The sequence below is a fragment of the Brachybacterium subflavum genome, assembly GCF_009299795.1.
GTDB lineage: Bacteria > Actinomycetota > Actinomycetes > Actinomycetales > Dermabacteraceae > Brachybacterium > Brachybacterium subflavum.
Genome location: NZ_VIGP01000001.1, coordinates 682,769 through 740,439 on the forward strand (window position 1 = coordinate 682,769; position 57,671 = coordinate 740,439).

The window sequence follows — 57,671 nt, forward strand, 5'->3', positions numbered from 1 at the left end:
CGAGACGAAGCACACGGGGAACAGCCACAGCAGGCCCACGCTCTGGGCGACCTCCACCGAGCGCGCCGTCAGGGCGATCAGCGCACCCACCCAGGAGACCGCGAAGGCGAACAGCATCAGCAGGGCGCAGGTGAGCAGGATCGAGCCGATCCCACTGGTGGGTCGCCAGCCGATGGCGAGCCCGCAGACGAGGATGACGAGGACCGAGATGGCGCTCGTGGCGAGGTCCGAGACGGTCCTGCCCAGGATGACCCCGACGCGCGACATGGGAAGGGCGCGGAATCGGTCGATCAGGCCGGACTGCAGATCCTTCGCGAGGTACACCGCGGTGAACGACGAGTTGAAGGTGAGGGTCTGCGCGAGGATCCCGCCGATCAGGAACTCGCGGTACTGGTCGCCGCCGAGCGCGCCACCGAACACGAAGGCGAGGATGAGCACAAAGAGGATCGGTTGCGCGATCCCGGTGACGAGGGCGCCCGGCGTGCGCCGCAGACCGATGAGGTTGCGCCGGGCGATGACGCCGCCATCGCCGAAGGCCCTCAGGGCCCTCATCGTGCCGGCTCCGATTCCGGCGACCGCCGGGAGCCGCTCGGGCGGCCGCCCGACTCCTGATCCCCGGTCAGGGCGAGGAAGACCTCGTCGAGCGTGGGCTGTCGCAGGGACGCCTCCTCGACGTCGATGCCTGCTTCCTCGAGAGCGCGGAGCACGCGGCCGAGGCCGCCGACGCCCTCCTCCGTGCTCAGGGTGAGCCGATGCCCGCGGTCGTCCGCGTCGGCCTCGAGACCGTGCCGGGCGAGAGCCGCGCGGGCGGTGCGCACCTGGTCGGCCCTCGTGCACGAGACGTCGATGCGCGAGCCCCCGGCGCGGGACTTGAGCTCCCTGGCCGACCCCTCCGCGACGATGCGGCCCCGGTCGATCACCGAGATCGAGTCGGCGAGCCGGTCCGCCTCCTCCAGGTACTGGGTGGTCAGCAGGACCGTCACCCCGTCCGCCGTGAGGGAGTCCACCGCATCCCACGTGTCGCGCCGCCCTCGCGGGTCCAGGCCCGTCGTGGGCTCGTCGAGGATGACCACCGGCGGGCGCGCGATCACCGCACCGGCGAGGTCGAGGCGTCGGCGCATGCCACCGGAGTACTGGCCGGCCAGCAGAGTGTCGGCGACGTCCTCGAGGCGGAAGTCGGCCAGTAGTCCCCGGGCCCGCTCGACGGCCGTGCGCCGGGGCATGCCGTAGAGCCGTGCCACCATCCGCAGGTTCTCGAAGCCGGTCAGGCGCTCGTCGACCGCGGCGTACTGGCCGGAGACGCCGAGACTGCGCCGCACGTCGTCGGGATGCGAACGCACGGAGCGGCCGGCGACGAGGGCGTCGCCGGCGTCCGGGGAGAGGAGCGTCGTCAGGACCCGCACGATCGTGGTCTTGCCCGCGCCGTTGGGCCCCAGCAGGCCGTGCACCGTGCCGGCGGGGACCTCGAGGTCGACGCCGTCCAGTGCCGTCCGCCCGCCGAACCGCTTGACGAGGCCGTGCAGGGCGATCACGAGGCCTCTCGCGCTCCGTCCTCGGACCGGGCGGGAGTGATGTCGGACCAGGAGGCCGAGACGTGGCCGAGGCAGTCGGCGCGCGAGCCGGGCCCGAAGACCGCGACCCAACCGCGGGGGAGGTCCGCGGACTCCGGCCACAGCGAGTGCTGGCCGCGCTCGTTCACGAGAACTCGGAAGGTGCCGTCGGGATCGTCGAAGGGGTTGGTCATCGTGCGCTTCCTCTGCCGTCGTCAGGTCGGGTTCGAGAGTGGTTCGGAGCGCTCGGCGATCCGGTTCGGTGCGATTCCGCGCCGGGGAGGATCGAGTCGAGCCACGCCGCGACCTCGCGCGCCGCTGGATCGGACAGGAGATCGGAATGCCGTGAGGCGACCTGCTCGACGGTCACGGCGCCACGCACGTACTGAGCCCACGCCTCCGGTGCGGGTCGGCCCTGCGGCACCTGGGCGGTGGCCTCGATCAGCTCCAGGTCGCCGTCGACGACCGGCAGCGCGGCGTCGTCCAGGAGCGCCGCCACCTGCGGGAAGCGGGCCGCCATGCGCCGGGCCGCCGCGGCGGGGACGTTCCCCAGGGTGTTGCCGGCCGCCCTGAGGGTCGCGAGGACGGTGGAGACGTCCAATCGGCCCTCCGGTATCGGCGTCCCCTGGGCGTCGAGGAAGGCGCGCCAGCGCTCCTGCTCGTCGCGGACGCCGTGCAGCGCGTCCTGACCCGGGTAGGCGTCGAGGACCGCGAGGAGTGCGACCTCCTCGCCGGCGCTCTGCAGGCGGGCGGCGATCCGATGGGCGATGCGCCCTCCGAGCGAATACCCCAGCAGGTGGTACGGGCCGTGACTCTGGACGGATCGGATGGCGCGCACATAGTGGTCCACCAGGTCGTCGATGGTCTCGTCGGCATCCGCCGCGTCGTCCTCGTCGGCCGACGGGGCGAGGCCCGGGAGCTGCAGCCCGATCACCGGCCGGGTCGTGCTCAGATGGGGCAGGAGACCGGAGAAGGCCCACGCGAGACCGCTGGCCGGATGGACGGCGAACAGCGGATCGCCCCGGCCGTCGGGCCGCAGCGGCAGCACGACGCCGAGCGCGTCGTCCTCGGCCGCGGGCCCTGTGGCGGGCTCGGCGGCGTCGAGCGCCGCGGCGAGTCCCGCCACGGTCGGGGTGCGCAGGAGGGCGTGGATCGGGACCTCGCGCCCCAGCGCCCTGCCGATCGCCGCCGTCGCGGGACGGGCGACGAAGGAGTGCCCTCCCAGTGCGAAGAACGAGTCGTCAGCGCGGACGTCCTCGACCTCCAGCACGTCGGCGAAGGCCTCGGCGATCACGGTCTCGGTGCCCGGCCGCGGGGCGCGCCCCGCACCGCCGGAGAATGTCGGGTCGGGAAGGGCGCGCGCGTCCACCTTGCCGTTCGACGTCAGCGGGATGTCCTGGATCGGGGTGATCGCCGAAGGGAGCATGTACTCGGGAAGCCGCGCGGCGAGCGCCTGCTCGAGCCGATCCCGCAGGCCCTCGGCCTTCACGCCGGGCGCCGGCACCACCCACGCGGCGAGTACGGTGCCGCGGGCGCCGTCGACCGTGCGCACGACCGCCTGCGCGACGGTGTCCTGCGCCGTGATGACGGCGGCGATCTCGCCGGGCTCGATCCGATGTCCACGGATCTTCACCTGGTCGTCGATGCGCCCGAGGGCGATGACGGGCGCTCTGTGCCCCGGTTCCGCGTCCCGCACGGAGACGAGATCACCAGTGCGGTACATGCGGCTGCCGTCCCCCGCGAACGGGTCGGCGACGAAGCGCCCGGCGGTCGCGGCCGGATCGCCGAGGTATCCGTCGGCGAGCTGAGGGCCGCTGAGCCAGAGCTCGCCGATGCTGCCGACGGGCACCGGACGCAGACCCGCGTCCAGGACCCGGGCGACGGTTCCGCAGGTGGGTGCTCCGAGGACGGGCCGCATGCTGTCGGCGAGGGGAGCGACCAGGGTGTCGACCCCTGCCTCGGTGGGTCCGTAGAGGTTCCACCCCTGGACCGCGTGGCGCTCGCGCACCCAGTCCCACAGACCGGGGTCGACGGGCTCCCCGCCCAGCAGCAGGAGGAAAGGATCCTCCGGGTCCCGGCCATCGAGCAGGTCCGTGAGCCCGGTCTGCCCGCGCAGGGCGTCGACATGGCCCGGAGTGGCCTCCCAGGCGTCGATCCGCTCCCGCGCGAACAGGGAGACAAGGGCCTCGGGGTCCCTGCGCACGAGGTCGTCGACCACGTGGACCTCGTGCCCCGCGACGCACCACAGGACGGGATCGAGCGAGGCGTCGAAGCCGACTCCCGTGGTGTGGGCGAGCCGTGCTCGGCGGCGTGCGGGATCGGGGAGAAGAGTCGAGCGGTGGCTGGTCAGGAGTCGCGTGAGGGCACGGTGGGGAACCCGGACGCCCTTCGGCGTCCCGGTGGTGCCCGAGGTGAAGATGATGTAGGCGCCGTCCTCGGGTCCCGGCAGGTGCTGCGGAGGCTCCCCGGCGGGGAGGGCGTCGATCGGCAGGATGCGGTCGGCGTCGAGCCCCGACGCACGCGCGCTCGCCGCGGCGTCCTGCTCGTCTGCATGCCCGGCGTGCAGCAGAAGGCGTGGCGCCGATGCCCTCATCATGGCCATGACCCGCTCGGCGGGCAGGCCGATGTCGAGCGGGACCGCGACCCCGCCCGCCCTCCAGATGCCGAGCATCCCGGCCACGGAGTCGCTGCCGCGACGCACGGCCAGAGCGACGCGGTCCCCGGTCCCGACGCCGGCGGCGCGGAGGCCTCCGGCGATCCCGTCGACGCGAGCGGCGAGCTCGGCGGTCGTCAGGGCTCGATCCGGGCCGACGAGCGCCGACGCGTCCGGGCGCGAGGCGGCGGAGTCCGCGAGAGCCGCGAGCACGCTCTGCGCGGGTGCCGTCGCGGGCCAGGGGGTCAGAGGCGTCGACGGCGGCCCCGCGGGGATCCTGTCGACGCGCGACCCGGGGTCCCCGGCGATGCCGCCGAGGAAGGTGAGCCAGCGGTCGATGAGACCGCGAGCGGCCAGGTCGCTGAACAGCTCGGCGTCGTACTCGAGGATCCCTTCCATGCCGCCCTCGGCGTCCGGTCGGAGCGTGAACGAGAGGTCGACCTTGGCCGCGCCCGTCGTCTCGGGGTCACCGCGGGTGACGGCGACGCCCGGCAGGTCCAGGACGGCCCCGTCCGTCTCCTCGAGGGAGAGCATGGTCTGGAACAGCGGATGACGTCCGAACCGGCGTGCAGGGGCCACGGCCTCGACGATGCGCTCGAAGGGGATGCCGTCGTCCTCCATCGCGGCCAGAGCGGCCTCGCGGGCGCGCCCCACCACGTCGCCGAACGTCATGGCCCCGTCGACCTGCATCCGGAGCGGAAGAGTGGTGACGAAGAACCCGACGAGGTCGGCGAGGTCGGGGTCGTCCCGCCCGGCGGAGGGCGCCCCGATCACGATGTCGTCGCCAGCCCCGATGCGCTGCAGATAGGAGACGAGAGCGGCGAGCCAGGTGTGGAACCCGGTGCCGCCGGCGGCGCGTCCCTGATGCAGGAGAGGCGCGGCGACCTCGGCGGGGATCGTGAAGACCAGGGAGTGCGCGGGACGGGTGCCGGCCTCTCCCCGCTGGCCGTCCGCAGGCAGGTCCAGCTCCTCGGGTGCACCCTCGAGCCGATCCGCCCAGGCGGCGGGACGAGGGTCCTGCGCCGGGTCCTCGGCGTGGCGCATGCGCTGGTGACGGGCGTGATCGGCGAACTGCACGGCGAGGGGGCGGATCGCCGAGCGCATGCCGCCGGAGCGGGCGCTGTAGGCCGTGGACAGGTCGCGCGTGAGCGGTCTCAGCGAGGCACCGTCGGTCGCGATGTGGTGGATGGCGAGGGTCAGGTGCCAGCGTTCGGCGCCCGTCCGTTCCAGCCCGGCGCGCAGGGGGATCCGCGCGGCGAGGTCGAATCCCGCGGTGACGTCGATCGGGCCGTCCTGGAGGATGCCGACGGGCGGGTCGAGGACGCGCTGGACTCCTCGGCCCTCCACCTCGGGGAAGACGGTGCGCAGGATCTCGTGGCGGGCCACGAGATCGTCGATCGCGCCGCCGAGCGCCTCGACGTCGAGGTCCCCCTCGAGGTCGCACTCGAGCAGCACCGTGTACTCGGCCGACGAGGGGTCGAGGCGGTGCAGGAACCACAGGCGCTCCTGGTCGGGAGAGAGCGGGAGCTCCTCGTCGCGAGGGCGCGGATGGTCCCGCACCCACTCCCGCAGCCGCCCCGACACGGCGGTGCCCTCACCCGAGGACTGGGCATCGGACGAGTTCTGGTGCCGCGGGGCCACGCCCTCGGTCCCGGCCCCCTGCGCCCTCACGTCGGCCAGCAGCTGTGCCGCGGTGGGGTGATCGAAGACTGCACGCACGGGGAGCGCCGCGCCGAACTCCTCCCGGATCCTGCCGACGAGGCGGACGGCGAGGAGCGAGTGGCCCCCCAGCTCGAAGAAGTCCTCGTCCGGGCCGGGCTCCGTCACGGCGAGCACCTCTGCCAGCACGTGGCACATCCGCTGCTCGGCCTCGTCGCGAGGACCGCGATGCGGGTCTGCGGAACGCTGGGGATCCGGGAGCGCCGGGACGTCGACCTTGCCGTTCGCGTTCAGCGGCAGCTCCGGGAGGACGAGCACGCTCGTCGGGACCATGTAGGCGGGCAGCTCGTCCCGGGCGCTCCGGCGCACCTCCTCCGGGTCGGCCTCACCGCTGACCCAGGCGGCGATCCGCTCCGTGCCCTCCCCGCCGGGCGCCACCACCCGGACGACGGCGGCGCGCACGCCGGCAGAGCGCTCCAGGGCGCTCTCGACGTCCCCGGTCTCGATGCGGTAGCCCCGCAGTTTGACCTGGCCGTCCGTGCGGCGCACGAAGCGCAGCGAGCCGTCGGCGCCACGGCGGACCACGTCGCCCGTGCGGTACATCCGCTCGCCGTCGCCGGTGGGGTCGGCGATGAAGCGGGAGGCGGTCTCCGCGGAGCGGCCGCGGTAGCCGTCGGCGAGGGTCGCGCCCGAGAGGTAGAGCTCCCCCTCGACACCGGCGGGGACGGGACGCAGCAGATCGTCGAGCACGCGGATCGCGACCCCGTCGACGGGGCGCCCGAGGACCACGTCCCCGGAGCGGATCGGCGCGACCAGGGCGTCGACGGTGGCCTCGCTCGGGCCGTACAGGTTCCGCCCCTCGAGGACCTCGCTGCGGGCGATCAGGTCCCAGAGGGACGGAGGGACGGCCTCGCCGCCGAGCGCCAGCAGCAGGGAGCCGGACCCGCTGAGCACGGCGTCCTCGAGGCCGGCCTCGACGAGCCGCGTCGCGTACGAGGGGGTCGTCTCGAGCACGTCGATGCGCTCGCGGGCGATCGCGTCGAGGACCGCCTCGGCGTCGGCCTGGACGTCCCCGTCCGCCATGATCAGCGTGCTGCCGGCGACCAGCCAGAGGACCGGGTCCCAGGCGGCGTCGAAGGCGAGGCCCGAGACGTGCAGCATCCGGGGTGCTCGGCCCAGACGGCCCCGCAGGGGGCCGATGAGCGTCCTCTCGTGGTGACGCAGAAGGATGCCGAGCGCGGCGTGCGAGACCTGCACGCCCTTGGGATCACCGGTCGTCCCGGAGGTGTGGACCAGGTAGGCCGTGTCCTCGATGCCCGGCTGCGCGGGAGCCGATCCGTCCGACGGCAGATCACCCGGCGCGAGGACGATCATCGTCGCGCCGGGGTCGGTCTGACCGGCCGACCCGGCCGACCCGTCGACTCCCTCGGAGCCGTCGGCCGGGCGAGACACCTCCTGACGGAGAGCGCGGAACCGCGGGACATCGCTGACGAGCAGGACCCGCGGGTCCGCTGAGGTCAGCACGCGTGCGAGGCGCGCATCGGGGTGGGAGGCGTCCAGCGGGACGGCGACGGCGCCGGCCCGGAGCACGCCGAGCAGGACGACGATGGCGTCCCTGTCGCGCGGGAGGGCGAGAGCGACCCGGTCGCCCCGCGCGATCCCGATCCCGGCCAGTCCCACTGCGACCTCCTCGACGCGCGCGAGCAGCTCCGCCGCCGTGAGCGCACCATGGGCGTCGACCAGCGCGGGTTCCTGGGGGCCCTGCGGCCGGGTCCATGCGGCGGCGGCGAGACGCTCCAGGATCGTGAGGGGCGCGCTGAGCTCCGGGCCGCGGTCGCGTGCCGTCAGGGCGCGCAGCTCGGCGGGCGAGGCGGTGGGGAGATCGCTCAGGCGGGTCGACGGGTCCGTCACGAGCTGTGCGAGCACGCGCTCCAGCGAGTCGCGCATCCTCTCGACGGTGGGGGCGTCGAACAGTGCCCGGTCGAAGCCGAGCGCCACGGTGAGCGGGCCGTCCTCGCCCTCCGGGGCGGTGACGTCGATCAGGAGATCGGCCTTGACCCCTGAGCTCGTGGAGGGGGCGGGGACGTCGACGTCGACGCCCGGCAGGTCGAGCCGGGCCGCCGGTGCGTTCTGGAGCGTCAGCAGCACCTGCACGAGAGGAGGGCGGTCGGGGCTCCGCGGAGGGCGGACGGCGTCGACGACGGCGTCGAAGGGGAGGTCCTGGTGCGCGTACGCGTCGGTGTTCGCGGCGCGGACGCGCTCGAGGAGCTCGTCGAGGCGCGGGTCGCCGTGCAGCGAGGTGCGCAGCGCGACGGTGTTCACGAAGAATCCGACGAGGTCCTCCAGCCGGGCGTCGCCGCGCCCGGCGACAGGGGTCCCGAGCACCACGTCATCGCCGGTCCCGTGCTGATGCAGCGCCGCGGCCAGGGCCGTGTGCAGCACGATGAACAGGCTGGTGCGGTGCGCGGCGGCGAGCTCGCGCACGGCGGCGTGGCGCCGTGGGGACAGGTCGAGGCGGATCTCGCCGAGGCCCTGCTGGGCCGTGTCCCCCGGGTTCGCGGCCCCGCGGGGGCGATCGCGAGGCAGGGAGATCTCCGGGGGCGCGCCCGCGAGGGTCCGCTCCCAGAACGCCGTGAGGGTCGCGCGCTGGCTGTGGGGGTCCTCGGTGTCGCCGAGCCGGTCCTGATGCCAGACGGCAGCATCCGCGAAGTCCACGGGGAGCGGCGGCAGATGGGGGGCCCGTCCCTCGTGCCGCGCCGCGTACGCGTCGCCGAGGTCACGGGCGAACGGGGCCAGGGACCAGCCGTCGGTCGCGATGTGATGCATCGTGATCACGAGGGTCGCGCGGTCCGCGGCGGAGCGCAGCAGCACGGCGCGCAGCGGGATCTCCCGGGTGAGATCGAAGGGACGCCGGGTCTCCGTCGCGATGACGGCGTCCACCCGGGCCGGCGGCACCTCGACGCAGAGGAGGGGCGAGGGCACCTGATCGGCGGGGAGGATCCGCTGGACGGGTTCGCCGTGCTCCGCGGGCAGGAGGGTGCGCAGGGGCTCGTGGCGGGAGATCACGTCGTCGAGGGCCGCCCTCAGAGCGCCGACGTCGAGGGCTCCTTCGAGGTGCAGCACGATCGGGACCGCGTAGGCGGCCGAGTCCGGCTCCAGCTGGTGGAGGAACCACAGGCGGCGCTGGTTGGGGGAGGCCGGGACCGGATCGGGGCGCGCGCCGCGCTCGGGGCGCGGGGGGACGGCCGCGCCGGGGGAGTCCTGCAGGGCGCGGGCGAGGGCGGCGACCGTCGGGTGCTCGAAGACGTCCCGCACGGTGACGGCTCGATCGAGGTCGGCGCTGAGCCGGGAGGCGAGCCTCGTGGCCAGCAGGGAGTGGCCGCCGGCGGCGAAGAAGTCCTCGTCGACGCCGATGTCGGTGCGCTCCAGGACGGCGCCGAAGCCGGCGGCCACGGCGCGCTCGGCGGCGGACCGGGGAGGGCGGGAGGCGCCGCCGCCGGTGACCGTGGCGGGATCGGGCAGGCCGGAGCGGTCGATCTTCCCGTTGGCCGTGGCCGGGAGCCGGGGCAGCGCCAGAACCACCGCGGGCACCATGTAGTCGGGAAGGTGCTCGCGCAGAGCGCCGCGGATCGACTCCGCTGCCTCGGCTCCCTCACCGGCGCCGGGGCCGGCCGAGGATCCGGTCCCGCCGGTCGACACGTAGCCGATGAGCCGCGCGGACGGCCCGTCCCCGCGGACGATCGCCGCGGCGGCCACGACGCCCTCCTGCCGGCGCAGAGCGGCCTCGACCTCGTCCAGCTCGACCCTGTAGCCGCGGATCTTCACCTGGTCGTCGGTGCGTCCGAGGAACCTCAGCGTGCCGTCATGGCGGCGCCTGACCCGGTCGCCCGTGCGGTACATCCGGGAGCCGTCGGCGGCGAAGGGGTCGGCGACGAAGCGCTGGGCGTCCAGGTCCGGTCGGCCGATGTATCCCCGTGCGACCCCGTGCCCCGCCAGATACAGCTCGCCCACCCCACGGTCGGGGACCGGGGACAGCGCGGCGTCGAGGACGTAGTGGCGGCTGCCGCCCACGGAAGCGCCGAGATGCGGGCGGCGGCCGGTCGCGATGGGGGCGACCATGCTGTCCACCGTCGACTCGGTGGGCCCGTAGAGGTTCACGGCATGCACGTCGTCACGGGCCGCGAGAGCGGCCCAGAGCTCCTCGCCCACGGCCTCGCCGCCCAGGGCGATCTCGCTCGGCCGGTGCTCGCGGTCCAGCATCCCGGCGTCGATCAGCGCCTCGGCGAAGGAGGGGGTGGTCTCGAGAGCATCGATCCGCTCCCGGTCCAGGAGGGCGGCGAGGCGCTCGGGGTCCCGGCGGGTCTCGTCGTCGACGATGTGGAGCTCATGGCCGGAGATCAGCCACAGCAGCGGGTCCCAGGAGGCGTCGAAGGAGAGCCCGGCGGTGTGGGCGGCGCGCACGGGCCGCCCGAGCCGCTGGGAGGCCGGGTCGTGCCACGTGCGTCGATGGTGCTCGTGCAGGGCATGCAGGGACATGTGCTCGACGGCGACCCCTTTCGGGCGCCCGGTGCTGCCCGACGTGAAGATGACGTAGGCGAGGTCGTCCGGGCCGACCGCGGGAAGGGGCGTCGAATCCTCCGCCCGGCGGCACCAGGTCGCGGTGTCGGTGTCGATCACAGTGGTCGGGACGTCGAACGCGGCCCCGTCCTCCCGGTCGCGGGCCAGCTGCTGCGACGTCGTCAGCAGCGCGGCGGGCTCGGCATCGCTGATCATGTCCGCCACCCGGCCGACGGGGTAGGCAGGGTCCAGGGGCATGAAGGCGCCCCCTGCCCGCAGGATGCCCAGGACCAGCACCGGGAGCTCGACCGTGCGGCCGATCCTCACGGCCACCCGATCGCCCGGACGGACGCCCTCGCGGACCAGATGGCGCGCCATCAGCGTCGCGCGGACGTCGAGCTCGCGGAAGCTGAGCTCGCCGTCGGGTGCGGTGACCGCGAGCTGCTCGCCGCGGGCGCGCAGGGTGGCGCCGGCGGAGTCCAGGAGCGTCCCCGGGGACACGGGATCCCGGGAGCCTCTGCCCCCGTCCAGGAGCCGCTCCCGCTCGGCGGCGCCGACCACCGGCGCGGCGGCGACGGTCGTCGCGGCGGGCGCCTCGAGAGTGGCGTCGATCAGACGCAGGATCCGGTCCCCGTGCCTCGACAGGGACTCGACCGTGTGCAGGTCGGCGTCGCCCTCCATCCGCAGCACGGGGTCGGAGGCCTCGCGGCGGGGATCGCCGAGGACGATGGACAGATCCCGCACGGGGCCGGTCGAGAGGATGTGCACCGTTCCCCGCGCGCTCCCGAAGCGGAGTTCGTCGATGACGGGCAGCAGGTTCACCGAGGGGCCGGGATCGGCCGGCGCGTCGTCGATGTTCTCGATGCGGAAGCGCTGGTGGGCGACCGCATCGCGGACGATCCGTCCCGTTCCGGAGACCACGGTCGCCAGGGTGTCGGAGGGCGATACCGGGATCCGCAGCGGCAGGACGCTGGAGAGCATGGAGGGAGTGGTCCGGGCGATGCGTCCCCGCCTGGCGGTGACGGGCAGCCCGACGGGGACGACCTCGGCCCCGGTCATCCGGGACAGGTAGACGGCGACCGAGGCGATGAGCGTCTTGGGCAGCTCCCGGTCGAGTCGAGCCAGGCGGCGTGCGCGCTCGGAGCCGAGGGGCACGTCGATCCGGACCACGTCGCGGGCGATGCCGTCGGAACGGCCCTCGAGACCCACCGGGGGCGCCTCGCGGGCGATCGCCCGCTCCCAGTGCTCGGCGTCGGCCGCGTGCTGGTCGGAGGCCTCGTAGTCGCGCAGCTCCCGGTGGAGGTCCACCAGGGCGGGCAGCGGCGAGGGGAAGCTCGCCCCGACGCGGGCGAGCGCCGGTGCGAGCGCTCGGGGGACGTGCGTCCCGGGGATGAGGCGGGCCAGCCTCGAGTAGGCCCCGGCGATGTAGCGCAGGGCGACCACGGCCGAGTATCCGTCGATCAGCACGTGGTGGACGCGCAGGAAGAAGAGCGACCGGCGCTCGCCGACGTGGAACAGGGTCGCCCCCAGGAGGTCCCCGCCGTCCATGGTGCGGGCGGTGGACATCTCGCGGTCCATGACCGCGTGCGCGATCTCCTCCGCCTCGTGGCGCGGGAGGTGCGTGAGATCGCGGACCTCCACGAGGTGCTCACCGGGTCGCGGCCGATGGATCTCTCCGAACGGCCCGTCCTCGTCCTCCAGGATCCGCATGCTCAGCGCGTCGAGGTCCGCGGCCGCCTTCACCAGGGCGATGTTCAGCAGGAGGGGGTCGATGGGGCCCTCGAGGTCGAGGTACTGCCCGATCTGGAACGAGGGGTTCCCCGGATCCAGCTTCTGCGCGTACCAGATGCCGCGCTGGGCGGGCGTGAGCGGGATCCGCTCGGGTGACTCGGGGGCGATGTTCCTGCGCATCCTCACAGGGGCGTGCTCCTCGTGACGCTGTGGGAGTGTGTCGACGTGCCCGGTGCTCCCCTCACTGCTGGAACTGGCCCAGCTGGAGCGTCTCGAGCAGACCGTCGATGTCGATGAGGGGCCCGTCGATCAGAGGCCCCTGGACGAGGGAGCTCGACGCAGCGGTCTCGTCGGGCGCGGTCTCCTCGGCGTTCGCAGCGGGCACGGCGAGGCCCATGCCCACGAGCGCGAGGACCGCAGCGGTGAGGGTGGTGCGACGGAAACGGTGGAACATGAGCGGTGCCTCCTCGGCGTCGGGATCCGGTCCTGGCCCGTGCGGCGGCGCCGCGCCGGACACCACGGGTTCGGAAGCCTCGCGCAGGCGGATTGGTCCGAGATGCGGAGGGACGACGGCATCCCGCGATCAGGCCGGGGCCCGGCCTGATCGCCGGGTGGGTCCCGAGGCGGTGGAAGCCGGGGACTAGCTCAGCAGCTCGCGGATGTCCTGCGCGGTGATCCCCGAGCGGAACGCCTTCCCGCCGTCGGTCAGGGAGTCGAAGAGGGCTGCCTTGCGCTGCTGCAGGGCGAGGACCTTCTCCTCGATCGTGTCCTCGGCGACCATCCGGAACACCATCACCCGGCGCTCCTGGCCGATGCGGTGGGCGCGATCGACGGCCTGGTTCTCCGCCGCCGGGTTCCACCACGGATCCAGCAGGAACACGTAGTCGGCCTCCGTGAGGGTCAGGCCGAAGCCGCCCGCCTTCAGCGAGATGAGGAAGACCGGCGCATCGCCCTCGCGGAACTCCCGCACGGCGGCGTCGCGATCGCGGGTCGAGCCGTCCAGGTAGCTGAAGTCGACCCCTCGCATCGTGAGCTCGTCGGCCACGTGCCGCAGGTGGGAGGTGAACTGGCTGAACAGCAGTACCCGGTGGCCGTCGCCCAGGACCTCCTCGAGACGGTCGAAGAGCGCCTCGAGCTTCGAGCTCGGCACGTCGCCGTGGGCCTCGGCGTCGACGATCGACGGGTCCAGCGCCATCATCCGCAGCAGCGTCAGGGAGCGGAAGACGATGAAGCGATTGCGATCGAGGTCCGTGTCGATGAGGCCGAGCACCTTCTTGCGCTCGCGCTGGAGCACCGAGTCGTAGAGCGCCCTGTGCTCGGGGCCCAGCTCGACCTTCACGACCTGCTCCTGCTTCTCGGGGAGCTCGGAGGCGACCATCTCCTTGGTGCGCCGCAGCATGAACGGCCGCAGCCGGGAGCGCAGCACGTCCATCCGCTCGGGGTGCTCGCCGCTCTCGATGGGCAGGGTGAAGCGCTGGCGGAACCCGATGGCGGGGCCCAGCAGGCCGGGCGCGGCGATCTCGAGGATCGACCACAGGTCGTCCAGGGAGTTCTCCATCGGGGTGCCGGTGATCGCGAGGTGGAACGAGGCGCGCACGTTCTTCGCCGCCTGGTGCGTGCGCGAACGGCGGTTCTTCACGAACTGCGCCTCGTCGAGCACGAGCCCCTGGAACTGCTCGCGCGCGAACTCGTCGTCATCGATGCGCAGCACGGTGTAGCTCGTGACCACGAGGTCCGCGCCGCGGACCGTCTCGGCGAGGTCCTCGCCGCGGGCGCGGGACGTGCGGTCGACGATCCGCACGTCGAGGTCCGGGGCGAAGCGCTCGGCCTCGGCCCGCCACACCGGGAGCACGGAGGAGGGGGCGACGACGAGGAACGGCGGCGGCGCGTCGGAGACCGAGCCGTCGGCCCCGTCGACGACGACCGGAGCGCTCTCGCGCGCGTGGGCGATGAGGGCCAGGGTCTGCACGGTCTTGCCCAGGCCCATGTCGTCGGCCAGCACCCCGCCCAGCCCGTGATGGAAGAGGAAGGCGAGCCAGGAGTAGCCGTCGCGCTGGTAGTCGCGCAGGTCAGCCGTGAGGGCGTGGGGGAGCGGGGGCGGGGTCAGGTCGCCCGTGTCCTGCAGGGCGCCGACGGTGCGCTCCCACTCCGCGCTCGCCTCGGCGGACTCCGCGATCTCCTCGAGGTCCTCCCACATGCCGACCTGGAAGCGGCTGATGGACTGCTGCTGCGGGTCCCACTCGGCGAGGGCCTCGCCCTCGGCGATGAGCTCGCGCAGGGCGTCGAAGGCGGGGTTGTCCAGGGAGAAGTACGTCTTGTCCGGGAGCATGATCCGGGTCCTGCCCTGCGCGAGCGCGACGAACAGGGTGGGGAAGGGGATCTGCCGGCCGTCGATGGTGATCTCGAAGCCCAGGTCGAACCAGTCGTGCTTGCCGGGGGACTGCTGCTGGGTGATGCGCACCTTCGGGGCGCCGTCGAGCTCGCGGTAGGCGTGGCGGGTGCCGACGATCTCGGTGCGCACGTGCGGCAGACCGCCGAGCTCGTCGAGCACGTGCTCGGAGAAGCGGGCCGTGTCCGGGCCGCTCAGCTGCTCGGGGGCGTCGCCGCCGGCCGTCGGCCACAGCGTCCTCACCCGGGCGAGCACCTCGTCCTCGTGGGCCACGTCGCGGCGCACGCCCTGGCGCTGGTCCATGGGCAGGGTGCGGGCGGGGTCGTGGTAGCGCCAGGTCCAGGTGAGCGAGAGGCGGTCCTCGGGGGCGTAGGCGGCGGCCAGGTGCAGGGTCGCGGGCTCGATCGCCGGCATCTCGACGCTGCCGTCGCTGCTGGTCACGCGCGTGACCGTGCGCAGGCGCGGGTACGCGTCCTCGAGGAAGTCCTCGCGGTCCTCTCCGGGCACGACGAGCGGCTCGGGCCGCTGGAAGAGGCGCTGCAGGGCCGTCGGGATCGGGGAGCCGACGGGCGCGATGCGCGCCGAGAAGCCCGTGGCGCGCGGGCGCGAGCCGTCGTCCGTCGGCGCCGAGGGGTCGTCCAGGGCGATCACGCCCGCGGTGCCCAGCGGCCGGGCCTGCGCGACGTCCTGGCCCTCGAGGGTGATGCGGGGGAGGACCTGGAGGTCGCTGCCGCCCTCGGGGATGCGCAGGTCCACCTCGACCGCGCCGACGGACGCGAGCTCGATCGCGCGCAGGCCGTCGCCCGGCAGGAACTCGACGCCGGCGTCGCGCGCGTACGCGAGGGACTGCCAGATCAGCGGGGAGCCGATGGAGTTCAGCCAGAGGTGCTCGATCGAACCGCTCGCGTACGAGCGCTCGGCCGTGGCGGAGGCGAACATGCGGGTCAGGGCCTCGGCGTGGCCCGTGTGGTAGGCGCGTCCGGCCATCCGGAACTCGAAGGTGCGCCAGGAGAGCCCGCCCTTGATCCAGGTGCCCTTGCGCCCCATCGTCATCGGCCGCAGGCCCAGCCAGAGATCGCCGCCCTCGGCGAGCAGCGCGGGGGTCGCGGTCTCGCGGCGCAGGCGGGAGACCCCGGGACCCACCCGCGAGACCTCGAGGTCGAAGCGGATGGCGAGGGGCTGGGGGACCTCCTCGCTCGGGGACTCGGTGAGCAGGGGGCGCAGCACGCTGCGCCACTCGGCGGGCGTCTCGCGCCTCTCCTCGGCCGCGCCGAGGTCGTCGAGGTGGTAGAGCACCGCGGCGACGTGCTTGCAGTCCGCGCCGATCGGGCACGAGCAGCGGGAGCGGCGGGGACGCCACAGGCCCCCCGGCTCGGCGGGCAGGAAGCGGCGGGAGACCGCGTCCTCCTCGTACTCGGCGAGGGTGACGACCGTGCGATAGGGGGAGCCCGCGCTGCCCTGGACGTCGGCCGTGACGGTCCCGCTGTCGACGTCCCAGACCAGATCCTCGACGCGGCCCTCACGGGCGTAGGCGAGGCCGTGGCCCGCGGCCCGGCTCCCCACCTGGTGGGTGATCACCGTGGGCGGCACGTGGGGCAGCAGGTCCGCAGTGGGCATACCCTCCAGGCTACTGCCGCACGGGCTCCCGCGGCGCCCGTCCACAGCGAGCGACGCGCCACGTCGGGGGCGTCGCCCAGAGGACCGCGAGCCCATCGCGGTACCCTGCCCGGGCGGCGCCTCGCGCCGGCACCCGGCTTCCAGCATCCATTCCGAGGAGACCCCTGTGGCACGACTGTTCGGCACCGACGGGGTGCGCGGCACCGCGAACGTGGACATCACCGCGGAGCTCGCGGTCGACCTCTCGGTCGCCGCCGCCCACGTGCTCGCGACCTTCGGCGCCTTCGACGGCGCGCGTGCCCGGGCGATCGTGGCCCGCGACACCCGCCCGTCGGGCGACTTCCTGAGCGCGGCCGTCTGCGCGGGCCTCGCCTCCGCGGGCGTCGACGTCGAGGACGCCGGGATCCTCCCCACCCCCGGGCTCGCGCATCTCGTGAAGACCTCGGGCGCGGACCTCGGCGTGATGATCTCCGCCTCCCACAACCCCTCTGCCGACAACGGCATCAAGTTCTTCGCGCGCGGCGGCACCAAGCTGCCCGACGAGGTCGAGGACGCGATCGAGGCCCGCCTCGGCGAGCAGTGGCAGCGGCCCCTGGACACCGAGGTCGGCACCATCCGCGACTACGGCGGCGCGGTCGAGCAGTACGTCGAGCACCTGGTCTCGACGCTCGACGGCCCGCTGACCGGCCTCACCGTCGTCGCCGATTGCGCGAACGGCGCCGCCTCCGAGACCGCCCCTGCCGCCCTGCGCGGCGCCGGCGCGACCGTGCACGTGATCGGCGACCGCAGCGACGGCAAGCAGATCAACGAGGACTGCGGCTCGACGCACCTCGAGAAGCTGCAGGCGGCCGTCGTCGAGCACGGGGCGGATGTCGGCGTGGCCTTCGACGGCGACGCCGACCGCTGCCTCGCGGTCGACGCCGCGGGGCGCGAGATCGACGGCGACCAGATCATGGCGATCCTCGCCCTGGACCTCAAGGAGCGCGGGCAGCTGCACGACGACGTCCTCGTCGTCACCGTGATGAGCAACCTGGGCCTGAAGATCGCCATGAAGGAGCACGGGATCACGCTCGGGCAGACCTCCGTGGGCGACCGCTACGTGCTCGAGGAGATGAACCTGGGCGGCTACTCGCTGGGCGGGGAGCAGTCCGGGCACGTGATCATGGCCGCGCACGCCACCACCGGCGACGGCGAGCTGACCGCCCTGCACCTGCTGCAGCGCATCGCCACCACCGGCCGCAGCGCGCGCGAGCTGGCCGACGTCTTGACCCGCCTCCCGCAGGCGCTCATCAACGTCAAGGGGGTCGACAAGGCCCGTGCCTCGATCGACCGGGGCGTGCTCGACGCGGTCGCTGCGGCCGAGGCCGAGCTCGGCGAGAGCGGCCGGGTGCTGTTGCGCCCCTCGGGCACCGAGCCCGTGGTGCGCGTGATGGTCGAGGCCCCGAGCGACGAGGTCGCGACCACGGCCGCCGAGAAGCTCGCGGCGGTCGTGCGCGAGCGCCTCTCGCTCTGAGGGTCTGTTCGCTCTGAGGGTCTGAGGAAGGGGCCGACGGGAAACCGTCGGCCCCTTCTCCGTCCTCTCCCGCGGCTCTCAGACCCTGCGCAGCAGGACGCTGCGCACGCGGTGCTCGGCGTCCTTGCGCAGCACGAGGTCCGCGCGGCCGCGCGTGGGCGCGACGTTCTCCGCGAGGTTCGGGCCGTTGACGTCGTCCCAGATCTTCTCCGCGGTCGCGCGCGCCTCCTGGTCGGTGAGGCGCGAGTAGCGGTGGAAGTAGGAGCGCGGGTCGGAGAAGGCCGTCTGCCGCAGACGCAGGAAGCGCTCGATGTACCAGCGGCGGATGTCCTCGGTGCGCGCGTCGACGTAGACGGAGAAGTCGAAGTAGTCGGAGATCGCGACGCCCAGGCGGCCGTCGCTGCGCGGCCGCGGGGGCTGCAGCACGTTGAGGCCCTCGATGATGAGCACGTCGGGCCGCTCCACGACCACCTTCTGGTCGGGCACGATGTCGTAGACGAGGTGGGAGTAGACGGGCGCCTCGACGCGGTCCGTGCCCGCCTTGACCTCCGCGACGAAGCGCAGCAGTGCCTTGCGGTCGTAGCTCTCGGGGAAGCCCTTGCGGTGCAGGATGCCGCGGGCCTCGAGCTCCGCCGTCGGCAGCAGGAACCCGTCGGTCGTCACCAGCTGCACGTTCGGGGTGTCGGGCCGACGCGCCATGAGCTCGCGCAGCAGACGACCCGTCGTGGACTTGCCGACCGCGACCGAGCCCGCCACGCCGATCATGTAGGGCGTGCGCTGCAGACCCTGGTGGAGGAAGCCGCTGCGCGCCCGTCGCAGCTCCTGCGCGGAGCCGACCTGGATGTTGAGCAGGTGCGTGATGGGGCGGTAGACCGCGTCGATCTCCGCGAGGTCCAGCTTGTCGCCCAGTCCCCGCAGCTTCTCGGCGTCCTCGGCGGTCAGGGGGAGGGGTGTCTGGTCCGACAACCGGGCCCAGTCCTCGCGGCGGATCTCGTCGAAGGGGGTGAACGATCCGTGGACCGCATGGGATCTCATGGTCAGCCATTGTTCCATCGGCCGCGGGGCCCGCGGGCGCGAATGGTCGGGTCGCGGAGGCGAACGGTGGGGCACGGGGACCCGACGGACGCGGACGAGCGGCACCGCATGAGCGTTCCGCTCAGGACCGCGCAGGGGTCGGTGCGCGAATCTGACAGGTCGTGCGCACTCCCCGTCAGGGCCGTGCACGGGCCCCGGCGAAGGTGAGCGAGGCCTCCCTCGGACCCGCGCCGCAGGGGGCGCCGAGGGGTCCGCGCCCGCTAGCGTCGGGGCCATGTGTGGAATCGTTGGCTACGTGGGCTCCGCCCCCGCCTCCCCCTCTCCCCGTCCTCTCGAGGTCGCCCTCCAGGGCCTCGCGCGCCTCGAGTACCGCGGCTACGACTCCGCGGGCATCGCGGTGATCGACGACGGCTCGGTGCGCGTCGCCAAGCGCGCCGGGAAGCTGCAGAACCTGCGCGACGCGCTCGCGGGCGAGGAGGACACCACCTCCCCGGTCGCGATCGGCCACACCCGCTGGGCCACCCACGGCGCGCCCACCGACGACAACGCCCACCCCCACCTGGGCGGGAAGCACGGCGAGCTCGCCCTCGTGCACAACGGCATCATCGAGAACTTCGCGGCCCTGCGCGCCGAGCTCGAGGCCGAGGGCTTCGCGTTCCGCTCCGAGACCGACTCCGAGGTCGCGGCGCACCTGGTCGCCCGCGAGATGCAGGGCACCGGTGACCTCACCGACGCGATGCGCGCGGCCGTCGCCCGCCTCGAGGGCGCCTTCACGCTCCTCGCGGTGCACCGCGACGCCCCCGACCGCGTGGTCGCCGCCCGCCGCAACTCCCCGCTCGTCGTCGGCCTCGGCGAGGGCGAGAACTTCCTGGGCTCCGACGTCGCCGCCTTCGTGGACTCCACCCGCGAGGCCCTCGAGATCGGCCAGGACCAGATCGTCACCGTCACCGCGGACGAGGTCGTCGTCACCACCTTCGAGGGCGAGCTCGTGCCCGAGCCCAAGCGCTTCACCATCGAGTGGGACGTGACCGCGGCGCAGAAGGGCGGCCACGACTCCTTCATGGCCAAGGAGATCCACGAGCAGGCCACCGCCGTCGCCGACACCCTGCGCGGACGCATCGAGTCCGGGAAGCTCCACCTCGACGAGATGAGCATCGACCCCTCGGTGCTGCGCAGCGTCGACAAGATCATCGTCGTCGCCTGCGGCACTGCCGCGAACGCCGGCAACGTCGCGAAGTACGCGATCGAGCACTGGTGCCGCATCCCCACCGAGGTCGAGCTCGCCCACGAGTTCCGCTACCGCGATCCGATCGTCACCGAGAAGACCCTCGTGGTCGCGATCTCCCAGTCCGGCGAGACCATGGACACCCTGATGGCCATGCGCCACGCGCAGGAGCAGGGGGCCAAGGTCGTGGCCATCTGCAACACGCACGGCTCGACCATCCCGCGCGAGGCCGACGCCGCGCTCTACCTGCACGTCGGCCCCGAGATCGCGGTCGCCTCCACCAAGGCGTACCTGGGGCAGATCACGGCCTGCTACCTGCTTGGCCTCTACCTCGCGCAGGTGCGCGGGAACCTGTACCCCGACGAGATCGCCGCGCTCATGGAGGACCTCGACCAGCTGCCCGCACAGGTGCAGCGCGTCCTCGACGACGCCGAGCAGGTGGGAGACCTCGCCCGCGCCATGGCCGACGTCTCCAGCGTGCTGTTCCTGGGCCGCCACGTCGGCTACCCGACCGCCCTCGAGGGCGCGCTCAAGCTCAAGGAGATCGCCTACATCCACGCCGAGGGCTTCGCCGCCGGCGAGCTCAAGCACGGGCCGATCGCCCTCGTGGAGGAGGGGCAGCCGGTCTTCGTGATCGTGCCCTCGCCGCGCGGCCGCGACTCCCTGCACTCGAAGGTCGTCTCGAACATTCAGGAGGTGCGCGCCCGCGGGGCCCGCACCCTCGTGATCGCCGAGGACGGCGACGACGACGTGCTCCCGTACTCCGACGTGGTGCTGCGCGTGCCCGCGACCCGCACCCTGTTCGCGCCCCTGCTCACGGTGATCCCGCTGCAGATCTTCGCGTGCGAGCTCGCCGCCGCCAAGGGCCTGGACGTCGACCAGCCGCGGAACCTCGCGAAGTCCGTCACCGTCGAGTGAGGCGCGGGGCCGGGCTCCCGCTCTGCTGCTGCACTGCGCCCGCACTGCGCCCGCACGGCGCCCGCTCCGCTCCCGCGCACGTTTCGATGTGATACTGCCGGGGTGACCCCCGCACAGCTCCCGCCGTCCTCGCGCGCCTTCGCGCCGCGCGAGGACGGCGTCGTCGTCGGCGTGGGCGTGGACGTCGTGGGCATCGCCCGCCTCGAGGCCCTCGCAGCCCGCACGCCCGGCCTGCTCGATCGTCTGCTGGCACCGTCCGAGCGCGGGCTCTCGCCCGCCTCGCGCGCCGCCCGCGTCGCCGCGAAGGAGGCCGTGGGCAAGGCGCTCGGCGCCCCCGGCGACTACTCGTGGCAGGACGTGACCGTCGAGCGCACGGCGGCCGGTCGCCCCTACCTGGTCCTCACCGGGGCGACCCTCGCCGCGGCCGAGCGCCAGGGCGTCGCCCACCTGCACCTCTCCCTCTCCCACGACGCCGACGTCGCGACCGCCGTGGTCGTCGCCGAGCGCGGCACAGGACCCCGGACGGTGCCCGCATGATCCGCGCGTTCACCGCCGACCAGGTGCGCACCGCTGAGGCCCCGCTGCTCGAGGCGGGGGAGCCGCTCATGCAGCGCGCGGCGTTCGCGCTCGCGCAGCGGGCTCTCGCGCATCTGCGCAGGGGGCGCGAGGGCAGTGCGGGACAGAAGGACGCGGGGCCGACGAGGGCCCGGACCGTCGCCGGCGCGCGCGTGCTCGTGCTCGCCGGGGCGGGGGACAACGGCGGCGACGGCCTGTTCGCCGCCGCCCTGCTGCGCCGCCGCGGGGTCGCCGCCGACGCGCTCGCCGTCCTCGGACGCCACCACGTGGAGGGGGCCGCGGCCCTGCGCGCGAGAGGCGGGCGTGTCTTCACGCGCCTCGACGAGCTCCCCGTGCGGGGCCCGATCTCCCTCGTGCTCGACGCGATCACCGGCATCGGAGGGCGTCCCGAGCTCTCGCCCGCGCTGCGCGAGCTGCTGGACGCGGTGCGCGACCTGGATGCTCCCGTGCTCGCGGTCGACGTGCCGAGCGGCATCGACGCGACGACCGGCGCCGCCGATCCCGGTGCCCTCGCGGCCCGCGAGACCGTCACCTTCGGGGCCGTGAAGACGGGTCTGCTGCTGCCCGGCGGCGCCGACCTCGCCGGGACCGTGCACCTCGTGGACATCGGCCTGGGCCCGCACCTGCCCGAGCGTCCCGCCCTCGAGCGCCTGGAGTCGGCCGATGCTGCGGCGCTCTGGCCCACCCCGGGGCGCGGGGACGACAAGTACTCGCGCGGCGTCGTCGAGATCGCCGCCGGCTCGGAGACCTATCCCGGTGCCGCGGTGCTCTCGGTCAGCGGCGCCGCCCGGGCGGGAGCGGGCATGGTGCGCCTGGACGCCCCGCGCGGCGTGCTCGACCTCGTGCTCGCCCGTCGGCCCGAGGTCGTCGGGGGCGAGGGGAAGCACCAGGCCCGCGTGGTCGGCTCCGGCGTTCCCGAGGACGATCCGCGCCTCGCGCGCGCCCTCGAGGACCTGCGCACCGGGCACCGGCCCCACGAGCGGACGCGACTGCCCGGCGTCGTCGACGCGGGGGCCCTCGGCGCCGTGGGCACGGGCGACGGCGGCGCGCTCGACGGATTCCACCCCGGCGTCGTGCTCACCCCGCACGCCGGGGAGGCCGCGCGGCTCGCACGGGCGCTGGGCATCGACCCCGAGCAGCCTGCGCCGGATCTCGCCCGCGCGCTCGCCGAGGCCACCGGGGCGACCGTCCTGCTCAAGGGAGCTGTGACGATCATCGCCCCGTCGCACCCCTCGGAGCCCCTGCTGAGCCAGGACGACGCGACCTCGCAGCTCGCCACCGCGGGCGCGGGCGACGTGCTCGGCGGAGTGCTCGGAGCCCTGCTCGCGGCGGGTCTGCCCGGACCTCGCGCCGCCGCGCTCGCCGCCCTCGTGCACGGCCGCGCCGCCCGCGACGCGGCCCTCGGAGGAACGGCGCCGATCGCCGCCCTGGACGTCGCCGAGCACGTCCCGCACGCCGTCGCGACTATCCTTGCCGGGGCCGACCGGAGACCGCCGGCCGACGAGGCAGGAGGAGCATGAGCATCCCGATCCCCGCAGAGGATCCTCGGCACGTGCCCAACAGGGCCGTCGTGGACACCTCGGCGATCACGCACAACACGCGTGTGATCGCCGATTCGCTGCGCGAGCACACAGCGCTGATGGCCGTGGTCAAGGCCGACGGCTACGGGCACGGCATGCTCAGCGCCGCCCGCGCGGCCGTCGCCGGGGGAGCGACCTGGCTGGGCGTCGCCCATCCGGCCTCCGCCCTGGCGCTCTCCCGCGCCGGCATCGAGGTGCCGATCTTCAGCTGGCTCTACGAGCCGCGCACCGCCGCCGAGATCCTCCCCGCCGTCGTCGCCGAGGGCGTCGAGATCTCCGTGGGCAGCCTCGCGATGCTCAAGATGGTCGCCGACGCCGCCCGCCAGGCCGACCGCCGCGCCCGCGTCCACGTGAAGATCGACACCGGCATGGGACGCAACGGCGCCCTGCCCGCGAAGCTCGCCGCCATCGGCTCCGCCGCCCGCGAGGACGAGTTCATCCGCCTCAGCGGGGCATGGACCCATCTCTCCGCGGCCGACGACCCCGAGGACCCGATGACCGACCAGCAGGTCGAGATCTTCGATTCCGCCTGCGAGGCCCTCGAGGAGGAGGCGGGACCGATCCCGCTCCAGCACCTCGCGAACACCGCCGCGACCCTCACCCGGCGCGACCTGCACCGCGACATCGTGCGCCCGGGCATCGGCCTCTACGGCTACCCGCCCGTCCCCACCGATCTCGACCTGCGCCCGGCGCTGACGCTCACCAGCCGGCTCGCCCTCGTGAAGGACGTGCCCGCGGGCCAGAGCGTCGGCTACGGCCACCGCTTCACCACCCCCGCGCCCACCCGGCTGGGCCTGGTCCCCATCGGCTACGCCGACGGGCTTCCGCGCGCCGCCTCCGGCGGTGTCAGCGTGCTCGTGCGCTCCGACGACGGCGACCATCGCGCCCAGCAGGTCGGGCGGATCAGCATGGACCAGATCGTGGTGGACCTGGGATCGGAGTCCCGGGCCCGCGCGGGCGACGAGGTCGTGCTGTTCGGAGCCGCCCAGGCGCTCGCGCCCCTGGGCGACGACGCGTCCGAGGTCGCCGTGACCCCGCAGTTCGTCGCCTCCGCGCAGACGGAGGAGGAGCCGGTGCAGGAGACGGACTCGGATCCCGCGGCGGGCACGGGCGGTCCGACGGATTCCCGGGACGGCGCGGAGCCGGAGACGACCGAGTCCACCGAGTCGACCGAGGAGACCCAGCCCGCGGAGGCGGGCGACGAGACCCCATCGGCCCCCGCGCTCGCGGACCTCGACGCCGCGGACCCCACGCTCCCCGAGAACCATCCCGGCGTCCCGACCGCCGACGACTGGGCGACCGCCGCGGGGACCATCCCCTACGAGATCCTCACCTCGGTCTCCAACCGCGTGCCGCGGGAGCAGCGCTGATGAGCGGCGCCGAGCCCGGATCGGGCGTCGCGTCGCTCGCGCTCACCACGACCGGGGCCGGGAGCACCCGCGAGCTCGCGCGACGCCTCGCCGGAGCGCTCGGTGCGGGCGATCTGCTCGTGCTCGACGGGCCCCTCGGCGCCGGGAAGACCACCTTCACCCAGGGCCTCGGCGAGGGACTGGGAGTGCGCGGACCCGTCGCGTCCCCGACCTTCGTGATCTCCCGGGTCCACCCGAGCGAGGCGGGCGGGCCTGCACTCGTGCACGTGGACGCCTACCGGCTCGGCGGCGGCGCGGACATCGACGACCTCGACCTCGACTCCGACCTCTCGGACGCGGTCATGGTCGTGGAGTGGGGACGCGACATCGTGGAGCAGCTGAGCGACTCGCACCTGCTCGTCGAGCTCTCCCGCGCGACCGGCGCAGAGGATGTGCAGCCGGCGAAGACGCTCCAGCCATCGCAGTCGGCGCAGCCGGAGCAGGACATCGCCGCCGGCGACGGCGAGGAGTTCGACGAGCGCCGTGCGCTCACGCTCACCTTCGTCGGCCCGCGCTGGGACGACGCGCGGATCGGCGCGGTCCGCGGGGCGCTCGGGGACGCGGCATCCACCACGACCATGACCACGGAAGGGCACGAGGCATGATGTGGCTCGGGATCGACACCTCGGGAGCCGTCGGCGTGGCCGTCGGGGACCGCGAGAGCGGGCGCGTGCTGGCCGTCGGCCAGGACGACCGCGCACGGCACCACGACGAGGTGCTGATGGCCCTCATCGACGACACCCTGCGCCGGGCGGGCGGTGCGCGCGCCGACCTCGAGACCGTCGTCGCCGGACGCGGCCCGGGCCCCTTCACGGGCCTGCGCGTGGGTCTCGTGACCGCGCGCGAGATCGCCTTCGTCCTGGACATCCCGCTGCACGGCCTGTGCTCCCTCGACGCGCTCGCCCTGCAGGCCGCCGAGGAGACCCCCGAGGCCCGCAGTCTCGCGATCGCGCTCGACGCGCGGCGCCGCGAGGTCTACTGGGCGCGCTACGAGCGGGCCGGCGAGCAGTCGCCGGCGGCGCCCGGAACGCGCCTCGACCGGGTCGAGGGACCCGCCGTCTCTGCCCCGGCGGACGTGGCCGAGGAGCTCATGGCCTGCGACGTCGTCGCGGGCTCCGGAGCCCTCCTGCACAGCGAGATCCTGCATCCGAACTCCGCGCTCGCCCACGTCGACGCCGGTTCCCTGCTCCGCGAGGCCTGGCGCCGTCTCGACGCCGGCGAGGACCTGTCCTCGACCGAGCCCCTCTACCTGCGCGAGCCCGACGCGAAGAAGCCGTCGGCGCGCAAGAGCGCCCTGGGCCGGCGGTGACCGAGCCCGCGCCCGAGCGAGCGTCCGCGTCGGAGCCCGGGGAGTTCCCCGAGCAGATGCGGCTGCCCGAGGGGATGCGCCTGCGCGTCGCCACCCTCGAGGACGCCCTGCCGATCGCCGAGCTCGAGCTGCGGCTGTTCCCCGAGGACGCCTGGACCTTCGACATGGTGCGTGAGGAGATCGCGCACCCCTCCCGCCGCTTCGTCGTCGTCGAGGAGGGGAGCGGGCTCCCGAGCGGAGGACCCGCGGACGAGCCCGATGCTCCTGAGGCGATCGGCGCCCCGCACGCCCTGGGCGCCCCCGGGAACCCGAGCGCCGCCGCCGCCCCCGGCGAGATCGTCGGCTACGCGGGCGTCATGCTCCTCGGCGACTCGGCCGACCTCCACACGATCGGCACCACCCTGCCCGGCCGCGGCATCGGGCGGGCCCTGCTCGACTGGTCGCTGCGCGCGACCCGTGAGGGAGGTGCGCGCGCCCTCGTGCTCGAGGTGCGCGAGGACAACGCGCGCGCCCGCTCGGTCTACGAGGCGGCGGGCTTCCAGGACATCGGCCGACGGCCCGGCTACTACCCGGGGCCTCGCGGACCGGTCGACGCCCGCGTGATGATCCGCGAGCTCGCGCGCGACTGACGGGAGGAACCTGCGCGCGCGCCTGCCCGCCTGCGCGCCCGCCCACCTGAGGGCCCACCCACCGGCGGGCCCGGGCTCACACGTGGTGGTGCACCCGCTGGAAGACGTCCACGTAGTGCGCCTCGAGCCGGCGCTCGGCGAGCCGCAGACCCACCAGCAGCACCACCACCCCGATCACCAGGGAGAGCACCCCGGCGCCGATCAGGATCATCGGCCCATCGACGACGAGCCCCCAGATCGCGACGCCGACAGCGGGCAGCTGCGGAATGAAGACTGCGGCCGTCGCGAGCCCCATCGCGAGCATCGCGCTCGCGTTCGAGGACGAGCGGTCCTTCATCGGGTTCGTGCCGGGAGCGGCCGTCGGGTACGGCATGATCGTCCCGATCAGGGAGGAGGCGCCCCAGCCGCCCATCATCAGCCCGAGCGCGCCGAGCAGGAGCATGGGCACCAGGTCCGGCCGGCCCATGAGGAACGGGACCACGACCGCTGCGAGCACCAGGAACGGCACGGTGAACACGGCCATCGCGGCGATCCGTCCGCGCAGGTTCGCACGGGCCGGGAGCCCCGCGGTGATGTTCACCCAGCCCGCAGGCCCGTCGAATCCGATCTCGTTCGCGAGCGTGATCCCGCTGATCGCCGCCACGAGCAGCACGCCCATGAACGGCGTGACGCGGTTGTTCTCGTTGATCAGGCCCATCGCCACGAAGAAGACGAGCATGACCGGCATGATCACGACCGAGGCGAGGTAGCGGGAATCGCGGCGCCAGTAGCGCAGGGAACGGCCCATGACCGCACCGAACGCGCTCGAGCGCACGAGGCGCGGCACCAGGGCGGAGACCTTCGCGCTGCCCGAGGAGGCATCGCCGACCAGCGCCTCGCGCATCGCCAGGTCGATGCTGCGGCGCCACCACCGCCACACCAGCGCGATGGTGGCCGCTCCGATCACCGCGCGGACGAGGGCGGGCAGCACGGCGCCCTGGGCGAGGTCGACGGGCACGGCGAACAGCGCGCCGAAGGGGGTCCACGCGCCGATCTGCGCTCCGGTGGCGAGCACCTTCGACCACAGGGAGATGTTCGCGCCGTCGAGCGACTGCCCCAGCAGGCTGATGCCGTAGAGGGCGCCCAGCATGACGACGATGCCGATCACCCCGCCCACCTCGCGACCGCGCCGCGACGAGGAGCGCGAGGCCTGGTGCGCGAGGACCGCGCGCGGCAGCAGCAGGCAGAGCACGATGCCGGCCAGGTGGGCGGGGACGAGGGCGATGATCGCGAGGGCCATCCAGATCGGCCCTGCCGCATGCATGGCCGCCCAGATGATGACGCCGACGCTCGTGATCGCGACCCCCAGCACGGTGAACAGGGTGGGCAGACTGAGGGCACCGGCGGCCAGCAGGCCCGGCTGCAGCTCCCGTGCGGTGCGCGGGTACAGGGCCAGCTTGCGGGGGTCCAGCGAGTCGTCGACGCCGAAGGCGAACAGCGGCAGGAGCAGCCAGACCAGCACGAGCGCCGTGCCCAGCGCGCGGACGGCGGTGGGGAACACGGAGCCGTCGGCGTCCATGACGACCGTGGCGACGACGAGGGCGACCAGGGTGGCCATCCCGCCCAGCCCGTAGAGGCCCCCGAAGACCGTGCCGATGATCTTGCCGACGTTCTTGCGGAACGAGCGGCGCCACAGGATCCACTTCAGCCGCATGAGCAGCCGCACGAGCGCGATGCCGCGCACGCTGCCGTGCAGGGAGCCTCCCGCGGTGGTGATGTCGGAGGTCCCGGAGGTCCCGGAGGTCCCGGAGGTCCCGGAGGTGCCGGAGGGCGTGGAGCCCTCGGAGGCGTGGGCGCGATCGGCGGTGCCGAAGGGGCCTCCCGCCGGCGTCCCGTGCTCGTCGGTTCTCACGACTCCAGCCATGACAGGGTCCCCTCCTCGACCTCGCCCGCTCCGACGAGGTCCATGAAGCGCTGCACGAGGCTGCCGCCGGCGCGGACCTCCTCGAGGGTGCCGTCGGCGAGGATCTCTCCGCGGGCGATGATCGCGACGTGCGAGCACAGCTCCTCGACGAGCTCCATGACGTGGCTCGAGAGCACCACGGTGCCGCCGCCGGCGACGAAGGCGCGCAGGATCTGGCGGATGCGCTGCCCGGAGACCGGGTCGACGGCCTCGAGAGGCTCGTCGAGCACGAGCAGGCGCGGGGCGTGGATCAGCGCGCAGGCCAGCAGGATCTTCTTCGTCATGCCGGCCGAGTAGTCGACGACGAGCTTGCCGTCCTCCCCGGCGAGGTCCATCGCCTCCAGCAGCGAGGAGGTGCGCTCGTCGACGACCGCCGCGTCCATGCCGCGGATCAGGCCGACGTAGGTCAGCAGCTCGCGCCCGGTGAGGCGGTCGAAGGTCCGCAGGCCGTCGGCCAGCACGCCCATCTGGGCCTTCGCGCGCTCCGGCTCGGCCCACATGTCGACGCCGAGCACCTGGGAACTGCCCCCGTCGGGCCGCAGCAGGCCGGTCGCCATCGACAGGGTGGTGGTCTTGCCGGCGCCGTTGGGGCCGACGATCCCGTAGAAGGCTCCGCGCGGGATCGACAGCGAGATGCCGTGGACGACCTCGGTGCCGTCGAAGGACTTGCGCAGCCCTTCCACGTGCAGGGAGGGCTCGGCACCCGGGGTAGAGGGGGCGGACGCGGCGGCGGGCACGGGCTGCGCGTCGCCGTGCGGGTCGTGCTGCAGGTCTGCGGGCTGGCTCATGCTCGAAGACTACGGGCGGGACGGCAGCGGCTGAACCGTCCGTCGGCGGTGCGGGGACCCGACCTAAGTCGAGGCCCGGCTCCCGGGGGTACCGCCCGGCGGCGAAGCAGGGACGCCGGTGGCGAGCAGATAGAGTGCAACCTGGCCGAGTGCCGACATCCGAGAGGGGACCTTCCCATGACGACACCCCGTCGCCGGTTCGCGGACGCCGAGGGCGCCGACGAATCACCGAGCACCCCGCGCGAGGTCGCGGAGATCCCGATCGGGATCCGACGCCTGGGGGCCTGGTCGTGGCGTCTGATCGTGATCACCGCCGCGGCCGCCCTGATCATCTGGGGCATCCTCAAGATCACGGCCATCGTGATCCCGGTGCTGATCGCCATCCTCATCGCCTCGCTGCTCTCCCCGCTGGTGGGCCTGCTGACCCGGCACACGTTCCTGGGACGGGCGGCCGCGAGCGGCGTCGCACTGGTGGCGCTGATCATCGTGGTGATCGGCATGTTCACCCTCGCCAGCCGCCAGCTGTTCGCCCAGGCCGGTGACATCTACGCCAAGGCCCTCACCGGTGTCCAGACCCTCATCGACTGGGCGAACACGACGTTCAACCTCGACGACTCGATGATCAACAAGGCGACCGACGAGATCCTCGCGAAGCTGCAGGAGAACACGGACTCCCTGATCAGCGGGGCCTTCTCGACGGTCTCGACCGTGGGCAACGTGGTCACGGGCATCGTGATCGCCCTGTTCACGCTCTTCTTCCTGCTCTCGGGCGGCTCGACGATCTGGCGCTGGGTGGTGGGCCTGCTCCCCCCGGCCGCGCGCGTGCCCACCCATGAGGCCTTCCGCCGCGGCTGGAAGGCGCTGTCGGCGTACATGCGCACGCAGATCATGGTCGCCGCCGTCGACGCGACCGGCATCAGCATCGGCATGATCGCGCTCGGCGTGGGCTCCTACGCCGTGCCGATCTGGCTGATCGTGTTCCTGTTCTCGTTCGTGCCGCTGGTCGGTGCGATCCTCTCGGGCGCCATCGCGATCCTCATCGTGCTGGTGCTCAAGGGCTGGGTCTTCGCGATCATCATGCTCGTGGTCGTCATCGCCGTGCAGCAGATCGAGAGCAACGTCCTCCAGCCCTTCCTCATGGGCAAGGCCGTCGAGCTGCACCCGCTGGCCGTGTTCCTCGGCGTCGCCTCGGGCGCGATGATCGCCGGGATCGCGGGCGCGCTGTTCGCGATCCCCGTGATCGCGTTCGTCAACGCCACTCTGCTGTACATGACGGGGCGCGATCCCTCGCCCGACCTGGGCCTCGACGAGACCGTCGACGCGCAGCTCACCGCTCCGCCCCGCCCCAAGAAGCACGAGGAGTCCCCGCGCGAGGCGAAGCGCCGCGAGAAGGCCGAGACCTCGAAGGCGCAGGCGGCCGCCCTGCGCGAGGAGTCGGCCGAGGAGGTCGCGAGCGGTGCGGCCCCGAAGGACGGCGAGGAGCCCCGGGCCGGGGAGTGACGCCGCCGGAACGGAACGCCGGGCACGGAGAAGGCCGGGTCTGCCGTCGGAACCATGGGTTCCGGCACGCAGACCCGGCCTTCGTCGTCCGGTCAACCGTCGCGGCGCACGTGCGCCCGACGGAACGCTCAGGCGCGGTAGGGCTTCGCGGAGATGATCTCGATCCTCAGCGAGCGGCCGTTGGGCGCCTCGTAGTCGATGCTCTCGCCGACCTTCGTGCCGTTGATCGCAGAGCCCAGCGGGGACTCGGTCGAGAAGACCTCGAGGTCCTCGCCGTCGTCCGCGATCTCGCGGTTGCCCAGCAGGAACGTGCGCTCCTTGCCGGCCATCGAGATCTTCACGACCATGCCGGGCTCGACGACTCCGTCGTCCTTCGGGGTCTCGCCGACGACCGCGTTCTTCAGCAGGTGGGTGAGCTCCGCGATGCGAGCCTCGTTCTTCCCCTGCTCCTCGCGGGCCGCGTGGTAGCCGCCGTTCTCCTTGAGGTCGCCCTCGTCGCGAGCCGCGGCGATGCGCTCGGCGATCTCGGTGCGACGGGGCCCCTCGAGCTCGGCGAGCTCCGCGGTGAGGCGGTCGTAGGCGTCCTGGGTGAGCCAGGAACCAGTGGGCTGGCTGCTCATGCGAACACTCCTGATGTCTTGTCGCGGGCGGCCGCCCTCGGCGGACGCCCGACACAGTTCACGGGGCACATGTTGCGCATGCGCCCCGTGTGCGGGTGATGAAGACCGACGCGCTGTCGGTATCAGAGCATCGTACAACGGATGCGACCGGCGCCCCCAACGGTGCGGCGCGTCGGGCGCTCGGGATACGGGCCCTGGTGCGGGCCACGGTGCCGAGATCTCGGCAGGCGGAGGATCAGGCCTTCTGGCAGCTGATGACCTCGGCGCTGACCGCCTCGCCCTGGGTGTCGATGTCCACGGTGCGCACGACCTGCCGCTCGGGGCCCCCGGGGATCTCGACCTCGCGGAAGCCCACCTGTGCGCGGCCCGCGTTCAGCGCCTGCACCGTGCACGTGGCATCGACTCCGGGGCTGCGGGTGAGCTGGAAGGTCAGCGAGATCGTGTCGTCGTCGACGTGGTCGTAGCCGACGTCCTTCGCGGTCACGGGCTGGTCCGCGAAGCGGTAGCCGACGAACGCGAGCACGGCGAGGAACACGACGGCCCCGATCACGAACAGCACGCGCGCGGTGCGCCTGGGCACCAGCGGGCCCCCGTAGCGGGAGGCGAGCGGATCGGTCGATCCCGTGGGGGTGCTCGGAGCGTGCGCGTCCATGCGCCCATCCTCCCAGATCCCGCCTGGACCCGGCGTCCGAGTGGCGGGGGTCTCGGCCCTCGCCCCAGTCCGGGACCAGGCAGGTGGCGTACCCTCGGCTGGTGCGCAGACGCGCCCGATCCCGGGTCGTCGGCGCCGCCCGCGGCGAGGCCCCGAGCCCCGCCCGCGGACCCGTCCCGACCGACGGGACCAGACCTGTCCGACCCCGACCCGGTGAAGGTGGAAACGTGCCCGACCTCGAGCCCGAGAGCGACGACCGGCTGCGGATGGTCGCCGTGCATGCCCACCCCGACGACGAGTCGAGCAAGGGGGCGGGGTCGATGGCGAAGTACGTGCGCGAGGGGGCGCAGGTCACCGTCATCACCTGCACCGGCGGAGAACGCGGCGACATCCTCAACCCCAAGCTCGCCGACGACGAGGGAATCCTCGCGGACCTGCCCGCGGTGCGCCGCACCGAGATGGCCGCCGCGCAGAGGGTCCTGGGCGTGGACCACGAGTGGCTCGGTTTCGTCGACTCGGGCCTGCCCGAGGGCGATCCCCGGCCCGAGCTGCCCGAGGGATGCTTCGCGCGCGTGAGCGTCGAGGAGGGTGCACGGCCCCTCGTCGCCGCGATCCGCCGGCTGCGTCCGCACGTCCTCACCACGTACGACGAGAACGGCGGCTACCCGCACCCCGACCACATCCAGTGCCACCGGATCAGCGTGCTCGCCTTCGAGCGGGCCGCGGACCCCGAGTACGCGCCCGAGCTCGGCGAGCCGTGGGAGGTCGCGAAGATGTACTACATCAACGGCTTCTCCCGCCGCCGCTTCCAGGGCATCGCCGACTTCCTGCGCGGACGCGGCACGCCCGACGAGCAGCTCGAGGAGATGGCCGAGCGCTTCCCCGGCGGCGCCGACCGCCTGGTGACCACGCGCGTGGACATCAGCGACGAGCTCGACATCCGCGACGCGGCGCTGCGCGCCCACGCCACCCAGGTGGATCCCGAGGGCTTCTTCTTCCACATCCCCAACGACGTCCTGCGCGAGTCGCACTGGGCGACCGACGACTACGAGCTGCGCACCTCGCGCATCGGCGTCACCCTGCCCGAGACCGACCTGTTCGCGGGTCTGCGATGAGCGCCGGGCTGATGAGCGCCGGGACGATCGGGCTCGCCGCGTCGGGCGGACGGCTGCTCGCCGCGCCCTCGGACTCCGGGGACATGACCGCGACGACCGTGACGCCGGGGCTCCCGGCCTTCATCGTGATGTTCCTGCTGGCCGCCGTCATCGTGCTGCTCGCCCTCGACATGACGCGTCGCGTGCGCCGCATCCAGGCCCGCTCGCGCGCCGAGGACCACCTCGCCCAGGAGGGACGGGGCGAGGGGGCCGGGTCTGTCGACGGGACCGAGCCGTCGAACGGCGCAGAGCCGTCGAACAGGGCAGAGCCGTCGAACGGGGCAGAGCCCGCCGACGGGACGGGGCGGGCCGATGAGGACGGGCCTGTCGACGAGTCGGCGCCGGCGGCCGGGGACGAGTCGTCGGGCGAGGGGACCTCCGCCGACGACGAGGGCGGTCGTCCGCGCGACTGAGCGCCTCGTCGGCCTGTCGGCGCCGCGTCGGCCCGTCGGCCTGTCGGCACCGATGCTCGGGGCGACCCCGCGATCAGATGACCGCGATCGCGACCGCGACGAAGTGGCAGACGAACCCTGCGATCGTGCACGCGTGGAAGATCTCGTGGTAGCCGAACCACGCCGGTGACGGGTCGGGCCGCTTGAGCCCGTAGACGAGCGCGCCGAGCGTGTACGCGAGGCCGCCCGCGATGATCAGCCAGGCCACGGCCCAGCCGCCGCCCGCGATGATCTGTGGCATGTAGAAGATCGCCACCCAGCCCAGCGCCACGTACGCGGGCACGTAGAGCCAGCGCGGGGCGCTCGTCCAGAAGATGCGGAAGCCCACGCCGACCAGAGCGCCCGCCCAGCAGATCACCAGCAGGGTGACCGCCGAGCGCGGCTGCAGCATCGACGCCGCGATCGGCGTGTAGGTCCCCGCGATGATGAGGAAGATGTTCGCGTGGTCGAAGCGCCGCAGCATGAGCGCGTGCTCGGCGCGCCAGGTCCCGCGGTGGTAGGTCGCGCTCACGCCGAACAGCAGGCACGAGGTCAGCACGAACACCGCGCACGCGAGCCGAGTGGGCAGGTCGTCGCCGAGCGCGACCAGCAGCAGCCCGGCGATCAGGGCCGCCGGCAGGGCGAGCATGTGCAGCACGCCGCGCAGGCGCGGCTTGGGCAGGGCGATCCCGAGCTCCTTCGCGCGGCGCGCCATCTGCCGGGTCAGCTCGCGCGGGGCGAAGGGATGCGTCGACGCGGTCGGGATCTGGTCGTCCTCGAGGGACGACGGCGGCTCGGCCGGCGTGATCGGCCGCCGAGCGGCCTCCGAGACGCTGTCGCGGTCGGTCTCGGAGTCGGGGGAGCGGTGAGGTGCCAGGGCCATGCCGTGAGCGTAACCTACGGTTCCGTAAGCAGGGAGTGCATCGTCTGTGGCGGTGCTGTGAAGAGCGGCCGCGCCCTTGCCGCACCACCGTCGCGCATGGTCGATAATGGAGCGTCGTCGCCGTGCGGGCGCGGACACTGCGGGCAGACGAATCGGGACGCGCGAGAGGGGGAGCTGGTCGTGGACGATGACGGGATCCTCTACCGCGTGTACGAGAAGCGGCTGATCAAGGAGCTCGACGCCTACGAGCTGCCCCAGCACCTGGGCGTGATCGTCGACGGGAACCGGCGCTGGGCCAAGGCCTCGGGCATCACCACCGCCGAGGGGCATCGCCAGGGCGGCGCGAAGATCACCGAGTTCCTCACCTGGTGCGAGGAGCTCGAGATCCCGCTGGTCACCGTGTGGATGCTCTCCACCGACAACCTGCGTCGCGGGGCCGACGAGCTCGCGCTGCTGTTCGAGATCATCGCCGAGACCGTCGAGTCGATCGCCGGAGCCGGATACTGCGTGCGTCTGGCCGGCTCCGTGGAGTCCCTGCCCGAGGCGACCCGCGAGCGCGTCGCGGCCGTGCAGGAGCGCTCGACCCCGTCGAAGTCCCTCACCGTGAACGTCGCGATCGGCTACGGCGGCCGCGAGGAGATCGTCGACGCGGTCCGCGAGCTCGTGCGCGACCTCGGCGCCGAGGGCCGCAGCCCCGACGAGATCGCCGAGGCCATCTCCATGGAGGGCATCGGCGAGCACCTGTACACACGCGGCCAGCCCGACCCGGACCTCATCATCCGCTCCTCCGGCGAGCAGAGGCTCTCCGGGTTCCTCATGTGGCAGTCCGCCCACTCGGAGTTCTGGTTCTGCGAGACCAACTGGCCGGGCTTCCGGCGCGTGGACCTGCTGCGCGCGCTGCGCGACTACTGCCAGCGCGAGCGCCGCTTCGGCGCGTGAGGCGGGCGCCGCGCCGTCGGGCGGGCCCGTCGGCGGACGGACACTCCCCGTCGGCCCGGCCCGTCGGCGAACGGACGATGACGGCCTCGTGAATGCTCCGGCGGCGCACACGCCGCCGGGCGCGTCGTGCCGCGTGTCGCAGCTCACGCGGAGTAGGTTCGCGGCAAGCGCTCCGATCGGGCCGCACCCCCAGTCTTCCCCCTCCGAGGGGATGCGGCAGACCGCACGGGGCTGATCACGGACGGAGGCTCCCGATGACCGACACCACCACGACCGCTCCCCACGACACGACGGCGCAGGATCCGAGGGAGCTCGACCTCGCCGAGCAGGACCGGACCACGATCGACACCGTGCGGGAGGCCTCCCGGGATGCCGCGCAGGACGGGTTCGGGACGGAGGCGGACGGCGGTCATCCGGTGGCCGTGGTGCGGTCGCTCGAGCCCGGGGGCGCCCAGGAGGCGCTGCCCGACCTCGAGGTCGGCACCCTCACCTACGTGCTGGACACCTCGGTGCTGCTCTCGGACCCGCAGGCGCTGGTCCGCTTCGCCGAGCACGACATCGTCCTGCCCATCGTCGTCATCACGGAGCTCGAGTCCAAGCGCCACCATCCCGACCTCGGCTTCTTCGCCCGGCAGTCCCTGCGGATCCTCGACGACCTGCGCGACCGCCACGGCAACCTCTCCGTCCCGCTGCCGATCGGCGAGGACGGCGGCCACGTGCACGTCGAGCTCAACCACTCCTCGGACCGCTCCCTGCCCGACGGCTTCCGCCTCGGCGACAACGACACCCGCATCCTCGCCGTCGCCAAGAACCTGCAGCTCGAGGGCAGGAGCGTCGTGCTCGTCTCCAAGGACCTGCCGATGCGCATCAAGGCGTCGGCCTGCGGCATCCACGCCGAGGAGTACCGCGCCGAGCTCGCCCGCGACCGCGGATACACCGGCATGGTCACCGCGAGCGTCGGCGAGGAGGAGATGACCGCGCTCTACGACGGCAGCGACGTGGAGATCCCCGAGGTCTCCCATCGTCCGGTCCACACCGGCGTCACCATGACCAGTGCCCGCGGAAGCGCCCTCGGACGCATCACCCGCGAGGGCAGCGTGCGGCTCGTCCCCGGCGACCAGGGCGTCTTCGGCGTCCACGGTCGCAGCGCCGAGCAGCGCATCGCGATCGACCTGCTGCTGGACGAGTCCATCGGCATCGTCTCCCTGGGCGGTCGTGCCGGCACCGGCAAGAGCGCGCTCGCCCTGTGCGCCGGCCTCGAGGCGGTCCTGGAGAAGCGCACGCAGCGCAAGATCATGGTGTTCCGCCCGCTCTACGCGGTGGGCGGCCAGGAGCTCGGCTTCCTGCCCGGCGACCAGGGCGAGAAGATGGGGCCCTGGGGCGAGGCCGTCTTCGACACCCTGGGCTCGATGGTCAGCCAGAACGTGATCGACGAGGTGCTCAGCCGCGGCATGCTCGAGGTGCTCCCGCTGACCCACATCCGCGGCCGCTCCCTGCACGACGCCTTCGTGATCGTCGACGAGGCCCAGTCCATGGAGCGCAACGTGCTGCTGACCATGCTCTCGCGCATCGGGCAGAAGTCCCGCGTGGTCCTCACCCACGACGTCGCCCAGCGCGACAACCTGCGCGTGGGCCGCTACGACGGCATCGCGAGCGTGGTCGAGGCCCTCAAGGGCAGCGAGCTCTTCGCCCACATGACCCTGCAGCGCTCCGAGCGCTCGAAGGTCGCCGAGCTCGTCACGCATGTGCTGGATGCGCCGGTGATGTGAGGACGGGCCGCGGTCGCCGGGACGACCCGGTGACCGCGGCGCAGAGGCGGGCCCGCACTCCGAGGGGAGTGCGGGCCCGCGGTCTGCTTCGGGGGCTCGGCGCCGCTCAGACCTTCGGGGACGTCATGGAGAGCACGTCGAGGGCGTCGTCGAGCTGCTGCTCGGTGAGCTCGCCGCGCTCGACGAAGCCGAGGGCGATCGTGGCCTCGCGCACCGAGACCTGCTCCTTCACGGCGTGCTTGGCGATCTTCGCCGCGCTCTCGTAGCCGATCAGCTTGTTCAGCGGGGTGACGATCGAGGGGGAGGCCTCCGCGTAGAAGCGGGCCTTCTCCTCGTTCGCGGTGAGTCCGTCGACCGTCTTGTCGGCGAGCACCGTCGAGGCGTTCGCGAGCAGGCGGATCGACTCGAGAAGGCTCGTGCCCATCAGGGGGATCTGCACGTTCAGCTCGAAGGAGCCCTGCGCGCCGCCCCAGGCGACGGACGCGTCGTTGCCGATGACCTTCGCGCACACCTGCAGGACCGCCTCCGGGATCACGGGGTTGACCTTACCGGGCATGATTGAGGAGCCGGGCTGCAGGTCGGGGATCGCGATCTCCCCGAGGCCTGTGTTCGGGCCCGAGCCCATCCAGCGCAGGTCGTTGCAGATCTTCGTGAGCGAGACGGCGATGGTGCGCAGCGCGCCGGACATCTCGACGAGGCCGTCGCGCGCGGACTGCGCCTCGAAGTGGTCGCGGGCCTCGGTCAGCGGCAGCTCGGTCTGCTCGGCGAGGTTCGCGATGACCTTCTGCGGGAAGCCGGCGGGGGTGTTGATGCCGGTGCCGACGGCGGTGCCGCCCTGGGGGACCTCCGCCGTGCGGGGGAGGGCCGCCTGGACGCGCTCGATGCCGTAGCGGATCTGGGCCGCGTAGCCGCCGAACTCCTGGCCGAGCGTCACCGGGGTCGCATCCATGAGGTGGGTGCGCCCGGACTTCACGACGCTCTTCCACTCCTGCGCCTTCGCCTCGAGGGAGGCGGCGAGGTGCTCGAGGGCCGGCAGCAGGGTCTTCACGACCGAGCTGGTCACGGCCACGTGCACGGAGGTCGGGAAGACGTCGTTCGAGGACTGCGAGGCGTTGACGTGGTCGTTGGGGTGGACCTTCTGGCCCGACGCCGTCGACGCGATCGCCGCGAGCACCTCGTTCATGTTCATGTTCGAGCTCGTGCCCGAGCCCGTCTGGTACGTGTCGATCGGGAACTGGTCGTCGTGGGAGCCCGCGATGACCTCGTCGGCCGCGGCGATGATCGCGTCGGCGATCGCGGCGTCGAGCACGCCGAGATCCTCGTTCGCGCGGGCCGCGGCCTTCTTCACCTGGGCGAGCGCGTGGATGTGCGCGGGCTCGAGGCCCTGGCCGGAGATCGGGAAGTTCTCGACAGCGCGCTGCGTCTGGGCGCCGTACAGGGCGTCGACCGGGACTCGCACCTCGCCCATGGTGTCGTGCTCGATGCGGTACTCGGGCTGGGTCATGGAGGAACTCCTTCGTTCGTCGGTGCTGCGAGGGCCGTGCCCCGCGGGGTGATGGATGGTGACCCCCGGACGGTATCGGACCGAGGTGACGGCGGGGTGTCTGATGGGGTCTTCGGGTGACGCGGTGATCAGTGGGACCGTTGCGATCGGCGGACGGGGCGCGATCGGCGGACGGGGCGCGATCGGTGGGTGCAGTGCTAGCGGCGGGTGCAGCGCGATGGGTGCGTCCGGCGTCCGGCGTCCGGCGACCGGCGACCGGCGGTGCGCGGTCAGCGGGGCAGGGGACTGCCGTCGGGTCGGTCCTCGAGCTCGTCGGCCCAGGGCGGGTTGGCGCCGGGCCGGGAGACGGTGACGGCGGCCAGGGCGGCGGCGTGCGCGAGGACGTCCTGCAGCACTGCGGTATCTGCCGTGGCGAGGGCCTCGCGCCGACGGGCGCCCAGCAGGTCGCGCGAGGCCAGGGCGTCGAGGATGCCTGCGGAGTAGGTGTCGCCCGCGCCCACGGTGTCGGCGACGTCCACGCGCACGGGATCCACCGGGATCCGGCCGTCGGGCCCGAAGCCGACCGCCCCGTCCCCGCCGCGGGTCATCGCGACGACGCTGGGGCCGAGCTCGCGCCAGGAGGCGGCGACGTCCTCGACGTCGTCGGTGCGATAGAGCCAGGCGATGTCCTCGTCGCTCGACTTCACGATGTCGCAGCGGCCGATGAGCGCCTCGACCTGCGGACGCACGGTCGCGGGATCGCCCATGAGGTCGGGGCGGATGTTCGGGTCGTAGCTGAGCGTCGCGGAGTCCCGGTACGCCTCGAGGACGTCCGCGACCACGCTGCTGCCCGGGGCGAGCACCGCGGCGATCGATGAGGTGTGGACGGCGTCGCGGTCGGAGGGGAGGCCAGAGGGATCGGGATCCCAGACCAGGTCGAAGGTGTACTGGGCCGCGCCGTCGGTCCCGACCCGCGCCTGGGCGGTCGAGGTGGGACGATCGTCGATGCTGCCCGCGGTGAGCACCACCCGCGAGGACTCGACGTGCTCGCGGATCTCCCGCCCGCGGGCGTCGTCGCCGATGCGGGTGAGCAGGTGCGAGACGTGCCCGAGCCGGCCCAGTGCGACCGCGACGTTCATGGGCGACCCGCCCGGGTACTCGGCGGGCGGCTCTCCCGGGCGCAGGACGATGTCCGTGAGCGATTCTCCGACGGTGAGAAAAGTGGCCTTCACGGCATAGATCTTGGCATTTTTCGCGGCACGGGGCGAACGCGCGACAATGCGTGCATGCCGACACCGAAGGATCCGAGCGCCGAGGCGTCCGAGCGCAGGCCCGAGCCCGCGCCCGAGAGCGCTGAGAGGGACGGCGCCGTTCCCTCGCCCGCGCCGGCCCCTGCGCCGCGCAAGCGCTCGCCGTACTCGATGAGCAAGGGCGACGCATCGATGCGCAACATCGCCTGGGCTCTCGGCCTCACGCTCGGCTGCGTGGCCGTGGTCGGCGTGATCTTCTTCGGCGTGGGGCGCAGCGTGGACCGTGAGATCCCCGAGACGTCCCGCCTGGACGTCGGCGCGAGCGCGCAGCGCGCCCAGGAGCAGGCGCCGTTCCCTGTGGCGCAGCCCGCGCTCGGCAGCAGCTGGACCCCGCGCGCCGCGGACTACACGGCGGGTGATCGGCCGACGTGGGAGCTGCGCTTCACCTCGCCCTCGAACACGCTGGTCACCATCGTGGAGAGCGAGGAGATGTCCGCGGCGGAGCTCTCCTCGCAGCTGCCCGGTGCCGACGCGACCGGGGACGTCACGATCGAGGGCGCGGACTGCCAGACGGTGAGCGGCGAGGACGACGAGCACGGCATCACGTGCCAGGGCGATGGCTGGGCCGTCGTCGTGCACGGCACGGCCGATGACGGCGACCTCGAGACCGCGGCGCAGGCGACCGTGCGCAGCATCGAGGACGGCGGCACCACGGGGTCCTGAGCCCCGGGTCGGCGATGTCGACGGCGCGGTCCGCCCGGCCCTCGGCGCCGGAGCTGTCCTGAGTGCTCAGCGCAGGAGCGATGGGCTCTCAGCGTCGGGCCTGGACCGCCTCGTCGAGCTTCTGACGCGCTCCGTCGAGCCACTGCTGGCAGCGGCGCGCGAGCATCTCGCCGCGCTCCCACAGGGCGATCGACTCCTCGAGCCCTCCCTGCCCGGACTCCAGGCGGCGCACCACCTCGACGAGCTGGTCGCGGGCTGCCTCGTAGCTGAGGGCGGCGACGTCCTCGGGCAGATCCGGCGCGGAGTCGGATGCTTCGTCGTCGGCGGGAGCAGGCACGGGGCTCTCCTCCGCAGGATCGTCCGTCGCGGGGTCCTCGGGCGTGGTGCTCATCGGTTCTCCTCCGGGGCATCGGGCTGGTCGGTGGGATCGGTGCGGTCGTCGGCCGGGCCCAGTGCGGGTGAGCCGGATCCGGCGCCGTCGATCGTGTCCATGTCGGGCGGGGTGTAGGGATCGTGCTCGGTGCGCAGGGCGCCGAAGCGACCGCCCGCCACGCGCACGGAGAGTGCGGCGTCGACGGGAGCGGACTCGGGTGCGCGCACGATCGTGCCGTCGGGCGTCTGCACCACGGCGTAGCCGCGCTCGAGGGTCGCCAGCGGGCTGAGCGCGCGGACCTGGCGGCCCAGGTGGGCGGTCTCGTCGCGCGCCCGGTCCAGGCGGGAGCCGACGAGCGTGCGGGCGAGCGCGATGCGCGAGCGGATCTCCTCCGCGGGGGCGGTGAGGATGCTCGCCGGGTTCTCGAGCACGGGTCGCGACCGGAAGGCGTCGAGGTTCGCCTGCTCGCGCTCCAGGCGCGTGCGCACCGCCGAGCGCAGGCGCGAGCGGCCCAGGTCGAGCTGCTCGAGCTCGGCCTGGATGTCCGGCACCACGCGCTTGGCGGCGTCCGTGGGGGTCGACGCGCGCACATCGGCCGCGAGGTCCACGAGAGGGGTGTCGACCTCGTGGCCGATCGCGGAGACGATCGGTGTGCGGGCGCCCGCGACCAGGCGCACCAGCTTCTCGTCGCTGAAGGGGAGCAGGTCCTCGAGGGAGCCGCCGCCGCGCGAGATGATGATGACGTCGACGTCCTCGAGAGCGTCGAGCTCGGTGAGCGCGGCGGAGACCTCGCGCACCGCCTTCTGCCCCTGCACCGCGACCTCGCGGATCGCGAAGTCGACCGCGGGCCAGCGACGGCGGGCGTTGACCACGACGTCCTTCTCCGCCGCGGACTCGCGCCCGCAGATGAGGCCGATCGTGCGCGGGAGGAACGGGAGCTGCTGCTTGCGGGAGTCCTCGAACAGGCCCTCGGAGGCGAGGGCTCGCTTGAGCTGCTCGAGCTGCGCGAGGAGCTCGCCGAGGCCGACGGGCCGGATCTCGCTCGCCTCGAGCTGGAGGCTCCCGCGCTTGTTCCAGAACGAGGGCTTCGCGTGCACGACCACGCGCGCCCCCGGCACGAGCTCGACCGTCATCGCCCGCAGCACGTGCTCGCGGATCGGCACCGAGAAGGACATGTCCACCTCGGCGTCGCGCAGCGTCATGAACGCCAGGCCGCTGCCCGGGCGGCGGTTCAGCTGCACCATCTGCCCCTCGACCCAGATCGGGGACATCCGTGCGACGTATTCGCCGACCTTCACCGAGAGCTGGCGCAGAGGCCACGGGTTCTCCGGCGTGGTCTCGGCGGCCGTCGGCGCGAGAGGCCGATGGGGCGGGGTCTCGGTCATGGGTCCACTCTGGCACGAGAGGCGGACGTCCGACGACGTGCGGAGAGCCCGCTGTGGACGGGACCGTGCTGTGGAGGCACCATCGCGCCGGGCGAGAGCACACGATCGACGGCTCGGCGGCGCGGAGGGCGATGGCAGACATCCCAGTGAGGTCTGGGCCCGATCACCTGTACCCGCGCGCCTGCACGTCGTACAGCTCGCGGTAGCGGCCGCCTCGCGACATGAGCTGCGCGTGCGTGCCCTGTTCGAGCACGCGGCCGTGGTCGAGGACGACCACCAGATCGGCCGCGGCGACGGTCGAGAAGCGGTGGGTGACCAGCAGCGTCACCCCGCCGGTCGTCCCGGTGCGCCCCGCCGCCTCGGCATAGCCGGTGAACAGGGCGTCCTCGGTCGCGGGGTCCAGGGCGCTCGTCGGCTCGTCCAGGACGCGCAGCAGCGGCGCAGTCCGCATCATGCCGCGCGCGATCGCGAGGCGCTGCCACTGTCCGCCGGAGAGCCCGTGCCCTCCCTCCCAGCTGGTGCCGAGCGGTGTGTCGAGGCCCCGGGGGAGGGCTCCCATGATGTCGTCGGCCGAGGCATCGGCGATCGCGCGCCGGACCTCTGCGGGATCCTCGGCCCGCGGCAGATCGCCCACGCCCACCGTGGCGAGCGCCGTGTACTCCAGGCGCGCGTGGTCCTGGAAGGCGCCAGCGCAGCGCTCGCGCCAGGCGACGGGGTCGAGGCGGGGCAGCGGTGTGCCGTCGACCTCGATCGTTCCGGTATCGAGGTCGTGCAGGCCCAGCAGAAGGTCGACGAGCGTGGACTTGCCCGCGCCGTTCTCCCCGACCAGGGCGACGGTGAATCCGGCCGGCAGATCGAGGTCGATGTCCTCGATCACGGGCGCGCTGCCGCCGGGTCGGGTGAAGGTGACGCCGCGCAGGCGGATCCCCTCCGTCAGGCGCGCGGGCGGAGTCGCGGTGCCGGGATGGGCGCGCGCGTCCTCCTCGACGCGGTCGGCGAGCCACAGGTAGCGGCTCACGGTGCGCAGGCTGTTCTGGAGGGTCGTGATGCCCATGCTGATCGAGCGCGCCGCGTTCTGCAGGTTCTCCAAGCTCATCACGGCGATCGTCATCGCGGCGATCGCGACCGTGCCGGCGAGCGCGTCGTGGGCCATCCACGCGATCACGGCGATCGCGGGCACGTAGAAGGCGAGCGAGGCGAGCAGCATGAGCAGCGAAGTGCGCCGGGTGGCGGCGAGCTCGGGGCGGGTCCAGTCGCGGGCCGCGGCGCCGATGCGGCGCAGCAGGAAGCCGCGGGCTCCGAAGGTGCGGATCTCGCTCGCGCCCGCCCTCTGGGCGGTGAGATCCATGAGCGCGCCGAGGCGCCGGCTGGGCTCGGCGCTCTCCTCCTCGGCGAGCTTGCGGATGCGGGTGGTGGGGGTGGTGATGAGGATCTGCGGGATCCCGGCGAGGGCGACGAGGGCGAGGCGCCAGTCCGCCCCGATCGCGACGATCAGCGCCGTGGCCGGGGCGAGGAACGAGCGCAGGGCGTTCATCAGCGAGTTGTAGCCCACGCCGACGGCGCCGCCGTGGTCGCGCAGGGCCTGGACGGTGTCCAGCGTCTCGGGGTCCTCGAGGTGGGAGAGGGTGGTCAGCGTCGCCAGGTGCTGGGCGGTGCGGGCCTCGAAGCGGTCGGCCATGGCCTGCAGCAGGCCCACGCGGTAGCGGGTGCCCCAGATCGACAGCAGCGAGTTCGTGCCGATCACGGCGGCCGCGGCGGCGCCCGCGAGCAGGGCGGTGCGGGAGTCCGCCGCGACGACGGCCGCGATGATGATCCCGTACAGCAGCGGCGTGATGCCCGTCAGCAGCTTCGCGAGGGTCTCGAGGAAGGCGAAGACGCAGGCGCGCGGCGAGGTCCTCCAGCTCTCGCGCAGCACGAAGAGGATCGGCCGGATCGACTCACGCATCCTCGGCCCCCTCGAACGGAGAGGCGCCGCCGCCTCCGGCGCGGGCGAAGCGGCGTGCCTGCAGCGTGAACATCTCCGCGTAGCGTCCGCCGCGGTCCATGAGCTCCTCGTGCGGGCCGTCCTCGACGATGCGTCCGCCCTCGAGCACGACGATCCGGTCTGCGCGGCGCACGGAGGAGAGGCGGTGGGAGACCAGCAGCGTGGTGACGCCGCGGCCGAGCTCCATGAGGTCCTCGAAGAGGGCCGCCTCGGCGCGGACGTCGAGGGCCGACGTCGGCTCGTCCAGGATCAGGGCCTGGGCGCCGTCCTCGACGGCGCCGAGCGCGCGGGCGAGGGCGAGTCGCTGCCACTGGCCGCCCGAGAGGTCGGTCCCGCCGGAGAGCCCTGGGGCCAGCGGCGTCTCCAGTCCGGCGTTCTCGCGGTCGAGGCGCTCGAGGATCGCGGCGCCGCCGGCTCGCTCGACGAGGTCGGCGATGCGGGCGGCGTCGGCGGGGCGCCCCAGCGTCACGTTGTCGGCGGCGCTGAGGGGGAAGCGCGTGAAGTCCTGCAGGATCACGGAGACGCGGGGTCGGTGCTCGTCCGCCGGCGCTGCGGGGACCCCTCCGACGTCGACGCTCCCCGCGGTGGGGCGCTCGAGGCCGGCGATCAGCGACATGAGCGTGGACTTCCCGGCACCGTTCGCACCCACGATGCCGAGGGTCTGGCCGGCGGGGATCTCGAGGTCGAGATGCGCGAGGACCGGGTGCTCATTCTGGGGGTAGTGGAAGGACACGTCGCGCAGCGTGATGCCTGCGGTGCGAGGAGTGGAAGGGGCGGTGGGGACCGGTTGCGGGTTCGCCCGACGCTCGTCGGCCGCGAGGTCCCGCTCCAGGTCCGTGATCTCGCGGTGGGTGTGCCCGGCCTGCAGGAAGTGGGTCTGGGGATCGCCGATCGGGCCGAAGCCGTCGAGCACGCCGGCGGCCGCGGCGAGGACGGCGGCCAGGCGTCCCACGTCGATGGTCCCGGCCAGGGCGTCGTGGACCAGCAGCAGGGAGACGGCGACGAGGACGAGCGCCGAGAACAGCGCGACCGCATCGGCGGCGCGCGTCCGCGGCACGTCGGCCGTGAAGAGGGCGTCGCCGCGCTCGTGGCCGGCCAGCTGCGGACGCAGCCACGGCAGGAGGCCGAAGAGGCGCACCTCGCGTGCGGTGCGCTCGCCGGAGGCGACCCGGAAGGCGTAGCGCGTGCGTCGTTGCGCGGTCGAGAGCGCACTGCCGGAGATCGTGTCCAGCAGGCTCGCGAGGTACTGCACCCACACGCGCGAGACCAGCCGCGCGACCACGAGCAGCACGAGCGCGACCAGCGGATTCCAGCTCGCGAGGATCGCGAGCGGCGCGAGCCCCGTGAGGCGGGCGGTGACGACGGCCTGGGCATTCTGGGTGGAGGTCAGCATGCGCCAGTCGCGGATCTGCTCGAGCAGCGAGACGGCGCTGGCGGAGACGGACGAGCCGTCGAGGTGCGCGACGCCGTCGGGGCGCAGGAGCACTCCGGCCAGGTGCAGGCTGCGCTGCTCACGGACCCGGGCATCCAGGCTCTCGGTGAGCACCTCCGACAGCGCCCCGATCAGGGGAGTGGCGAGGAGGCTCGCGCCGAGGACGATGACACCGCGCACGAGGCGCGGATCGGCGGCGTGGCGACCGATCGCGTCGGCGAGGCCGCCGACCACGCCGCCCAGTCCGAGGATGGTCCCGCCGCTCGCCGCCATCGAGGCCAGTGCCAGCAGCACGAGGCCGACGGCTCGGGCGGGGGAGGCGGAGGCGATGAAGCGCAGCAGGCCCAGCCGCGCCGCGATGTCCCCGCGCAGCGTGGGCGCGCCGGTGCGCTCGGTGCTCGGGGACATGGGGCCACTCTGGCATGGAGCGGCGTGCGGGCGGAGAGGAATATCCGAGGCCAGCCCGCCGCGATCACCCGGGGTTCAGCCGGCCGCGCGGGAGTCGGTGCCCGGGGAGCGCTCGATCGCGTCGCCGCGCGCGAGGTCGGCGATCTGCTCCTCGTCGAGGCTGCGGGCGCGGCGGGTGAGCTGCTCGACGTCCTCGACCTTCTTGGAGGTCAGCTCCATCTCCTCGAAGCGCCGCGCGGTCACCAGCACGCGCGACTGCAGGGAGCCGACGGCGTCGTTGTACGCGGCGACGGAGGAGTCCAGCGACCGGCCCACTTTCCCCAGATGCCCGGCGAGGGTGCCCAGCCGGTGGTGCAGCTCGCGGCCCGCGTCGAGCACCTGGCGGGCGTCGCGGTTCAGCGAGTCGGTGCGCCAGGTGTGCGCCACCGTGCGCAGCAGGGCGACGAGGGTCGCTGGGGAGGCGATCACGACGTCCCGCGAGAACGCGTGCTCGAGCAGCTCCGGATCGGACTCGAGCGCCGCGGCGAGCACGCCGTCGCTGGGCACGAACATCACCGTGAACTCGGGGGTGTCGCCGAGCGCGGCCCAGTAGGACTTCGTGCCCAGGCGGTCCGCGTGCCCGCGCATGGCCTTCGCATGTGCTGCGCGGCGGGTGCGCGAGCGGTCGGCGTCGGGCTCCTCGACCGCGTCGAGGTAGGCGTCCATCGGCGCCTTCGCGTCCACCACCACGCTGCGCCCGCCGCTCAGGCGCACCACCATGTCCGGCCGCTGACCGGCCTCGCCCGCTGCCCCGCGGCCCGCGTGCTGCTCGCTGAAGTCGACGTGCTCGAGCATGCCGGCGGCCTCGACGATGCGCCGCAGCTGCACCTCGCCCCAGCGCCCGCGGGAGGTGGGAGCGCGCAGGGCGGCGGTGAGAGCGTGGGTGCCCCGATCCAGGTCGCGGGTGCGCTCGCCGAGCTCCTCGAGGTGGGCGCGCAGCGCGCCGTCGGACCGGGCGCGGGCGCTCTCGCTGCGCTCGACATGCTGCTCGAGCTGCGTGAGCGCGTGGGAGATGGGGGCGAGGGTGCTGCGCAGCTCGGCGTCGCGCTGGGCGGCCTGGGCCTCGCGGCGCTCCGCCTCGCGCTCGAGCTGCAGCTGGACCGGATCGATCACCGGGGTGCTCTGGTCGCGCCGTGCGGCATCCGTGCGCGACGAGGACCGCGCGTGCGGATCGCGCATGACGAGATAGGTGCCCAGCCCGCCGAGGGCGACGCCGACCAGGAGGACGAGGATCACGGTGAGGGTGTCCATGGATTCAGCACACCACAGGGCACCGACATCCGAGCGGAGGCGGGCTGCGCGGTCCGGCGGGATCTCGGAGGCCGGCGGTGCTCCGGGCGGTGGTGACCTCGGAAGTCGGTGGCGCAGCGGGTGGCTGGCGGCGACCTCAGAGGCCGGCGGCGCTCCGATGCGCGGCGACCTCGTCCATGTGGTCGACGGCCCAGGTGCGGAGGATCTCGAGCGGTTCGAGCAGGGTGCGGCCCAGATCCGAGAGCTCGTACTCCACGTGAGGCGGGATCTCGGGGTACACGGTGCGGGTGACCAGGCCGTCGGCCTCCAGGGAGCGGAGAGTCTGGGTGAGCATCTTCTGGCTGATGCCGTCGATGCGCCGCGAGATCTGCGAGAACCGCAGGGGGCCGTCCTCGAGCGTGCCGATGATCAGCACGGTCCAGCGGTCGCCGATGCGGTCCAGCAGCTGGCGGGACGGGCAGACGCGGTAGGGGTCGTAGAGGGCGGGGGCGGACATGGTGGGTTCCTCCCGGGGCGCGGCAGAAGGTTACTGCAAGGTGCCTACTTCCCCAAGGGTACTCGGTTACCTACAGTGAGCGTCGTGGGTGCGGCACACGTCGCACCGCCCGGCGGATCCGCCGGGCATGAGATCGATCAGGGCGCTCGACGCCCCGAAGGAGACACCATGACCAGCACCTCCCGCATCGTCGTCCTCGGCGGCACCGGCTACGCCGGCTCGCTCATCGTCGAGGAGGCCGCGCGCCGCGGCCACGACGTCGTCGCGGTGAGCCGCACCGCCCCCGCGTCCCTGCCGGCGGGCGCCTCGCACCGCCCGGGCGACCTGCGCGACGCGGCATTCCTCGCCGACGTCCTGGACGGGGCCGACGCGGTCGTCGCCACGAGCTCCCCGCGCGGCGGGCTCGCCGAGCCCGGCGTGCTGCGCGCCGCCTACGATCAGCTCGCGCGCCTCGCGGAGGACAAGGGCGTGCGCCTGGGCGTGATCGGCGGCGCCGGCTCCCTGCACGTGAGCGAGGGAGGCCCGCTGCTCGTGGACACCCCCGAGTTCCCGGCCGAGTTCCAGACCGAGGCCCGCGAGCTGGGCGCCGTGCTCGAGGACCTGCGCGCCGAGACCGGCGGGCTCGACTGGTTCTTCCTGAGCCCCGCCGCTGGCTTCGGCGGCTACGCGCCCGGCGAGCGCACCGGCTCCTACCGTGTGGGCGACGACGTCCTCGTCTCCGACGAGAAGGGCGAGTCCTTCATCTCCGGTGCGGACCTCGCGATCGCCGTCGCCGACGAGATCGAGCAGCCCGCTCACCGTCGGGCGCGCTTCACCGTCGCCTACTGACCCGTCCGGCTGTCGGCCCCGCAGAAGATATGAGCGTGGCGAGCCGAGATCCGTCGATCTCGGCTCGCCACGCTCATATCCTGCGTTTCGCGGAGCACGAAGGGAGGTCAGTCCTTCGCGACCTCCTTGACCTTCACCTTCTTCGAGCCCGCGCCGCGGACGACCAGCGCGAGCGCGATCGCGGCGAGCCAGAGGTCCTTGGACAGCGGCGTGCCCGCGTGGGAGGGGCGGATGCCGTCGGCCTGGGTCATCTCGGAGTTGCGGAAGTACATCGAGAGCATGCCGGCGCTGAAGGCGCCGAGGCCCAGGCCGGCCACGCGGGTCGGCACGAGCGGCAGCAGCAGCGCCGAGCCGACGGCGATCTCGCCGAGGCTCACGAGCCAGCCGAACTGCTTGGGGGACAGGCTCTCCACCTGGGGGATGCCCTGGGAGGCCATCTGCTGGAGACCGGTGGCGGCCTCCTCGGGGAGGCCGAGCTTCCCGATCCCCGAGTTCAGGATGTATGCGCCGGTGACGCCGCGCAGGATGGTGTTGCTGAGGCTGAAGGCCATGGGGACTCCTTGATCGAGAGCGGTCCGTGCAGGACGAGAGTAGTGAATCGGGCCGGGAGCGGGGGAGCGGTGCCCGGTGTGGTGCGCGAGGACTCACGGGGATCCCGCGGGATGCCGCTGCGAGCGCGTGCTCTCGCCCACGACGGCCGCGCGCGACGGGCATCCTGGCCGTTCGGCCCGTAGACTCCGATCCCGTGGCTCTCACCATCGGAATCGTCGGACTGCCCAACGTCGGCAAGTCCACCCTTTTCAACGCTCTCACCCGCGCAGAGGTCCTCGCGGCGAACTACCCGTTCGCCACGATCGACCCGAACGTCGGCGTGGTGCCTCTGCCCGATCCGCGGCTCGGCACCCTCGCCGAGATGTTCGCCAGCGAGAAGCAGGTCCCCGCGACCGTCTCCTTCGTGGACATCGCCGGCATCGTCAAGGGAGCGAGCGAGGGCGAGGGACTGGGCAACAAGTTCCTCGCGAACATCCGTGAAGCCGATGCGATCTGCCAGGTCACCCGTGCCTTCTCGGATCCCGATGTGATCCGGGCCGAAGGGTCCGACGGCCCCTCGGGCGACATGGAGACCATCACCACCGAACTGATCCTCGCCGACCTCCAGACCCTCGAGAACGCGCGCCCGCGCGTCGAGAAGGAGGTCAAGCGGAAGCTCACCGAGGCCGCCGTGCTCGACGCGATGGACGCCGCGAAGGGCCTGCTGGAGACCGGCACGACACTGTTCCAGGGCGCTGCCGGAGCCGGGATCGACGTCTCGCTGCTCCGCGAGCTGCAGCTGATGACCGCGAAGCCCTTCATCTATGTCTTCAACACCGACGAGGAGGGGCTCGCGGACGAGGCCTCCCAGCAGGCGCTGCGCAACCTCGTCGCCCCGGCCGACGCGATCTTCCTGGACGCCAAGTTCGAGTCAGAGCTCGCCGAGCTCGACGAGGACGAGGCGCGGGAGATGCTCGAGAGCACCGGCCAGGCCGAGTCCGGCCTCGACCAGCTCGCGCGCGTCGGCTTCCACACGCTGGGCCTGCAGACCTACCTCACCGCCGGCCCCAAGGAGTCCCGCGCGTGGACCATCCCGCAGGGCGCGACCGCCCCGCAGGCCGCCGGCGTGATCCACACGGACTTCGAGCGCGGCTTCATCAAGGCCGAGATCGTCAGCTTCGACAAGCTCGTCGAGGCAGGCTCCATGGCCGACGCCAAGGCCCACGGCTGGGTGCGCATGGAGGGCAAGGACTACGTGATGGCCGACGGGGACGTGGTTGAATTTAGATTCAATGTCTAAAGTGGGCTTCTGACCAGGAATTTTATATTCGCAGCTTCGGATCTTGCTCGGCGGGCGAGTTTCGATTCAACATCTGCTGGAACGCGTTTTCCCTGCTGACCTGTGACTTTGATCGGCTCCTGCGGAGCTTCTGCAGGGGCCGAGTCTTGCTTTTGCGGTGCGTGGGCGGAGCGGGCAAACCGCGTCGGCTGGCCTGTTTCGGGGTGGGTTCGAGTCGTTCGACGCGCGATCTCTCGGCAGGTGTGTTGACTCAAGAATCAGTATGACTCAAAACTCGGTTGCTTCAGCAGCATCGAGGTTCACCGGGCTCGTTGGGACTGCTGCACGGATAGGTGACACGTGATCTGGGTTCCCTGAGGGGTGGCCTGGAAGGATGTGCGCCATGCTGGCTCCCTACCCCCGAGAGTTCCGTGAGGGTGTCGTGCGGGTGGCCCGGTCCCGTGAGGACGGTGTCACTCTCGCGCAGATCGCGAAGGACTTCGGCGTCCACGAGATGACGCTCCACAAGTGGATCCGCCAAGCCGACATTGACGAGGGCAACCGGCCTGGCAGGGCCCGGGCGCATGCTGCCGAGACGAGAGAGCTCAAGCGCCGGGTGCGCCTCCTCGAACAGGAGAACGAGGTCCTTCGCCGCGCTGCCGCCTACCTCTCCCAGGCGAACCTGCCGTCAAAAGGCTCCACCCCCTCGTGAGTGAGCTCGCCGCTGATGGGATCCCCGTCGCGGTGTCCCTGCGGGTCCTGAAGCTCTCCCGGCAGCCCTACTGCCGGTGGTGTTCCCAGCAGGTCACCGCCGGCGAGCTGGACGAGGCATATCGCGCGAACGCCCTGTTCAATGCTCACCGAGACGATCCCGAGTTCGGATCGAGATTCCTTGTCGAGGAAGCTCGCGCCGCGGGCGTGGCGATGTGTGAGCGGACCGCGTGGAGGATATGCCGGGACAACCAGTGGTGGTCCACCTTCGGCAAGAAGCGAGGGAAGAACGGCAAGCGTCCCGGGCCTCCCGTGCACGATGACCTCGTGAAACGGGACTTCACTGCCGACGACGTCGACGAGGTCTGGCTGACCGATATCACCGCGCAATGGACCGGCGAGGGCAAGCTCTACCTCTGCGCGATCAAGGATGTGTTCTCCGGTCGGATCTCGGGCTACTCCATCAGCGACCGGATGAAGGCCCGTCTCGCGGTGAACGCCCCGGCGAATGCGATGTCCCGACGCGATAGCGCAGCGGGTTGCATCGTGCACTCGGACCGCGGATCCCAGTTTCGAGCGCGGAGCTTCGTGCATGCCCTGAACCGTCATCACCTCATCGGATCGATGGGGAAAGTCGGTGCTGCCGGAGACAACGCCGCAATGGAGTCATTCTTTGCCCTGCTGCAGAAGAACGTCCTGGACCGCAAGCGATGGCGGACGCGAGAGGAGCTCCGGATCGCGATCATCACCTGGATCGAGCGCACCTACCACCGCCGTCGCCGGCAAGCCCGACTGGGCCGATTGACCCCCATCGAATACGAGACCATCATGAAGTCGGCCTCGTACCTAGCGGCCTGACACGATAACTGTCACCTGACCGTGCAGCAGTCCCGGGTTCGGTCTGGCCCGCACTCTTCACGAGGCGGGGCATCGGGTGCAGGTCGCGGCACCCTCGAAGTTGATCCACCCGCCCGGGGACCGGGGTCAAGAGCGACCGCAACGATGCAATGCTGCTGGCTCGTCTGGATCGTGCCGGAGCCATCGTGCCGGTCCGGATCGCCAGGCGAAGCCAGAAGCAGCCCGTGACCTCGTCCGCTGCCGTGACGATGCCCGACGTGACCTGATGAGTGCCCGTCAGCGTCTGGGAAAGCTCGCTCTGCGCAACGGGTATGTGTTCGCCGGGAAGACAAACTGGGGCAAGGAGCACAGGGCCTGGCTTCGGGGTATACGACGTGACCAACTGGGTGGTGCCGGCGTCGGAACGCTGATGACGTTCGATGACTGCGACGACACCGTCCAGCACGCGTGACCGGCTCGACGCCGCGATCCTCGAGCTCGCCGAGGACAGCGAGTTCACCTCCCGAGAGCTGGCCTCCTGGTGCTGGTCACCGGCGACGATGGAGGCATAGCCCGTAGAGACCGCGTTCATGGGCGATCCCGAGCGCCTGGGGACGCAGTGTGAGGAGGAGACCGGAGAAAGGGCTGTGACCAGACCGCACGGGCGACGCTGGATCTCGGACAAACTCCGCTCCTCCTACCGAAACAGCGTCATGCGGTAGCCAACCCGCGCATATCAGGCTGACCACGCGTCGAACTGACACGCGACATCCCCAGGCGCACCCCGCTAACGCCGAAGCGGGGGCACCCACCGGCCGGTGGACACCCCCGCTTCACCCTGCCCACTTGACAGGAAGCGCTACATAGCAACCCTGTGTCAGCGGAACGCTGATCGTCGTGGGAGAACCCCGCGGTTCCTGGCCGCCGAGGCGATCGAAGCTGTTCCTCTAGGCGGTCTCGCCGGGCAGCTTGTACGCGATCACGTCGACGTTCTGGATGCTCGGCTCGGTGCTGAACAGATCAGCTCCCTGTGCAGCGAGTGCCTGGCCGACGCCACCGGAGAGGTGGGTCTGGCGGGCCTCGTCGTCGGGGAACACGTCGAAGATCCCGAAGGTGGATTCGTCGAACTGCAGGGCGAACCAGGCTCGCGTACCCTCCTCCTGCTCGACGATGGGGCGGGCGCTGCGGAGGAAGTCCGCGACGTCCTGCTGCTTCCCCGGCTTGGCGTGAACGATGACTGACAATGCAGTGTTGATCATGGTTTCCTCACTTGTCCTGGCTGAACAGCTCGACCATCGCGGCGTTGAAGGCCGGGAGATCCTCGGGCGAGCGGCTGGTGATCAGGTTCCCGTCGCGCGCCACCTCTCCGTCGACGACGTTCGCTCCGGCATTGCGCAGGTCGGTGCGGATGCTCGGGTACGAGGTCAGCGTCCGACCCTTCGCGACACCGGCCTCGATCAGCGTCCACGGTCCGTGGCAGATCGCGGCGACCGGCTTGTCGGCGACCATGATGTCGCGCACGAATCCGACGGCGTCGGTGTCCACGCGCAGCTGATCGGGGTTGACCGTGCCGCCGGGAAGCAGCAGGGCGTCGTACTCGTCGGCCGAGGCGGACTTCACCAGGGCATCGACCGAGAATGTCCCGGCCTCGTCCAGGTCGTTCTCGCGTGCCTTGATCTCGCCCTCGTGCAGCGAGAGCAGCACGGTCGTGGCCCCGGCGTCCTGAAGAGCCTGTCGCGGCTGCTCGAGCTCCACGCGCTCGACGCCGTCGGCGGCCAGGATCGCGATCCGCTTGCCATGCAATTCGTCTGCCATGTTCTGCTCCGTTCTGCGAGAGATGACGGCTTGCCTGTGGGGGCGAGCCGCAGGCTGTCCGTACCGGGCAGCGTGGTTCGGGTGCAGGACGACTCGGGTGCAGTCGTCGTTGCGCTCATCGAGGTCCCGGCAGGTGGTGGCTGCCGATTCTCGGGCCGGGTCCTGGGGGACGGAGAAGAAGCTTCGGCCCGGAGGTCGTCGCTGACGTTCCGCCATCGACGGCGGGCCTTCTTCGCCGGGGCCTGGCCGAATGTGAGTGCCTGCCCCTGAGCCAGTGTAGACCTCGTACGTCAGGGACAGGGCGCACGTGGCCATCTCATCCGGGACGCCGGGACGCCGGGACGCCGGGACGCCGGGACGCCGGGACGCCGGGATGCCGGGGCACGAGGACGTCGACGCCGCCGCAGGACGTGCGGTCAGCGTCGTTCGAGGGTCACCGGTTCCCGACCTCATCCGCAGACAGGGCGGAGCGCCTGCTGACCGCGCGGGGAAGGCACACGGCGAGGGTCACCGATCAGGTGACGCAGCCTGCTTGTCCGATGCGCTCCCTGCGACGAGGTTATCGCCCTCGTCGCAGCCGTACGACGCTCACGCCCGGGAGGCGGCCTCCCGGAGCGCGGCTTCGAGGTACGGTGCCGACGCACCGGCTCCGGACGAGGCGACCTGCGCGGGCGTGCCTGAGGCGACCACCGTGCCGCCATCGTCCCCCGCCCCGGGCCCGAGGTCGATGACGTGGTCGGCCACGGCGACGATGCGCATGTCGAGCTCGACCGCGACGACGGTGTTGCCTGCGTCCACGAGGGTCTGGAGATGCGTCACGAGCCGATCGGAATCGGCGCTGTGCAGCCCGGACGTCGGCTCGTCCAGGACGTAGAGGGTGTCCCCGCGCTGGGATCGTTGGAGCTCGGAGGCGAGCTTCACCCGCTGCGCCTCACCTCCGGACAACTCGGTGGCCGGCTGTCCGAGACGGAGATATCCGAGGCCGACGTCGACCAGTGCCGCGAGCGACCGCATGATGTCGAACTCGCCCTGGAAGAAGTTGTGGGCCTCCTCGACGCTCATGGCGAGGATCTCCGCGATGTTGCGGCCACGCCAGGCGATCTCCAACGTGCTGGACTGGTAGCGGGTGCCGTGGCAGTCGGGGCACTCGGTGTAGACCGAGGGGAGGAAGAGCAGCTCCACCATGACGGATCCTTCGCCCTTGCAGGTAGGGCAGTGACCGCCGGTGACGTTGAAGGAGAACCTGCCCGCCTTGTAGCCGCGAGCGCGAGCCTCGGGCGTCTCCGCGAACCTCCGCCTCACGTGGTCGAACAGGCCCGTATAGGTGGCGACGTTCGAGCGCGGGGTGCGACCGATGGGCTTCAGGTCGATGCTCACGACGCGGCGCACCCCGTCGACGTCGCCGCGGATCTCCCCTCGAGCTCGTCGGGCTCATCCGACAGCAGGAGCTCGTCCCCTTCGGCGGCGTCAGCATCCTCCGCCTGGTCAGCTCGTCCCTGCCGTTCGCCGAGCAGCGCGGGCAGTGCCTGGCTGACCAGGCTGGACTTGCCTGATCCCGACACTCCGGTGACGGCCGTGAACACCCCGAGCGGGAAGGAGATCGACACGTCGCGCAGGTTGTTGCGAGTGACGTGCTCGAGCCTCAGCCGTCCCTGCGGTTCGCGAGGCGTCCGGCGGGGCAGGCCGCTGCCCCCGAAGACATAGCCGCGGGTGACGGACTCCTCCACCTCGGCGAGCCCTTCGTAGGGCCCGCTGTAGACGACGCGGCCGCCGCGCTCACCCGCGCCGGGCCCGATGTCGACCAGCCAGTCGGCGTGCCGCATCACATCCACCGAATGCTCCACCACGAACAGGCTGTTGCCCCGGCGCTTGAGCCCGTCGAGGATGCCGAGCAGAGCGCTGACGTCCTGCGGATGAAGACCCGCGGACGGCTCATCGAGCACATAGACCACACCGAACAGCTCAGAGGTCAGCTGGGTCGCGAGTCGCAGGCGCTGCAGCTCCCCGCCGGAGAGGGTGGGAGTGGTGCGGCCCAAGGACAGGTACCCCAGGCCCGGATCGATGATCGGACGCAGCCTGTTGACGAGCTCCGCGCCCAATCGCGCTGTCGCGGCCAGCTTCTCGACCGAGCGGTCAGGCGCCATGCGCGCGTCCTCGGCCGCGGGGGCGGATCCTCCGGCGTCGATCCGCTGCCCGGCGTCGCGTCGGTCAGCCTGGCCAGCTGTGCGGCCCGCCGACTCGGCCCCGTCGAGAGCGCCGACAGCTCGCTCGACCGCCTGGTCGATCAGCGTGGAGAGCTCCGCGAGCGGCAGCGCGGAGAGATCTGCGACGTCGAGACCCTCGAACGTCACGGACAGGGCCTCCGGCTTCAGCCGCTTCCCATGGCAGGCAGGGCAGGGAGCGACCGAGAGGAACTCCGCCACGCGTCGCTTCATCGACTCGCTCTTGGTGTTCGCGAACGTGTCGAGCACGTACCGACGCGCGCCGACGAAGGTGCCCGAGTAGCTCGGTTCGACGCCCGCCGCGGTGGCGGCCCGAGCCTCGGCGAGAGTCAGCCGCGAATGGACCGGGACATACGGCGTCTCGTCCGTGTAGAGGATCCAGTCCCGATCCTCCTTCGGCAGATCCTTCCAGGGCACATCGACGTCGTAGCCGAGGGCGACGAGCACATCGCGCAGCTGATGACCGTGCCAGGCCGTCGGCCAGGAGGCGATGGCCCGCTCGCGGATCGTCAGTGAAGGGTCCGGCACCATCGTGTCCTCGATGACCTCGTACACCCGGCCGATGCCGTGGCACTCCGGGCATGCGCCCTGCACGGTGTTGGCGGAGAAGTCCTCGGCGTAGAGCATCGGCTGATCATCGGGGTAGTGGCCGGCCCGGGAGTAGAGCATGCGCACCAGCGAGGAGAGCGTGGTGATGCTGCCCACCGAGAACCGCGCGCTGCGGCCCCCGCGCTGCTGCTGAAGAGCGACGGCCGGCGGCATGCCCGTGATGGAGTCGACGTCCGGGACGGCTGCCTGGTCGATGAGGCGACGGGCGTAGGGAGCGACGGACTCGAGGTAACGGCGCTGGGACTCCGCGAACAGGGTTCCGAAGGCCAGGGACGACTTCCCCGAGCCGGAGACCCCGGTGAACACCACCAGAGCGTCGCGGGGGACCGTCAGGTCGATGTCCTGGAGGTTGTGCTCGCGCGCGCCGAGAACCTGCACGTCGGGCTGAACGGGTGACGAGTCCGTCGGTGCGGACCTGCGTGCTCCGACCATGCCGGCGACACTAGCAACGCGTTCCACCGATCGGTCGGAGCATGGCCCGGTCCTCCACGGTCCACCTGCCCGTGGCGCCTGTCGCCGCAGCCGCGGCGGGCACCTCGGTGGAGGGCGAGGCTCCTTCTGGCCTATGCTCGAAGAGAGCCGAGGCCGCGGGTGACGGGCATCCAAATGACCGTGGCACTTCCGCGACCGGGCCATCCACAACTGGAGGAGATCGTCATGGCAAGCAGCAACCGCGCCGTCGTGTTCCAGAACGTCAAGGACATGCGCGTCGAGACCCTCGACTTCCCGAAGCTCGAGATGCCGAACGGCAAGAGCGCCCCGCACGGCGTCATCCTCAAGATCGTCGCCACCAACATCTGCGGCTCCGACCTGCACATCTACCGCGGTTCCTTCCCCGTCCCCCAGGGCATGGTGATGGGGCACGAGATGACCGGCGAGGTCGTCGAGATCGGCCCCGACGTCGAGTTCCTCTCCGAAGGCGACCTGGTCTCGGTTCCCTTCAACGTCGCCTGCGGCCGATGCCGCAACTGTCGTGCCCGCCACACC

The 57,671-nt window shown here is 72.5% G+C and carries 42 protein-coding genes and 1 pseudogene (2 of these 43 running past the window's edge); 19 read left to right on the forward strand and 24 right to left on the reverse strand.

Annotated features, from left to right (window positions below):
- The 6 genes from FHG10_RS03005 to FHG10_RS03030 form a co-directional block, all read right to left on the reverse strand.
- Positions 1-552, reverse strand: partial view of an ABC transporter permease gene (locus tag FHG10_RS03005; RefSeq protein ID WP_152351823.1) — the 5' portion only. It extends 246 nt beyond the left edge of the window; 552 of the gene's 798 nt are visible here — the first part of the coding sequence; it begins with the start codon at positions 550-552; its stop codon lies beyond the left edge, outside the window.
- Positions 549-1,532 (reverse strand): ATP-binding cassette domain-containing protein, encoded by a 984-nt coding sequence (locus FHG10_RS03010; protein WP_152351824.1) that lies wholly within the window; start codon positions 1,530-1,532, stop codon positions 549-551. The genes FHG10_RS03005 and FHG10_RS03010 overlap by 4 nt, the downstream gene beginning before the upstream one ends.
- Entirely contained in the window at positions 1,529-1,744 is a 216-nt protein-coding gene (locus FHG10_RS03015; RefSeq protein ID WP_152351825.1) for an MbtH family protein, read from the reverse strand. The genes FHG10_RS03010 and FHG10_RS03015 overlap by 4 nt, the downstream gene beginning before the upstream one ends.
- Positions 1,741-12,330 carry a non-ribosomal peptide synthetase gene (locus FHG10_RS03020; protein WP_227488017.1) on the reverse strand — a complete coding sequence of 3,530 codons (10,590 nt, stop codon included), beginning with the start codon at positions 12,328-12,330 and terminating at the stop codon, positions 1,741-1,743. Before FHG10_RS03020 ends, FHG10_RS03015 begins: the two co-directional genes overlap by 4 nt.
- Before the next feature lie 61 nt (positions 12,331-12,391).
- Complete coding sequence (locus tag FHG10_RS03025; protein ID WP_152351827.1) at positions 12,392-12,604, reverse strand: hypothetical protein; 213 nt, start codon at positions 12,602-12,604, stop codon at positions 12,392-12,394.
- 186 nt (positions 12,605-12,790) lie between these two features.
- A complete protein-coding gene (locus tag FHG10_RS03030) occupies positions 12,791-16,156 on the reverse strand; it encodes a DEAD/DEAH box helicase (RefSeq protein WP_152351828.1) in 3,366 nt (1,121 codons plus the stop codon).
- A gap of 166 nt (positions 16,157-16,322) precedes the next feature.
- On the opposite strand from FHG10_RS03030, the gene glmM reads away from it, so the two are divergent.
- The gene (gene glmM, locus FHG10_RS03035; RefSeq protein ID WP_152351829.1) at positions 16,323-17,669 is read left to right on the forward strand and encodes a phosphoglucosamine mutase; all 1,347 of its coding nucleotides are present in this window, start codon (positions 16,323-16,325) and stop codon (positions 17,667-17,669) included.
- Positions 17,670-17,747: 78 nt separating this feature from the next.
- On the opposite strand, the gene coaA is transcribed toward glmM, so the two are convergent.
- Complete coding sequence (gene coaA / locus FHG10_RS03040; protein ID WP_152351830.1) at positions 17,748-18,704, reverse strand: type I pantothenate kinase; 957 nt, start codon at positions 18,702-18,704, stop codon at positions 17,748-17,750.
- A gap of 274 nt (positions 18,705-18,978) precedes the next feature.
- Between coaA and glmS the strand changes: the two genes are divergently transcribed.
- The 7 genes from glmS to FHG10_RS03075 all read left to right on the forward strand — a co-directional run bounded on the left by glmS (position 18,979) and on the right by FHG10_RS03075 (position 26,350).
- Positions 18,979-20,847 (forward strand): glutamine--fructose-6-phosphate transaminase (isomerizing), encoded by a 1,869-nt coding sequence (glmS, locus tag FHG10_RS03045; protein WP_152351831.1) that lies wholly within the window; start codon positions 18,979-18,981, stop codon positions 20,845-20,847.
- A 102-nt stretch (positions 20,848-20,949) separates the two neighbouring features.
- Positions 20,950-21,384: a holo-ACP synthase gene (locus FHG10_RS03050; RefSeq protein ID WP_152351832.1), complete on the forward strand. Its 435-nt coding sequence runs from the start codon at positions 20,950-20,952 to the stop codon at positions 21,382-21,384.
- Positions 21,381-22,943, forward strand: a complete 1,563-nt coding sequence (locus FHG10_RS03055) for an NAD(P)H-hydrate epimerase (RefSeq protein WP_152351833.1) — start codon at positions 21,381-21,383, stop codon at positions 22,941-22,943. The genes FHG10_RS03050 and FHG10_RS03055 overlap by 4 nt, the downstream gene beginning before the upstream one ends.
- Positions 22,940-24,373 carry an alanine racemase gene (gene alr / locus FHG10_RS03060; protein WP_227487995.1) on the forward strand — a complete coding sequence of 478 codons (1,434 nt, stop codon included), beginning with the start codon at positions 22,940-22,942 and terminating at the stop codon, positions 24,371-24,373. The genes FHG10_RS03055 and alr overlap by 4 nt, the downstream gene beginning before the upstream one ends.
- Complete coding sequence (gene tsaE / locus FHG10_RS03065; protein WP_152351834.1) at positions 24,373-25,017, forward strand: tRNA (adenosine(37)-N6)-threonylcarbamoyltransferase complex ATPase subunit type 1 TsaE; 645 nt, start codon at positions 24,373-24,375, stop codon at positions 25,015-25,017. Before alr ends, tsaE begins: the two co-directional genes overlap by 1 nt.
- On the forward strand, positions 25,014-25,721 hold the full coding sequence (gene tsaB, locus FHG10_RS03070) for a tRNA (adenosine(37)-N6)-threonylcarbamoyltransferase complex dimerization subunit type 1 TsaB (RefSeq protein ID WP_319803195.1): 708 nt from the start codon (positions 25,014-25,016) through the stop codon (positions 25,719-25,721). Before tsaE ends, tsaB begins: the two co-directional genes overlap by 4 nt.
- Positions 25,718-26,350: a GNAT family N-acetyltransferase gene (locus FHG10_RS03075; protein WP_227487996.1), complete on the forward strand. Its 633-nt coding sequence runs from the start codon at positions 25,718-25,720 to the stop codon at positions 26,348-26,350. Before tsaB ends, FHG10_RS03075 begins: the two co-directional genes overlap by 4 nt.
- A 76-nt stretch (positions 26,351-26,426) precedes the next feature.
- Here the strand turns inward: FHG10_RS03075 and FHG10_RS03080 are convergent, their stop codons facing one another.
- Together FHG10_RS03080 and FHG10_RS03085 are read right to left on the reverse strand one after the other, a co-directional pair.
- On the reverse strand, positions 26,427-28,253 hold the full coding sequence (locus tag FHG10_RS03080) for a hypothetical protein (protein WP_227487997.1): 1,827 nt from the start codon (positions 28,251-28,253) through the stop codon (positions 26,427-26,429).
- Entirely contained in the window at positions 28,238-29,080 is an 843-nt protein-coding gene (locus tag FHG10_RS03085; protein WP_152351835.1) for an ABC transporter ATP-binding protein, read from the reverse strand. Before FHG10_RS03085 ends, FHG10_RS03080 begins: the two co-directional genes overlap by 16 nt.
- A 177-nt stretch (positions 29,081-29,257) precedes the next feature.
- Between FHG10_RS03085 and FHG10_RS03090 the strand changes: the two genes are divergently transcribed.
- Entirely contained in the window at positions 29,258-30,580 is a 1,323-nt protein-coding gene (locus tag FHG10_RS03090) for an AI-2E family transporter (protein WP_152351836.1), read from the forward strand.
- A gap of 128 nt (positions 30,581-30,708) precedes the next feature.
- On the opposite strand, the gene greA is transcribed toward FHG10_RS03090, so the two are convergent.
- Positions 30,709-31,200 carry a transcription elongation factor GreA gene (greA, locus tag FHG10_RS03095; protein WP_152351837.1) on the reverse strand — a complete coding sequence of 164 codons (492 nt, stop codon included), beginning with the start codon at positions 31,198-31,200 and terminating at the stop codon, positions 30,709-30,711.
- 235 nt (positions 31,201-31,435) lie between these two features.
- The gene (locus tag FHG10_RS03100; protein ID WP_152351838.1) at positions 31,436-31,852 is read right to left on the reverse strand and encodes a DUF4307 domain-containing protein; all 417 of its coding nucleotides are present in this window, start codon (positions 31,850-31,852) and stop codon (positions 31,436-31,438) included.
- Between the two features lie 266 nt (positions 31,853-32,118).
- On the opposite strand from FHG10_RS03100, the gene mca reads away from it, so the two are divergent.
- Both mca and FHG10_RS03110 read left to right on the forward strand, forming a co-directional pair.
- Positions 32,119-32,967 (forward strand): mycothiol conjugate amidase Mca, encoded by an 849-nt coding sequence (mca, locus tag FHG10_RS03105; RefSeq protein WP_152352021.1) that lies wholly within the window; start codon positions 32,119-32,121, stop codon positions 32,965-32,967.
- Between the two features lie 11 nt (positions 32,968-32,978).
- Complete coding sequence (locus FHG10_RS03110) at positions 32,979-33,419, forward strand: hypothetical protein (protein WP_152351839.1); 441 nt, start codon at positions 32,979-32,981, stop codon at positions 33,417-33,419.
- Between the two features lie 73 nt (positions 33,420-33,492).
- Here the strand turns inward: FHG10_RS03110 and trhA are convergent, their stop codons facing one another.
- The gene (trhA, locus tag FHG10_RS03115) at positions 33,493-34,320 is read right to left on the reverse strand and encodes a PAQR family membrane homeostasis protein TrhA (RefSeq protein ID WP_152351840.1); all 828 of its coding nucleotides are present in this window, start codon (positions 34,318-34,320) and stop codon (positions 33,493-33,495) included.
- 180 nt (positions 34,321-34,500) lie between these two features.
- Here trhA and FHG10_RS03120 point away from each other — a divergent pair, with 180 nt between their 5' ends.
- Together FHG10_RS03120 and FHG10_RS03125 are read left to right on the forward strand one after the other, a co-directional pair.
- Complete coding sequence (locus FHG10_RS03120; protein WP_227487998.1) at positions 34,501-35,259, forward strand: isoprenyl transferase; 759 nt, start codon at positions 34,501-34,503, stop codon at positions 35,257-35,259.
- Between the two features lie 254 nt (positions 35,260-35,513).
- Positions 35,514-37,028, forward strand: a complete 1,515-nt coding sequence (locus tag FHG10_RS03125; protein ID WP_227487999.1) for a PhoH family protein — start codon at positions 35,514-35,516, stop codon at positions 37,026-37,028.
- Between the two features lie 106 nt (positions 37,029-37,134).
- On the opposite strand, the gene FHG10_RS03130 is transcribed toward FHG10_RS03125, so the two are convergent.
- Positions 37,135-38,532: a class II fumarate hydratase gene (locus FHG10_RS03130; RefSeq protein WP_152351842.1), complete on the reverse strand. Its 1,398-nt coding sequence runs from the start codon at positions 38,530-38,532 to the stop codon at positions 37,135-37,137.
- Between the two features lie 269 nt (positions 38,533-38,801).
- Positions 38,802-39,743 carry a carbohydrate kinase family protein gene (locus FHG10_RS03135; RefSeq protein WP_152351843.1) on the reverse strand — a complete coding sequence of 314 codons (942 nt, stop codon included), beginning with the start codon at positions 39,741-39,743 and terminating at the stop codon, positions 38,802-38,804.
- A gap of 54 nt (positions 39,744-39,797) precedes the next feature.
- On the opposite strand from FHG10_RS03135, the gene FHG10_RS03140 reads away from it, so the two are divergent.
- Positions 39,798-40,484 (forward strand): DUF4245 domain-containing protein, encoded by a 687-nt coding sequence (locus tag FHG10_RS03140; protein WP_152351844.1) that lies wholly within the window; start codon positions 39,798-39,800, stop codon positions 40,482-40,484.
- A gap of 88 nt (positions 40,485-40,572) precedes the next feature.
- Here FHG10_RS03140 and FHG10_RS03145 read toward each other — a convergent pair whose 3' ends face one another.
- The 6 genes from FHG10_RS03145 to FHG10_RS03170 form a co-directional block, all read right to left on the reverse strand.
- Positions 40,573-40,875, reverse strand: a complete 303-nt coding sequence (locus FHG10_RS03145; protein ID WP_152351845.1) for an exodeoxyribonuclease VII small subunit — start codon at positions 40,873-40,875, stop codon at positions 40,573-40,575.
- Positions 40,872-42,242 (reverse strand): exodeoxyribonuclease VII large subunit, encoded by a 1,371-nt coding sequence (xseA, locus tag FHG10_RS03150; RefSeq protein ID WP_152351846.1) that lies wholly within the window; start codon positions 42,240-42,242, stop codon positions 40,872-40,874. Before xseA ends, FHG10_RS03145 begins: the two co-directional genes overlap by 4 nt.
- A gap of 163 nt (positions 42,243-42,405) precedes the next feature.
- The gene (locus FHG10_RS03155) at positions 42,406-44,187 is read right to left on the reverse strand and encodes an ABC transporter ATP-binding protein (RefSeq protein WP_152351847.1); all 1,782 of its coding nucleotides are present in this window, start codon (positions 44,185-44,187) and stop codon (positions 42,406-42,408) included.
- A complete protein-coding gene (locus FHG10_RS03160) occupies positions 44,180-46,066 on the reverse strand; it encodes an ATP-binding cassette domain-containing protein (RefSeq protein WP_152351848.1) in 1,887 nt (628 codons plus the stop codon). Before FHG10_RS03160 ends, FHG10_RS03155 begins: the two co-directional genes overlap by 8 nt.
- Before the next feature lie 75 nt (positions 46,067-46,141).
- Complete coding sequence (rmuC, locus tag FHG10_RS03165) at positions 46,142-47,356, reverse strand: DNA recombination protein RmuC (protein WP_152351849.1); 1,215 nt, start codon at positions 47,354-47,356, stop codon at positions 46,142-46,144.
- 136 nt (positions 47,357-47,492) lie between these two features.
- Positions 47,493-47,852 (reverse strand): winged helix-turn-helix transcriptional regulator, encoded by a 360-nt coding sequence (locus FHG10_RS03170; RefSeq protein WP_152351850.1) that lies wholly within the window; start codon positions 47,850-47,852, stop codon positions 47,493-47,495.
- A 168-nt stretch (positions 47,853-48,020) separates the two neighbouring features.
- Here FHG10_RS03170 and FHG10_RS03175 point away from each other — a divergent pair, with 168 nt between their 5' ends.
- A complete protein-coding gene (locus FHG10_RS03175) occupies positions 48,021-48,680 on the forward strand; it encodes an NAD(P)-dependent oxidoreductase (RefSeq protein ID WP_152351851.1) in 660 nt (219 codons plus the stop codon).
- A gap of 107 nt (positions 48,681-48,787) precedes the next feature.
- Here the strand turns inward: FHG10_RS03175 and FHG10_RS03180 are convergent, their stop codons facing one another.
- On the reverse strand, positions 48,788-49,231 hold the full coding sequence (locus FHG10_RS03180; protein ID WP_152351852.1) for a DoxX family membrane protein: 444 nt from the start codon (positions 49,229-49,231) through the stop codon (positions 48,788-48,790).
- A gap of 194 nt (positions 49,232-49,425) precedes the next feature.
- Between FHG10_RS03180 and ychF the strand changes: the two genes are divergently transcribed.
- From ychF to FHG10_RS18370, 3 genes are all read left to right on the forward strand, one after another.
- Complete coding sequence (gene ychF / locus FHG10_RS03185; protein WP_152351853.1) at positions 49,426-50,511, forward strand: redox-regulated ATPase YchF; 1,086 nt, start codon at positions 49,426-49,428, stop codon at positions 50,509-50,511.
- A 382-nt stretch (positions 50,512-50,893) separates the two neighbouring features.
- Positions 50,894-52,059 (forward strand): IS3 family transposase gene (locus tag FHG10_RS03190; RefSeq protein ID WP_152351854.1). Its coding sequence is split into 2 segments (ribosomal slippage): positions 50,894-51,178 and positions 51,181-52,059, totalling 1,164 coding nucleotides; the frame shifts between segments, so codons are not numbered across the junction.
- A 419-nt stretch (positions 52,060-52,478) separates the two neighbouring features.
- Entirely contained in the window at positions 52,479-52,610 is a 132-nt protein-coding gene (locus FHG10_RS18370; RefSeq protein ID WP_264674020.1) for a hypothetical protein, read from the forward strand.
- A 375-nt stretch (positions 52,611-52,985) separates the two neighbouring features.
- Here the strand turns inward: FHG10_RS18370 and FHG10_RS03195 are convergent, their stop codons facing one another.
- The 3 genes and pseudogenes from FHG10_RS03195 to FHG10_RS03210 form a co-directional block, all read right to left on the reverse strand.
- Positions 52,986-53,297: a putative quinol monooxygenase gene (locus FHG10_RS03195; RefSeq protein ID WP_152351855.1), complete on the reverse strand. Its 312-nt coding sequence runs from the start codon at positions 53,295-53,297 to the stop codon at positions 52,986-52,988.
- Between the two features lie 7 nt (positions 53,298-53,304).
- Complete coding sequence (locus tag FHG10_RS03200) at positions 53,305-53,853, reverse strand: type 1 glutamine amidotransferase domain-containing protein (RefSeq protein ID WP_152351856.1); 549 nt, start codon at positions 53,851-53,853, stop codon at positions 53,305-53,307.
- Positions 53,854-54,441: 588 nt separating this feature from the next.
- Positions 54,442-57,116: pseudogene (locus FHG10_RS03210) on the reverse strand (excinuclease ABC subunit A).
- A gap of 225 nt (positions 57,117-57,341) precedes the next feature.
- Here FHG10_RS03210 and FHG10_RS03215 point away from each other — a divergent pair.
- Positions 57,342-57,671, forward strand: partial view of an alcohol dehydrogenase catalytic domain-containing protein gene (locus tag FHG10_RS03215; protein WP_152351857.1) — the beginning only. Its footprint extends 864 nt past the window's final position; only the first 330 of its 1,194 coding nucleotides appear in the window; it begins with the start codon at positions 57,342-57,344; its stop codon lies off the right edge, out of view.

What these genes read in the sequence shown, in the direction of transcription:
- FHG10_RS03085 (WP_152351835.1), bottom strand. Translation starts at nt 29,080, where the DNA reads ATGAGCCAGCCCGCAGACCTGCAGCACGACCCGCACGGCGACGCGCAG.
- FHG10_RS03090 (WP_152351836.1), top strand. Translation starts at nt 29,258, where the DNA reads ATGACGACACCCCGTCGCCGGTTCGCGGACGCCGAGGGCGCCGACGAA.
- FHG10_RS03175 (WP_152351851.1), top strand. Translation starts at nt 48,021, where the DNA reads ATGACCAGCACCTCCCGCATCGTCGTCCTCGGCGGCACCGGCTACGCC.
- FHG10_RS18370 (WP_264674020.1), top strand. Translation starts at nt 52,479, where the DNA reads ATGACTGCGACGACACCGTCCAGCACGCGTGACCGGCTCGACGCCGCG.
- FHG10_RS03160 (WP_152351848.1), bottom strand. Translation starts at nt 46,066, where the DNA reads ATGTCCCCGAGCACCGAGCGCACCGGCGCGCCCACGCTGCGCGGGGAC.
- FHG10_RS03155 (WP_152351847.1), bottom strand. Translation starts at nt 44,187, where the DNA reads ATGCGTGAGTCGATCCGGCCGATCCTCTTCGTGCTGCGCGAGAGCTGG.
- FHG10_RS03025 (WP_152351827.1), bottom strand. Translation starts at nt 12,604, where the DNA reads ATGTTCCACCGTTTCCGTCGCACCACCCTCACCGCTGCGGTCCTCGCG.
- FHG10_RS03125 (WP_227487999.1), top strand. Translation starts at nt 35,514, where the DNA reads ATGACCGACACCACCACGACCGCTCCCCACGACACGACGGCGCAGGAT.
- FHG10_RS03110 (WP_152351839.1), top strand. Translation starts at nt 32,979, where the DNA reads ATGAGCGCCGGGACGATCGGGCTCGCCGCGTCGGGCGGACGGCTGCTC.
- FHG10_RS03080 (WP_227487997.1), bottom strand. Translation starts at nt 28,253, where the DNA reads ATGGCTGGAGTCGTGAGAACCGACGAGCACGGGACGCCGGCGGGAGGC.
- FHG10_RS03200 (WP_152351856.1), bottom strand. Translation starts at nt 53,853, where the DNA reads ATGGCAGACGAATTGCATGGCAAGCGGATCGCGATCCTGGCCGCCGAC.
- rmuC (WP_152351849.1), bottom strand. Translation starts at nt 47,356, where the DNA reads ATGGACACCCTCACCGTGATCCTCGTCCTCCTGGTCGGCGTCGCCCTC.
- FHG10_RS03195 (WP_152351855.1), bottom strand. Translation starts at nt 53,297, where the DNA reads ATGATCAACACTGCATTGTCAGTCATCGTTCACGCCAAGCCGGGGAAG.
- tsaE (WP_152351834.1), top strand. Translation starts at nt 24,373, where the DNA reads ATGAGCGGCGCCGAGCCCGGATCGGGCGTCGCGTCGCTCGCGCTCACC.
- mca (WP_152352021.1), top strand. Translation starts at nt 32,119, where the DNA reads ATGGTCGCCGTGCATGCCCACCCCGACGACGAGTCGAGCAAGGGGGCG.
- xseA (WP_152351846.1), bottom strand. Translation starts at nt 42,242, where the DNA reads ATGACCGAGACCCCGCCCCATCGGCCTCTCGCGCCGACGGCCGCCGAG.
- alr (WP_227487995.1), top strand. Translation starts at nt 22,940, where the DNA reads ATGAGCATCCCGATCCCCGCAGAGGATCCTCGGCACGTGCCCAACAGG.
- FHG10_RS03140 (WP_152351844.1), top strand. Translation starts at nt 39,798, where the DNA reads ATGCCGACACCGAAGGATCCGAGCGCCGAGGCGTCCGAGCGCAGGCCC.
- FHG10_RS03180 (WP_152351852.1), bottom strand. Translation starts at nt 49,231, where the DNA reads ATGGCCTTCAGCCTCAGCAACACCATCCTGCGCGGCGTCACCGGCGCA.
- FHG10_RS03100 (WP_152351838.1), bottom strand. Translation starts at nt 31,852, where the DNA reads ATGGACGCGCACGCTCCGAGCACCCCCACGGGATCGACCGATCCGCTC.
- FHG10_RS03145 (WP_152351845.1), bottom strand. Translation starts at nt 40,875, where the DNA reads ATGAGCACCACGCCCGAGGACCCCGCGACGGACGATCCTGCGGAGGAG.
- tsaB (WP_319803195.1), top strand. Translation starts at nt 25,014, where the DNA reads ATGATGTGGCTCGGGATCGACACCTCGGGAGCCGTCGGCGTGGCCGTC.
- FHG10_RS03030 (WP_152351828.1), bottom strand. Translation starts at nt 16,156, where the DNA reads ATGCCCACTGCGGACCTGCTGCCCCACGTGCCGCCCACGGTGATCACC.
- FHG10_RS03015 (WP_152351825.1), bottom strand. Translation starts at nt 1,744, where the DNA reads ATGACCAACCCCTTCGACGATCCCGACGGCACCTTCCGAGTTCTCGTG.
- glmS (WP_152351831.1), top strand. Translation starts at nt 18,979, where the DNA reads ATGTGTGGAATCGTTGGCTACGTGGGCTCCGCCCCCGCCTCCCCCTCT.
- FHG10_RS03055 (WP_152351833.1), top strand. Translation starts at nt 21,381, where the DNA reads ATGATCCGCGCGTTCACCGCCGACCAGGTGCGCACCGCTGAGGCCCCG.
- coaA (WP_152351830.1), bottom strand. Translation starts at nt 18,704, where the DNA reads ATGAGATCCCATGCGGTCCACGGATCGTTCACCCCCTTCGACGAGATC.
- FHG10_RS03020 (WP_227488017.1), bottom strand. Translation starts at nt 12,330, where the DNA reads ATGCGCAGGAACATCGCCCCCGAGTCACCCGAGCGGATCCCGCTCACG.
- greA (WP_152351837.1), bottom strand. Translation starts at nt 31,200, where the DNA reads ATGAGCAGCCAGCCCACTGGTTCCTGGCTCACCCAGGACGCCTACGAC.
- FHG10_RS03130 (WP_152351842.1), bottom strand. Translation starts at nt 38,532, where the DNA reads ATGACCCAGCCCGAGTACCGCATCGAGCACGACACCATGGGCGAGGTG.
- trhA (WP_152351840.1), bottom strand. Translation starts at nt 34,320, where the DNA reads ATGGCCCTGGCACCTCACCGCTCCCCCGACTCCGAGACCGACCGCGAC.
- FHG10_RS03170 (WP_152351850.1), bottom strand. Translation starts at nt 47,852, where the DNA reads ATGTCCGCCCCCGCCCTCTACGACCCCTACCGCGTCTGCCCGTCCCGC.